Source organism: Natronolimnohabitans innermongolicus JCM 12255, from assembly GCF_000337215.1.
Taxonomy (GTDB): domain Archaea; phylum Halobacteriota; class Halobacteria; order Halobacteriales; family Natrialbaceae; genus Natronolimnohabitans; species Natronolimnohabitans innermongolicus.
Window position 1 is genome coordinate 1 of sequence record NZ_AOHZ01000003.1, and the last position, 57098, is coordinate 57098.

Here is a 57098-nt window from a genome sequence, read left to right on the forward strand (position 1 = left end):
GATGTGTATAAGAGACAGCCTGCGAGTCAAGAACTACGTCGTCGATGTCGGCCAGGGCGTCGGCGTCCTCCACAGCGAAGACGACGGACCGCCCAAGGAGCGACTCGTCGGCTCCTGGATGCACGGCATGCTCCAGGAACTCGACTCTCGCGGCCGAAAGAACCCGCAGGCGTTTAGCTACGACGGCGTTCTCTCCCAGGGCAACGGCGTTCTCACCATCGTCGAGGACGCGGCCCAGCACGCCGACTTGCTCCAGAAGCTGCTGAACGTCCCCGACGAGCAGTCCGTCAAACTCGACAAGGGGATCGGGATGGACGTCGACAGCCAGCTGCTGATCATCTCGAACCCCGATCTGGAGGCCCAACTGAACCAGCACGCCGACCGCAACGGCATGGACCCGCTGAAGGCGCTCAAGCGACGCCTCGATAAACACCAGTTCGGCTATCTGACGAACCTGAGCCTCGAGACCGAACTCATCCGCCGGGAACTGACCGGCGAGACGGAGGTCTGGGAGGCCGACAGCTACGACGAACTCGAAGAACGGATCCGCGAGCCGGTGACCGTGGCGGTCAAAGAGCAAGACGGCGAGACGAGAGACCGGGAGTTTGCACCCCACGCGATCGAAGCGGCCGCCCTGTACGCGGTGGTCTCTCGGCTCGACGAGGAGAACCTCCCGAACGGGCTGGATCTGGTCGACAAGGCGCTGATTTACGACCAGGGCTACCTTCAGGAAGGCGACACCCGCCGCGAGAAAGACGAGTTCGACTTCGACGGCGAGGCCCACGACGGCGAGCACGGCATCCCGGTCACCTACACCCGCGACACGCTCGCGGAACTGCTCCAGACCGACCGCGACCGCCACCACGCCGATCTGCCGGTCGAGGACGTCGTCATGCCACGAGACGTCCTGAACGCGATGGCCGAGGGGCTGGCCGACGCGCCCGTCTTTTCGACGGGCGAGCGCTCGGAGTTCGAAAACCGCATCGTGCCCGTGAAAAACTACCTGTTCGACCGCCAGGAACACGACGTCATCGAGGCGATCATGCACGACAAACGCGTCGACGAGGAGACCGTCGCCGAGTACGTCGAGCACGTCTACGCCTGGGAGACCGACGAACCGCTGTACAACGACCGCGGCGAGCGCGTCGAGCCCGATCCGCTGAAGATGAAACTCTTCGAGATCGAACACCTCGGGCGCTTCTCCGAAAGCGAGTACGAGGGGAACCTTCCCCGCGAGAGCGTCCGGAACTTCCGGCGCGAGAAGGTGATCACGTCGCTGAACCGCCACGCGTGGGAACACCGCGACGAGGACTTCTCGGTGCAGGACGTCGACCTGACGGCGATTCCGGTGATCAAGTCCGTCCTCGAGAGCCACGACTGGGACGACGTCCAGCGAACCTTCGAGGACTTCGACCCGCGCCAGTGGGACGATCCGCCGAGCGAGACGGAGACGGAGTCCGTCAAGGAGGAGACGATCGAGACAATGGTCTCCGAGTTCGACTACTCCGAGGCCTCGGCCGAACTGACCAGCAGACACGTCATGGGACAGGTGAGCTACCGATGGGACTGATCACAGACTGCGAGGGACGATCATGGGACTGAGAGACGACCTCGAGCGATTCCGAGAGGTGGGCGAAGAGCGCCGCGAAGACTTAGCCGATTTCATCCAGTACGGCGACCTGCGCGGCGAGGGGAACGGGGACATCCAGATCCCCGTCAAAATCGTCTCGCTGCCGGAGTTCGCGTACGACCAGCGCGACCAGGGCGGCGTCGGCCAGGGCGAGGACGGCACGCCCCAGCCCGGACAGCCGGTCGGCGAGCCCCAACCCCAGCCCGGTGACGGCGACGGCGACGAAGACGGCGAACCGGGCGAAGAGGGCGGCGAGCACGAGTACTACGAGATGGATCCCGAGGAGTTCGCCGAGGAGTTAGACGAGGAACTCGGCTTGGACCTCGATCCGAAGGGCAAGAAAGTCGTCGAGGAGAAGGAAGGCCCCTTCACCGATATGACGCGGACGGGGCCCGACAGCACGCTCGACTTCGAGCGGATGTTCAAGGAGGGGCTCAAGCGAAAGCTCGCGATGGACTTCGACGAGGAGTTCCTGCGCGAACTCTGTAAAGTCGAGGGCATCGAACCCCGCGAGGTCTTCGAGTGGGCCCGCGGCGAGAACCTCCCCGTCTCGATGGCCTGGGTCGAAGAGGCCCACAGCGAGGTTCCCGACGACGAGCGCGGCACGTGGGACTCCATCGAGGCGGTCGAGGAGAACGTCGAGCGCGAACCGGTCCAGCAGAAGATCCGCCGCGAGGGGATCAAGCAGGTCCCCTTCCGCCGAGAGGACGAGCGCTACCGCCACCCCGAGATCATCGAGGAGAAAGAGAAGAACGTCGTCGTCGTCAACATCCGTGACGTCTCCGGGTCGATGCGCGAAAAGAAACGCGAACTCGTCGAGCGCACCTTCACGCCGCTGGACTGGTACCTCCAGGGCAAGTACGACAACGCCGAGTTCGTCTACATCGCCCACGACGCAGACGCCTGGGAGGTCGAGCGCGACGACTTCTTCGGCATCCGCAGCGGCGGCGGGACGAAGATCTCGAGCGCGTACGAACTCGCGAACGAACTGCTCGAGGAGTACCCCTGGAGCGACTGGAACCGCTACGTCTTCGCCGCGGGCGACTCCGAGAACTCGAGCAACGACACCGAAGAGCGCGTGATCCCGATGATGGAGGAGATCGACGCCAACCTCCACGCCTACGTCGAGACCCAACCCAGCGGCAACGCTATCAACGCGACCCACGCGGAGGAACTCGAGCGCCACTTCGGTACCGACGCCGACGACGTCGCCGTGGCGTACGTCAACGGCAAAGCGGACGTGACCGACGCGATCTACGAGATCCTCTCGACGGAGAGCGAGGACGACGAGTGACAGTACCCGACCATGAGTAAGACCAACTCCAACGCCGACCGATTCCGCAAGCAAGCGATCGCGGGCGAACTCGAGGAACCGGTTACCGAGGCCAGAAACCTCGCCCGGAAACTCGGCCTCGATCCCTACCCCGTCAAGTACTGGATCATCGACTACGACGAGATGAACGAGCTCATCGCCTACGGCGGCTTCCAAAGTCGCTACCCCCACTGGCGGTGGGGCATGCAGTACGACCGCCAGCAAAAACAGGGCCAGTACGGCGGCGGGAAGGCCTTCGAGATCGTCAACAACGACAATCCGGCCCACGCCTTCCTCCAGGAGTCGAACACGATCGCCGACCAGAAGGCGGTGATCACCCACGTTGAGGCCCACTCCGACTTCTTCGCGAACAACGAGTGGTTCGGCCTCTTCACCAGCGGCCGCTCCGACGACGATCAGGTCAACGCCGCGGCGATGTTAGAGCGCCACGCCAGGGCGATCGACGACTACATGTCCGACTCCGAGATCGACCGCGCCGAGGTCGAGAAGTGGATCGACCACTGCCTCTCGCTGGAGGACAACATCGACCAGCACCGCGTCTTCGAGCGCCGCCTCGACGTCGACGGGCCGATCGACGACCTCGACGACGACATCGCCGAGAAGTTAGACGAACTCGGCCTCTCCGACGAGGTGAAAGGCGAAGTGTTCGACGAGGAGTGGCTCGAAAAACTCGAGGAGGCCGACGAGTCGGTCACCTTCCCCGAAGAACCCCAGAAGGACGTGCTGGCGTTCGTACGCGAACACGGCAAACAGTACGACGACGAGGCCGGCCGCGCCGTCGAGATGGAGGAGTGGCAACGCGACGTTCTGGACATGATGCGCGCGGAGGCCTACTACTTCGCCGCCCAGAAGATGACGAAGGTGATGAACGAAGGGTGGGCGGCCTACTGGGAGTCGACGATGATGACCGACGAGGTCTTCGCCGGCGACGACGAGTTCGTGAACTACGCCGACCACATGGCGAAAGTCCTCGCCTCGGGCGGACTCAACCCCTACAGCCTCGGCATGGAGCTCTGGGAGTACGTCGAGAACCGTACCAACCGACGACAGGTCCTTGAGAACCTGCTGCGCGTCGAGGGCATCTCCTGGCGCAACCTGATGGACGTCGTCGACTTCGACGACGTGCTCGACGAACTCGAGGCGCCCGAGGCGCTCGAGACGATCACGGCCGACACGCTCGACGCGCTCGAGGAGGTTCCTGCGGAGTGGGTCGACCGCGACGCGCTCGAGGCGGCACGCGAGGGCGAGATCGACGTCGACGCCTACCCGTGGAAGGTCCTCACCTACGAGGGGCTGGCCCGCAGACACTACTCGCTGGTCAAGCGCCAGCACCGCGGATTTCTCAGCCGGGTGAGCCAGAACGACTTAGAACAGATCGGGCGGTACCTCTTCGACGACGCGCGCTACGAGAGCGTCGCGGCGGCGCTCGCGGACGTCGAGTTCACGGCCGGCTGGGACCGGATGTTCGACATCCGCGAGAGCCACAACGACGTGACCTTCCTGGACGAATTCCTGACCCAGGAGTTCATCACGGAGAACAACTACTTCACCTACGAGCACTCGAAGGCGACGGGTCAGTTCCACGTCGCCAGCGACGCCGCCGAGGACGTCAAGAAGAAGCTGCTGTTGCAGTTTACCAACTTCGGGAAGCCGACCATCGCGGTCTACGACGGCAACTACAACAACGCCAACGAACTCCTGTTGGGCCACCAGTACAACGGCGTGATGTTGGACCTCGGACAGGCCAGAGAGACCCTGAAGCGAATCTTCGAACTCTGGGGGCGGCCGGTGAACCTGCTGACCATCGTCAAAGAGGTCAACGAACACGACATCGAGGTCGCCAAGCGCCGCAACCGCGAGCCCGAGGCCGAAGAACAGGGCAAGCTCCTCCGATACGACGGCGGCGAGGTCACCGTTGAGGACGTCCCGTGGGACGAGGTCGACCACCTCGCCGCGGACGACGTCGATTACGACACGAAACCCGACGAGTGGCTCGCCTGAGCGTGATAACCCGCAGCTTCACCCTTTCGTGTCGCTCTTCTCTGGAGAAAACTCTCGGAAAGCTTTTGGTCTCCATCCTACATCCTCGGGATATCATGGATGGGGAAGGGGGCGAGGCGATCGAACGGGTGCGTCCCGACGGCGACGCGTTCGATCTCCCCTCGGTCCTCGCACAGCTGGACGCGGACGAACCGAGCGAACAGCGAGACGCGGTCGAGACGATCCGTCGCGCTATCGCGGACCGACCGGACGCGTGTCTCCCGACCGTCCCGAAGCTCCGCGGCCTGCTCGCCCGGGACTCCCTCGAGTGTCACGAACTCGTCGCGGGCTGTCTGGCCGACCTCGCGGTCGAATCGACCGCCGACGTCGCCCCCTCGACCGAGGCGATCGTCGCCTTCGTCGCCGACAACCCGTCGACGGACGCGACGGGTGAGTTGCTTCGCTGTCTCGAGACGGTCGCTGCCGACCAGCCGACCGCCCTCGCCGGTCACGCGTCGACGCTCGCCGACGTCCTCGAGCAGCGGCCCGGCTACGACCGCCACGGCCTGCGCGTGTTCGATCACCTCTCTCGAGAGCAGCCGTCGACGATCGAACCGGCCGTTCCGGTGCTCGTCGACGCTCTGTGTGCGACGCCGACGGAAAACGGCGTGGTCGTCCTCTCCGCACTCGGACGGCTGGCCCGAACGGGGGTCTCGTTACCGACCCCCGCGTCCGCGTTCGTCGAACCGGCCCGAACGCTCGTCGACCACGAGGAGACGTCGCTGCGGCGCAACGCGGTCGGCTGTCTGGCCGACGTCGCCCGCCGACACCCCGCGGTCGTCGAACCCGCCACCGACGACCTCGCGACCGCGCTCGAGCACGACGACGCCGAGACGCGGGCCAACGCGACCGTCGCCCTCGCGCGCGTGGCGTCGGGAACCGACGCCGACCTCGAGGACACACAGCGGGCGCTGCTCACCCTCCTCGAGGACGAGGACTACGACCGCGTGCGGGCAAACGCCTGCGTCGCGATCGGTCACGCCGAACTCGAGGCCGCGACGACCCGACTCGAGCGGTTGGCCTACGAGGACCCGAACCCGGACGTTCGCGAGCGCGCGCGGTGGGCGCTCGATCAGTTGACCACGCAGTAGGTGGCGAGCGGTGGATGGCGTCGCTCACGCGGTCACAGTTCGACCGCGCCGATCCAGCGCTCCGTCCCGTGAACCGGACAGAACGACTCGTGGTTTCGTTCGCAGTTGGGATCCATACACCACCCGCACGAACACCATCGTTGCATCGAGCGGTCCGGAATCGTGCGTCGGCACAGTGTGCATCTCGCCCCCATATGGCGTGATACTATCTGACACACTATAGTCGTCTATTCCGAAATCAGCTTACTGTCCGCCACTCCGGTAATTCGCGGGCAAAAACGCGATGGACGCGACGACGGTTTCGCTCGCATCTGTGTCGCTGGTGTCGCTCTGGGACCGCAACGCAGTGGGTTCTGGCGCTCGTCTGGAGACGTATGGCATCGACGCCGATACAGGAGACGTTCACCGTCGAGACCGACGACCGACTGACGACCGTCGACGTCACCGACCGCATCGCCGACCTCGTGCCCGACGACCTCGCCGTCGGAACGGTCACGGCGTTCGTCGGCCACACGACGGCAGGGCTGCTCGTCCAGGAAAACGAGTCGCGCCTGCGCGGCGACCTCGAGACGTTCCTCGGCGACCTCGTCCCCGACGAGGGACACGCACACGACCAACTGGACGGCAACGCCGACTCGCACCTGCGGGCGGCGCTGGTCGGGCCGGACGTAACGATTCCCGTTTCCGACGGCGAGCCGGCGCTCGGGACGTGGCAGTCGATCTTCGTGCTCGAGTGCGACGGGCCGCGGACCCGGACCGTGACGGTGACCGTCCTTGGGGCGTAACGGGCGTAGCGGACGTCGCCGCGCAAGCGTTAGACGCGAAGCGGCCGATCCGCGGAGATGCAGTCGACGCCGCGCCACTCGAGCAGTTTCGCCGTCAGCCGGCGCTCGAGCGACCAGGCGTGAATCTCGAGGTCGACGGTTTTCGCCCGGGGAACCAGATTCGTCGTCAGGCAGCGCCAGTAGTTCGCGCCGATGACGTCGCAGTCGAGTTCGACGGCGGTCGTGACCGGCGTCTCGAGGCGGCGGCTGACGAGCAAGCCCGTCGGCTGATCGCGGTCGAGTTCTCGGATCGCTCGCAGTTCGGGATGAAGAAAGGACGTGGTGACGACGCGGTTGTCGATCCCGGACGCGTCGATCGCCGCGAGCACGTCCGCGGCGATTCCGAGTTCCTTCATCTCGAGGTTGACCTCGACGCCCGACGGCAGCGCCTCGAGCAGTTCCTCGAGCGTCGGCACGCGCTCGCCCGACTCGAGGACCGTGTGGGTTTTGAGCTCCTCGAGGCTGCTGTCGGCGACCGTTCCGACGCCGCCGGTGACCCGGTCGATCGTCTCGTCGTGGATGACGACCAGTTCGCCCGAGCCACAGCGTCGAACGTCGAACTCGACGGCGTCGGCGTGTTCGGCGGCGGCCTGGATCGCGCCGATAGTGTTCTCGGGAGCCGTCGCGGCAAATCCGCGGTGAGCGATCAGTCGCATTCGATACAACAACGGCGTCGATCGGCTTCAGTGGCTCGCTACGGTCGATGTTCGATCCGATGAACGATATCGGTGCGTATGACGACCCTATTGCACGATTTCGACGTATTAGCTACCGACCTCCAAAGACTTTAGCAACTACGACTAAATCGGCTCTCCAACTAGGATAGGTCGATCACAGTCCCGAATGCTGACGCGAGCTTCGCGGTCCCCGCCGATACAAGTAGCTGTGGTGACATTCAATGAACGAGAGACTTTCAGAACCGATCGATATCCTTCTCGTCGAGGACAACCCCGGCGACGTTCGTCTGACCGAGGAAGCGTTCAAGCAACTGCCGACGGAGACGACGATCCACGTCGCAACCGACGGTGACGAGGCGCTCGACCAACTCTCGAGCAAGCGCGACGAACGAGCGTCGTCGCTGCCCGATCTCATCCTCCTCGATCTGAACCTGCCGCGAATGGGCGGTCTCGAGTTCCTCGATGCGATCCAGGACGACACGACGCTCAGGCGGATCCCCGTGCTCGTCCTGACGAGTTCGAACGCCGTCGAGGACGTCCTCGAGAGTTACACGCTCGCGGCCAACGCCTATCTGACCAAGCCGACGGATCCGATCGAGTACACCGAGATGGTCGAATCGGTCGCGGAATTCTGGTTCGAGCGGGCCGCGTTGCCGCCGATGACGCCCTGACGACGCGGCGATAGACTCGAACTGCCGACACGACTCACAGACGGTATCACCACGGTGGGCCCCGGCCGATCCGCCCGTTGGGATCGGCGCGCCCGAGGCATTCATCCGGCGGGACGTTGCAGTGTCTGGTATGGCTTCCCAATCCAACTACGCGGTCGATTTCGACGGCACCGTCGCCGTGATCACGGGCGCGAGCGGCGCGCTCGGCAGTGCCGCCGTCGAACGGTTTCGAGACGCGGGTGCGACCGTCTGTGCCGTCGACGTGCGCGCGCCCGACGACGAAGACAGCCTACTCGAGACGGACGTCGGTTCGAACGCGGACGTCCACTTTTACGAGGCCGATCTCACCGACGAGGACGAGGTCGAACCGCTGTTCGAGACCGTCGTCGACGACCACGGCCGCCTCGATCACCTGCTGAACATCGCCGGCACCTGGCGCGGCGGCGATCCGATCGCGGAGACCGACCTCGAGGAGTTCGAGTCGCTCGTCGATATCAACCTGAAGACGGCGTTTCTGGCGTCGAAACACGCCATTCCGCACCTTCGGGACAGCGAGGGCGCGATCGTCAGTATCAGCGCGCGCTCCTCGCTCGAGGGCGGCGAGGGGGACGGCCCGTACCGAATCACGAAGGCCGGCATTCGGCTGCTGACCGAAACTATCGCCGAGGAAAACAAGGGAACGGTCCGCGCCAACTGCGTCATGCCGAGCGTCATCGACACGCCGATGAACCGGGAGATGATGCCCGACGCGGACCACGACGCGTGGGTCGACCCCGCCGAGATCGCCGACGTGATGGCGTTTCTCTGTAGCGACGGGGCCGCGGTCACGAGCGGTGCGGCGGTGCCGGTCTACGGCGAGGCGTGAAAAAAGGCGCTCAGATCGTTACAGGTTCGCGTCGAGCCAGTCGGCGAAGTCTCCGCTCAGGAACTCGGCGTACTCAACGAGGCCGAGGTACAGCGAGACGATCAGCACGATGATGATCGGGACGCGGATGGCCCAGATCCAGGCCTGACCGAGACCGCCGAGATCGCCGATCCCTTTCTCGAGTTCGTCCACGGCGACCTGTGGAGCGACCCAGCCGACCAAGATTGCGAGCAGCAGCGCGCCCAGAACCAGCAGGATCGAGTCGGCGAAGTAGTCGAGCAGGTCGATGAAGATGATGTCCCACGTAGCCGGGACGCCGAGCAGGTAGATCGCACCGCCCATGCCGACGGCGGCCTTCCACCGATCGATTCCTATCTCGTCGATCGCGTACGATGTGACGACCTCGAGCAGCGAGATCGCACTCGAGAGTGCGGCGATCGCGACGGTACCGAAGAAGACGATGCCGAGGAGTCGACCACCGGTCACGTCCGCGAACGCCTCGGTCATCGAGATGAAGATCACCGACGGTCCGGGGTCAGCGGGATCGACGCCCGCACTGAAGAGAACCGGGAAGACGAGCAGGCCAGTCAGGAACGCGATCCCGGTGTCGAAGCCGATGATCGTCGCGCCGTCTTTCGCCAGGTTCCGGTCCTCGCCGAGATAGGAGGCGTAGGTGATCATGACACCCATCCCGAGCGAGAGGGTGAAAAACGCCTGTCCGGCGGCAGCCGGCAGAATATCCGTCCACTCGTCGGCGATCACGCCGAAGTCAGGCGAGAGGTAGTACTCGTATCCGGCACCGGCGTCGGGGAGGGTGAAAGCCCAGACCGACAGGCCGATGAGCAGGACGATCAGCGCGGGGACCATCACCTTCACGGCCAGTTCGATCCCGCGGCGGACTCCGAGCGCGACGATGCCGACCGTCGCGATCATGAACACCGTGTGGAGAAGGAACGCGTCCAGTCCGGCGGTCAGATCGCCGAACATCGCCCCCGCCTCGCCGTAGGCCTCGAGGTGACCCCCGTAGCTGTCGCGGAATCCCTCGAGGAAGTATCGAACGAACCAGCCGGCGATGACGCTGTAATACGAGAGAATAACGAATCCGGTTATGATGAAGACCCCACCGACGTACTTCCAGGCGTTCCCACCGTACTTGAGCAACGCACCCACCGGATTGCGTTCGGTTTTTCGTCCGATGACGAACTCCATGAGGATTGCCGGGAATCCAACCAGTGCGATGAAAAGAAGGTAGACCAACAGAAATGCGGCCCCGCCCCCTTCACCGGTGACGAACGGGAATCGCCAAATGTTTCCTAACCCGACCGCGCTACCCACGGCGGCCAGGATGAATCCTGTACGTGTTGCCCATGTTTCTCGTTGAGCCATACCCCACTCTTTGAAAGAGTGGACACATATAACTTTTCGTGAAGCCAAAACTCTCCCTCGGATCGGGGATAGCCACCGATGCTCGCCCGTTTCAGATTTCCGTAGATATGTTAGGAATGTGGTTGAAACGATTTTCACACAACCGACATCACTGCCGGGTCGTTTGTTTTCGTCTGGTTATTAATCGTGAAGGTATTACGGAATCCTTTTCCTGTTGGTCATCACAGAAGGTCGTATGAGACAGACAGGGGTGTTCCCAGCATGACGATGGAGGACCGCATCGACGAACTCGAGGAGTTGCGCGAAGAGGCTCGCCTGGGCGGCGGTGAGGACCGCATCGAGAAGCAACACGACAAGGGCAAGATGACCGCCCGCGAGCGGATCGACTACTTCCTCGACGAGGGCACGTTCACGGAGTTCGACCAGCTTCGAACCCACCAGACGAGCCAGTTCGGGATGGAAGAGAAGAAAATCCCCGGCGACGGCGTCGTCACGGGGTACGGCGAGGTCAACGGGCGCACCGTCTTCGTTTTCGCTCACGACTTTACGGTCTTCGGCGGCTCGCTCGGGGAGGTCTTCGCCGAGAAGGTCTGCAAGGTGATGGATATGGCGATGGAGGTCGGCGCCCCGGTTATCGGCCTCAACGACTCCGCCGGCGCCCGCATTCAGGAGGGCGTCAAAAGCCTCGCCGGTTACACGGAAATCTTCCGCCGCAACCAGGAAGCGAGCGGCGTCATCCCCCAGATATCCGCGACGATGGGGCCGTGTGCCGGCGGCGCGGTCTACTCCCCGGCGATCACGGACTTCATCTTCATGGTGAAAGACACGAGCCACATGTACATCACCGGCCCGGGGGTCACAAAGACTGTCACCGGTGAGGAGGTCACCCACGAGGAACTCGGCGGTGCGATGACCCACGCCGGCAAGACCGGCGTCGCCCAGTTCGCCTGCGAAAGCGAGGAACAGGCCCTGGACGACATCAAGCGCCTGCTCTCGTACCTCCCGCAGAACAACGTCGAGGACCCGCCGCGGGTCGAACCCTGGGACGATCCCGACCGCCGCGACGACGCGCTGACGTCGATCGTTCCCGACAGCCCGCAAAAGCCCTACGACATGACCGACGTCATCGACTCCGTGGTCGACGAGGGCTCGTTCTTCGAGGTCGGGGAGAACTTCGCGAAGAACATCGTCGTCGGCTTCGGCCGCCTCGACGGGCGCTCGGTCGGCCTCGTGGCGAACCAGCCGCGGGTCAACGCCGGCACCCTCACCGTCGACGCGTCGATGAAAGCCTCGCGGTTCGTCCGCTTCTGTGACTCCTTTAACATCCCGATCGTCACCTTCGTCGACGTGCCGGGGTACATGCCCGGAACCGACCAGGAACACCGCGGCATCATCCGCCACGGCGCGAAGTTGCTCTACGCCTACTCCGAGGCGAGCGTCCCGCTGCTGACCGTCATCACGCGGAAGGCCTACGGCGGCGCCTACTGCGTGATGGCCTCGAAAAACCTCGGCGCCGACGTCAACTACGCCTGGCCGACCGCCGAAATCGCCGTCATGGGGCCGAAGGGTGCGGTCAACATCCTCTACCGCGAGGAACTCGCCGAATCCGACAACCCCGACGAACTGCGGGAGGAACTCATCGAGGAGTACCGCGAGGAGTTCGCCAACCCGTACACTGCAACGGACAAAGGTTTCCTCGACGACGTCATCGTCCCAACCGAGACTCGCCCGCGTCTGATCGCCGACCTCGAGATGCTCGAGACGAAACGCGAGTCGAACCCGGACAAGAAACACGGCAACATCCCGCTGTAAGCGCATGACCGCCAATCAATCGAACGTCGAACGCAAGGCCGATGGCAACGGCGGGAGTGGAGCCGCCGCCGAATCCGACGCGAGCGACCAAGCGGCCGTCGGCGAGCAGGCGTCCGCGTCGCTTGGACTCCCCGCCGACGTCGACCTCGAGTTGCCGGACGACGCGACCGACGAGGAGTCCGCCGCGATCGCCGCCGCCATCGGCGCGCACCTCCACGATCACGCGCTCGCGGTCGCCGCGGCGGCGGCCGACAGCGAGGAGACGTGGGACGACAAGCGGTGGGCCTTCGCGGGTCGGATCCGCGCCCAGCAACAGCGGACCGTTCGCGTTCCACGCGACGCGCCCACGAACCCGTGGGCCGCCGCCGGCCGAACCGATCGGTTCTGACCGCCGGCCGATTCGAAAATCGCCCCTCGAGTGTCGAGACGCGATTTCCGATCCACGACCACCGATTTGCGGCAGCATAGTTCTCGGCGTAGACGCGAATCCAACGCTGGCAGCAGCGGCGATGGCAACAGTTCGCCGGTCTCGAGGCCGAACGGTCGGCTCTGATCACCGACGGTGAATGAATGCTATTAAGAGACACCGGGAACAACCCCCCGCTATGGCCACGCAAACCGAGTCATCGACGGACATGGGTGTTGGACTGGCGCTCGCGCTCGGCGCGGTCGCTGCGATCGGTGCGATCTTGATGTTTATCGGCGCACCCGATATGACCGCCGCCTGGGGCTTCGCCGCGGCGATGATCTTCAGCGCACTCGCGGTCGTCGGCATCCACATCTACTGGGACTGAGCCCATTCGTCCGCGCTCGCTCGCTTTCGAACCACCACCCGAACCGGTGAACCGAGACTGCACGCTTAACAGTTAAGAGCGACGACGCCCTAGCCCCTCCACGGACGATGACCGACTACTCCGACGAAGAGCAGCGAATTCTCTCACATCTTCGAGAGAGCGCCGCCCGAGGCGAACAGTACTTCCGGGCGAAAAACATCGCGGACGCCATCGGACTCTCGTCGAAACAGGTCGGCGCCCGACTCCCCCACCTCGCGGAGAAATCGGACGACGTCGACATCGAAAAGTGGGGTCGTGCCCGCTCGACGACGTGGAAAGTCACCCTGAGCTAGGTCGCCGACCGCGACTGCCGCGTCTTCGGCGCCACCCCGCTCGGTGTCGGTGCGGGAAGTCGGCTCCGGCCGAACAGTCCGGTCCGCGGTTTTTTTATCGCAGACTCCCGGAGATAGGCCTATGACTGTACGCGTCGACCGGTCGTTCGAACTGTCGGCACCCCCCGAACGCGTCTGGGAGTTCATCGCCGATCCGGAGAACCGCGCGCAGGCGATCAGCGTCGTCCAGGAGTACACGGCCAACGACCCGGCCGGCCGACAAGTCACCTGGCACGTCGAACTGCCGATCCCGCTCGTTCGGAAGACGGTCACCGTCGAAACCGAAGACGTCACGCGCGACCCGCCGTCGTACGTCGAGTTCGTCGGTCGCTCGAAGGTACTGAACGTCACCGGCGAACACGAAATCGTCGAAACCGACGACGGCAGCCGCCTCGAGAACCGGTTTACCGTCGACGGAAAGCTCCCCGGCGTCGAGAAGTTCTTCAAGCGGAACCTGGACGGCGAACTGCGGAACCTCCAGCGCGCGCTCGAGGCCGACCTCCGGTCGACGGCGTCGGAGCGGTGAACGGATGAGCGACTATACCACACCCACGACGGACACGACGAACGGGAACGAATCGACCGCCGAATCGCGGACGCTTCGACTCGCGCTGGCCCAACTCGAGGTCGAACCGACCGCCGTCGAGGCGAACGTCGACCGAGCGCTCGAGGCGATCGGTCGCGCCGCCGAACGCGGCGCGGATCTCGTCGCCCTGCCCGAACTGTTCAACGTGGGCTACTTCGCGTTCGATAGCTACGAACGGCTGGCCGAACCGCTCGAGGGGGAGACGTTCGAGCGGATCCGGGAGGCGGCGGCGGAACGCGACGTCGCCGTCCTCGCGGGGAGCATCGTCGAGGACCTGGCAGCGACCGAGTCGGCCGCGAGGCCGGCCGACGAGGGGCTCGCGAACACGACGGCGCTGTTCGACGCCGACGGCGAGCGACGGCTCGTCTACCGAAAACACCATCTCTTTGGCTACCAGTCGGCCGAGTCGGAGCTGCTGGTCCCCGGCGAGCGAATCGAGACGGCCACCGTCGCCGGCGTTACGATCGGTGCGACGACCTGCTACGATCTCCGGTTCCCGGCGCTCTACCGGCAGCTGATCGACGACGGGGCGGAGCTCCTTCTGATCCCGAGCGCGTGGCCGTATCCGCGAATCGAACACTGGGAGACGCTCTCGCGAGCGCGCGCGATCGAAAACCAGGCGTTCGTCGCGACGATCAACGGCTCGGGACGGTTCGACGACGCCGACGCGACCCTCCTCGGCCGCTCGACGGTCTACGACCCCTGGGGGACGACGCTCGCCTCGAGCAGCGACGAGCCGACGCTCGTCGTCGCCGACCTCGACCTCGAGGCAGTCGCACGCGTTCGCGAGGAGTTTCCCGCGCTTCGGGACCGCCGACTGTAATCTCGCGACGCGGCGGGCGGGAGCCGACCGCTGACTTTTTATTGCGCGGCGCCGTCTGTCCGGATGCCGGTTGACGGCGCTTTTCACGTCCCGACCGGCACTGCGCGTCGCTCCGGCCCGTCGCACGCTCGTCTCCCGGGAACGAGCGGCTTCGACTCCGCGTCCCGCGCCCGCGTCTCCTCTCCCCTCGTCCACGTCCCTTTCGGCGCCTGAAACCGTTTCTCGAGCGCTATCAGTAGCTCGACTGGACTCTCGTCGTCGGGCGACCCGTTGCGAAAAAGTAAGGTAGTGGGTTATCGTGTGATTCAATCAGGAATGTTCAGGAAGGTTCTGGTCGCGAACCGCGGGGAGATCGCCGTTCGAGTGATGCGGGCGTGTGAGGAGTTGAACATCGGCACAGTCGCCATCTACTCCGAGGCCGACAAGGACTCGGGCCACGTTCGGTACGCCGACGAGGCGTACAACGTCGGTCCGGCGCGCGCGGCCGATTCGTACCTCGACCACGAGGCGGTTATCGAGGCCGCACGAAAGGCCGACGCCGATGCCATCCACCCCGGCTACGGCTTCCTCGCGGAGAACGCCGAGTTCGCAGGGAAGGTCGAAGACGCCGAGGGAATCACCTGGGTCGGTCCGTCGGCCGAGGCGATGGAGAGCCTCGGCGAGAAGACCAAAGCCCGGACGATCATGAACGAAGCCGACGTGCCGATCGTCCCCGGGACCACGGACCCCGTTACCGACCCCGAGGAGGTCAAAGCCTTCGGCGAGGAACACGGCTATCCGATCGCCATCAAGGCCGAAGGCGGCGGTGGCGGCCGCGGGATGAAGGTCGTCTGGGACGAAAGCGAGGCCGAAGACCAACTCGAGAGCGCCCAGCGCGAGGGTGAGGCGTACTTCGACAACGATTCGGTCTACCTCGAGCGCTACCTCGAGAACCCGCGACACATCGAGGTCCAGATCGTCGCCGACGAACACGGCAACGTCCGCCATCTGGGCGAACGCGACTGTTCGCTTCAGCGCCGCCACCAGAAAGTCATCGAGGAAGGTCCCTCCGCGGCCCTGACCGACGAACTCCGCGAGGAGATCGGCGAGGCCGCCCGTCGCGGCGTCGCCGCCGCGGACTACACCAACGCCGGGACCGTCGAGTTCCTCGTCGAGGAAGCGCCCGGCCGCGGCCCCGACGAGCCCCTCGGCCCCGACGCGAACTTCTACTTCCTCGAGGTCAACACCCGGATCCAGGTCGAGCACACCGTCACCGAGGAGATCACGGGCTACGACATCGTCAAGCGCCAGATCCGGATCGCGGCGGGCGAGGAACTCGACTTCGAACAGGACGACGTCGAGATCGACGGCCACGCGATGGAGTTCCGCATCAACGCCGAGAACGCGGCCAACGACTTCGCGCCCGCGACCGGCGGCACGTTAGAGACGTACGACCCGCCGGGTGGAATCGGCGTCCGAATGGACGACGCGCTCCGCCAGGGCGACGAACTCGTCACCGACTACGACTCGATGATCGCGAAGCTGGTCGTCTGGGGCGAGGACCGCGACGAGTGTATCGAGCGCTCGCTGCGAGCCCTGCGGGAGTACGAGATCGACGGCATCCCGACGATCATCCCGTTCCACCGGCTGATGCTCACCGACGAGGAGTTCGTCAACAGCACGCACACGACGAAGTATCTCGACGAGGAAATCGACGAGAGCCGCATCGAGGAGGCCCAGGAGCAGTGGGGCGGCGACACCGGCGACGGCTCCGGCGACGACGAGGAGAGCGTCGAACGCGAGTTCACCGTCGAGGTCAACGGCAAGCGCTTCGAGGTCGAACTCGAGGAACACGGCGCGCCAGCCATCCCGGCTGGCGACGTCGACGTCGGTGGCGGCCAGGCCGAACCGCCCCAGCCCGCCGGCGGCGACAGCGGCGGCGCGGATCTCGAGGGCAGCGGCGAGACCGTCGACGCCGAGATGCAGGGGACCATCCTGGACATCGAGGTCGAGGAAGGCGACGAGGTCGCCGCCGGCGACGTACTCGTCGTCCTCGAGGCGATGAAGATGGAAAACGACATCGTCGCCTCGAAGGGCGGCACCGTCACCGACATCGCCGTCGAGGAAGACCAGAGCGTCGACATGGGCGATACGCTCGTCGTCCTCGAGTAACGCGGACTCGCGCGGCGACGACGGGCTGACGACTGCTACCCCCGTCGGTCGGTTCGCAGACCGACTCGTTTTGCTGCCGTTGGCGACCCGACTACAGTAGTGTACATGTGCGGCCCAACCGTCATCTCGGGTCGCACGAACCGATAGCTACACGCGGCCTCGAGCGACGTCAGGTCGACGCCCGACGGGCGCCGCGTGATCGGACCGACGACTGGTCAGTCACTCGGTCCGGACGATTCCGAGCCGTCGGGACGCCACCGGGAGGCGGTCGATGCGGGCGCTGCCCGCACGTGGTGGAAGTTCAGTCGATGCGTCTCCCGTGGTCTGCCCGTTTTGCGATCGTTTCCGCGTGACCGGCAGGACCGTTCTGCGTTTCCGCCGAGACAGCGGGAACCGCGGGTTCGCTTTGCGCCTCGCGACTCGAGGGGGTCATAGAGCACGCTCGTCCGTTTCGTCGCTGCATTCTCCGCGAACCACCCTTCGGACGGCTCTCAGGCGGCTACGATCGACCGAGTCGAGGCTACGCGTGTATCTAATCGATAACAATTAGATCTGTAGATATATTCGGAAGTATTAAATTACAACTCTAGATTAATACTGTTGTGATCACACCAACTCTCCGAACGGACGGACAGTGCCGTATCGACCGAGTTACGCGGACGACGCTGCGACCGCGGCGACGACTGACGGAGGTCACGCGATGAACAACGCGGCGCTCGACCGGCGTCGACTGTTGCAACTGACCGCGACGGGCGTCGTCGGCGCGGCGGCCCTCTCGAGTAGCGGGTTGGGTAGCGCGCGTTCGCTCGACGTCGATCCCGGGGAGAAGCGATGGTCGTTCGAGACCGACTTCGGGATCACGCGGTCGTCGCCGACAGTTGTCGGCGGGACCCTCTACGTTGGCGGCCGAGACGGACGCGTCTACGCGCTCGACGCGGACGACGGCGGCGAGGAGTGGACGTACGAGACCGACGGACTGATTCTTCCCTCGCCGGCAGTCGTCGCCGGGACCCTCTACGTCGGGAGCAACGACGGCCACGTCTACGCGCTGGACGCGGACGACGGGAGCGAGGAATGGATCTTCGAGACGGACCTCGAGGCGGAGTTCGAACACGTCTGGTCGTCGCCGGCGGTTGCCGATGGTACCGTTTACGTTGGTGGCAAAGACGGGACCGTCTACGCGATCGACGCGGACGACGGCAGCGAAGAGTGGCGGTTTACCGATCCCGAGGATTGGATCGTTTCCTCGCCGACGGTAGCGAACGGGACCGTCTACATCGGCAGCGGCTCGTTCTTCAACGAGGCGCAAGCGACCGTTTACGCACTCGACGCGGCCGACGGCACCGAGCAGTGGTCGTTCGAAGCCGGCGACTACGTCGCCTCCTCACCGACCGTCTACGACGGGACCGTCTACGTCGGTGACGCCGATTCTCGAACCGTCGGTGGATCCACGCCAGAAACAGGAGCGGGTGCCTCGAGTCCGTCGTCGATAGCGACGGAGACGCCCGCGGCACGCCCAGCGAGGGTGGATGCGACCGACGGGACTGATCTGCGGTCGGGGACCACCCACGCCTCCGTCCGAACGGTCGGCGCCGGATCGGTCGGCACCACGACCGAACAGGAGACGGAACCGTTCGGAAACGTCTACGCGCTCGACGCCGACGATGGCACCGAGAAGTGGTCGATCGAGACGGACGACGTCGTCCGGTCGTCGCCGACGGCGTTCGACGGCACCGTCTACATCGGGAGCCGAGACAGTAACCTGTACGCCCTCGACGCGGCCGACGGCACCGAACAGTGGACGTTCCGGGCGGGGGAAACCATCGAATCCTCCCCGACGGTCGCCGACGGACTGGTCTTCGTCGGCAGTTACGACGGCAACATCTACGCCGTCGATACGGACGACGGCAGCGAGGAGTGGGTCTTCGAAACGGACGGCAACATCAGGTCTTCACCGACGGTCGTCGACGGCACGCTTTACATCGGCGCCGACGGGGGTCACGGTGGCGAGGACGTCAATATCTACGCGATCGGTGCCGGCGTCGACGGCTCGAGCGAGGGCTCGCGCCTCGCAAGCGGTACGCTCGGCAATCACGCCGAGTGGGTCGACCGCGCCGTACCGGGCCCCGACGCTGCGTTCTCGGTCGAACCGTCGGAGCCCGGCGTCGACGACTCGGTCACCTTCGACGCCGCCCCTTCGACGGGCGATATCGACAGCTACGAGTGGGCATCGACGGACGTCGACGCGTTCCCCGAGCGCGGCGAATCGGTTACACACACTTTCGAGGAACCGGGTACATACGACGTGACGCTAACCGTAACGATCGGGTCGCTCCGCGACTCGGTCACGGAGACGGTCACGGTAGCGGAATCGGACGAAGGAGGCGACGATGCCGACGGCGACGACGACACCGACGACGATGCCGGCGACGGCGTTCCCGGATTCGGCATCGTGGGAACGCTCTCGGGGATCGGTGGTGCGGGCTATCTTCTGCGACGACGACTCTCTGGCGACGATTCGCGAGACCACTGAGGAATAGCAATCGAAAGTGCCCGCTCGTCGGCTCAGTTGCCCGCTGTTCCGTCGATCGGGTAGTCCCGGTCGATCCACTCCTGAACGCCTTCTTTTAGGGCGTACACCTCCGTATAGCCGTCTTCGATCAGTGATGCCGCCCGCTGGCCGGCCAGCACGTACGGACACGGACAGTAGGTGACGATCCGAGTGTCGGTCGCGACGTCCGCGAGCGGATCGTCGGTCGACCGACCGTCCGGTGCTGGACTCGAGACGGCGCCGTCGATGTGGAGTTGGTCGTAGGCCGTCCGTGACCGCGCGTCCACGATTATCAGATCGTTATCGTTTTCGTACCAATCGGCGACGTCGGTCGTCGGGGCGAGTGGAACGTCGATCTCGCCGACGGTGTAGGTCTCGTACTCGCCCTCGCCTTCGGACGAACCCGACTCGTCGCGGTCTTCGTCATCCCACTCGTCGGTCTCGAGACCCGGATCGTCCGTGAGCACGAGTTCGATCCGCCCGTCTTCGGGTGCGACCTCGACGTATCGATCGAGATACTCGCAGGTGTCGTCGTCGACGGGTTCGCGCTCGAGTTCGGTTCCGACGACGGCGTAGGCCGATCCGTCGGCCGTGTAGAAGACGATCGAACCGGGATAGCCGCTGGCGTCGAAAACGACCTGTCCGTACTCGTCGTCGTACTCGACGGCCCAGATTACGTGCGTTCGGCCGACCGTCGGCGCCGCGTCGCTCGTTTCGGCGGCCTCGAGCGGTTCGCGGTCGTCGAACTTCGCGTGACTGCAGGCGTGGATGTGATCCACGGACGCCTCCGCGAGTAACTCGACTCCGTTCGCCGCCGTCGGATCCGACTCGGACTCCGTTCCGTCGTCGTCGGTCTCTTCCCTCTCAGTCTCGCCTTCGTCGCCGGTTGGTGTCGAATCGTCGTCGGTCTCGGCGGCTTCGTCGGTGCCGTCGCCCTCGGTATCCGAACCCGAGCCGGTACAGCCGGCCAGCGCAGCGATCGATACCGTCCCGATACCGGCCTCGAGTATGGCTCGTCGTGAACGCTCCATAGTCGACACTCAAACTACTTGTTTAAATTTGTTATCTTATTCTCTCCTGTTAATATTGCGTCCTCGAACAGTCTGCGCCACCGCCGGTTGCAGTCAGTTACCTGACGCGGCCGCTTCGTTCCGATCCCACGGCAGCAGCCCGTCGTATCCGTCAGGAACGAACGGACAGAGTGGATCGCTCTCGAGGGGATCGCCGGTCGTCGCGAACGCGCGAGAACGGCTGCCGCCACAGACCCGCCGGTAGGGACAGGCGCCGCACTTGCTCCGAAGTCGGCCGCGGTCGCGTAGCGATTCGAACAGCGCCGACTCCCGGTAGCTCTCGTATACGGGTCTGCCACGGACGTTGCCGGCCGACTTCGGCAGGAATCCGGGGGGAACACGTCGCCGGTGTGGCTGACGAACGCGAAGCCATCGCCGGCGACGATTCCCGAGCGACGGCGGACGCCGTCGGCCGGCCTCGAGTCGCCGGGGTCGCCGCGGCCGTTGCGTTCGTCCCGTCGCTGTATCGAAACGCACCGGTACTGGGGTGCTTCGGTCGTTTTGACGCCGAACGGCGCGGCGTCGCTGCTGTCGTCGAGCCAGGCCATCACCGCGTCGGCTTCGGCGGGATCGAGCAGCCGCGTCCCCTCGGCCGTCGAGAGTTCGTCGGGGTGGCGATCCGGCTTCGCGTCGGCGCGGCAGTGATCGCAGGCGAGCCCGCAGGCCCGTGTGAGCTCCCAGATCAGGACGAACGGTCGCGAGGACGTATCGAGAGTTCCGGGGCGCATTGGCTGCCCCCGCTCGAGACCGGACGAAAAGCCGCCTCTCGTTCCGGATTCGCTGGAACGGCACGAACGGATTCGGCCGCGCTGGCGGGTGTTCCCACGCGCTGGGAGTTTCAGTCACGGCTTTCGACGCCGATTCGAACGTTTCGGTATGGACGAGACGGGAACGGAAGCACGCGAGCGTATCGACGCCGTCGGCCGCGGCAATCCAACCTCGCAGTGGGAAGTGTTCTACCGCGACGAACCCGGCGAGACGCTGTCTCACGTCGGCAGCGTCGCGGCCGAAAGCGCGACCGAAGCTCACGAACACGCCTCGAGCCTGTTCGGCCGCGACGGCGTCGACGTCTGGCTCTGTCCCGCCGCCGACGTCGCCCGATTCTCGACGCGGGGTCTCGAGCCGTCCCGCTCCGAACACCGATCGGACGGAACGCCGCGGGTGAGCGACGCGTGATTTCGATCAGCAAACTCCTCTGTGATCTCGACGCCGAGGGCGACGGGCTCCGATACGATGCGGCCGACGGCTCCACGAAGCCACAGATCACCGCGACGAAACAGCGCCGGCCGGTCGTCGTCTGGAACGCGACCCGGCGCTGTAACCTCCACTGTTCGCACTGCTACGCCGGCGCCGACCTCGAGGCCGCGCCCGGCGAGTTTTCGACGGCCGAAGCGAAGACCTTCCTCGAGCAGTTAGCGGCGTACGACGTTCCGGTCGTGCTCTTCTCGGGCGGCGAACCGCTCGTGCGCGACGATCTGGTCGAACTCGTCGATTACGCGGCCGATCTGGGGCTGCGACCGGTGTTGTCCTCGAACGGAACCCTCGTGACCCGGGAGAACGCCAACGCGCTGCGGGATGCGGGACTGCAGTACGCCGGCATCTCGGTCGACGGCCTCCCCGAGCGGAACGATCGGTTCCGCGGAACGGACGGCGCGTTCGAGGCCGCCGTCCGCGGCATCGAGAACTGTCTCGAGGTCGGGCTCAAGACCGGCCTGCGGTACACGATCACCGAAGCCAACGCGCCCGACCTCGAGGGCGTCGTCAACCTGCTCGCCGAGAAGGGGCTCGACCGATTCTGCTTCTACCACCTCGACTACGGCGGCCGCGGCGCCGAAATCGCCGACGCCGACCTCTCGCCGAGCGAGAAGCGCGACGCCGTCAGGCGAGTCGCGGATCTCACGCTCGAGTACCACGACCGCGGCGAGGAGATCGAGACGCTACTGGTTGGCAACTACGCCGACGCGGCCTTCCTCGTCGAGTACGCCCGCGAGGAGTTCGGCGAAGCGAAGGCGCGGGCGGTCTACGACTACCTCGAGCGAAACGGCGGCGATCCCACGGGTGAGCGGATCGCGGACGTCGACTACGCCGGCAACGTCCACCTCACGCAGTTCTGGCAGGGGTACAGCCTCGGCAACGTCCGAGACCGGCCGTTCGGCGAAATCTGGGACGACGAGTCGAATCCGTTGCTCGCCGCGCTCCGAAACCGCGAGGAGCACCTCTCCGGACGGTGTGGGGACTGTCGCTACCGGTCGATCTGTCGCGGCGGCTCGCGCCTGCGCGCGCTCGCGGCGACCGGCGACCCGTTCGCGCCCGACCCGCAGTGTTACCTGCGCGAGGACGAGGTGGGTCGCGACGGCGCGAGTCCCGTCGCCGGCGGAACCGCAGAGTAGGTCCGAGCGGTTGCGATTCGGCTATTCGCGGTCGACGCGGACGCGCGTCACGTGACCGCCGCACCCGCACCGATCGACGTACTCGAGGTTCGCCGACCACGAGACCTCGTGGCTGCGGCGGGTAACCGGTTCGATCGGCGGGTCCGAACTATCGCTCATACGTGCTCGTCGGTCTCGAACAGCTGTAAGCGCTGAGACGAATCCGTTCGGCCAGCGGCGCCGACGCTGGTCGGAATCGCGTCCGATCTTCCCTCCCCCACTCAACAGCAGAACAAGAAAGGATAGACGAGCGCGATTCGATCGCCCTCCTCAAGTTCCGTCTCGAACCCCTCGTAGTGCTCGTTGAACCGGCCGTTGATCAGGACGCGAGCGTAGGGTCGAGTCTGTTCGCCCTCCGGATTCTTTCGCCAGGTGCCCGGCAACTCGTCGGGCGCCGGCGCCCAGCCGCGGTGGGTCGCCTCGGCTTCCGTTTCGGCGATCACCAGCTCTTCGACGTCGTAATCGGCGAAGAAGGCCTCGAGGAACTCGCGCAACCGCGTCCCCGCGAACGGATACTCGAGTTCGTGGACGCCGATGGCGTCTCGAACGTGGCCCGTACAGCGAACGGTAACGGTCGTTCGGTCGGACCGATCCTGCGTGGCTTCTCGGTGTGTCGCTTCGAGCGGCATACCGGCACGTACGCGTTCGAGAGTCGCCCGTTCGTCGCCGAATATATTCGGCTCAGTTGCGGGCTGTCGATGCGTGCTCCGCTTCCCACGTAACACTAGTACCCGGCAATATTGACCGAAGACGGCCGGACGAGAGCCAATTACCGCTCACAATGGGTGCCTGTAAACTCGAGAGGGGTCACTGAAATGATCAACTCGTGGTGAATATAGTTGTATTTTATCTATTATAGACACAAATATATGCAGTAACGAACAGAGTTGTTGTCTGACGCCCAACTCTGTCCTACAAGACGTCATTGGGGACAGCAGATTTATGAGTGACGCCTGTAAGGGTGCGAGCAATGCTACTCTCAGTCGACCGTTCGAGTGCCACTACGACCGACTCGCTTAGTTTCGAAGTCATCGCCGCCGTCGCGGAGAAAGAGGGCGTGGACCCGGTCGAAATCGAACCGCCGGAGTACGACGCGCTGTACGACGTCATCAATCCCGAAGCGCTCGACGCCCTCTTCGCCGACCGCGACGACGGAACGAGTCGCGCCACCGGTCGCGTCGAGTTCGCGTTCTCCGGCTATCGAATCGTCGTCACCAGCGACGGCGAGGTCGAGGCCCACGAGCGAGACGGGAGCCGGTAGTTCGATCGTCGGTACCGGCCGGAAGCCGTCGACGGTCAGCGATCGGCGATCAACACTCAGCGATCAGCGACGAGCCGAACCGATACGCCGACGCCAGTCGTCCGGAATCGGCCGCGACTGCTCGGTCTCCCGGTCCAGAAGGACCTGTACGGTTTGGGCCGTCGCCGCCCGCTCCCCGTCCGCACGGACCTCGTATCGCATGGGGATGCTCGAGGTCCCGAGTTCCGGAACGCCGATCGCGACGGTGACCGACTCGTCGGCCTCGATCGCTCGCGCGTACTCGATCTCGAGGCTCGCGAGGACGGTGCCGATGTCGGGCAGCGAGACGCCGACGACCTCCTCGAAGTACGCTTCGCGGGCCTCCTCGAGGTACGTCGCGTAGACGGCGTTGTTGACGTGGCCCATAAAGTCGATATCGCGGAGTCGGACGTCGATCGAGACCTCGTAGTCGTACGCCGCGTCGTCACCGCTCTCGTCGTCGCGTTCGGTTCCGGTGGTCATCGTCCCCGTCAACGAAGCCGATGGCCGTATAACCGCGTGATCGATGCGATCCGTTTCGCCGCGGCGAGCGGAAAACACATCGGCGACCTCGTCCTCGCCGGACTCACTGCTCGGTACGGGCCGCCTCGAAGACGCGCTCGTGGAGTCGCTCGGCGACGATCTCCATCAGCGGCTCCATGTTGCGCGTGTCCGCGCGGTTGTACTCGACGAGCGTCTCGAGGGCGCTCTCGTCGCCGGACTCGTACTGGTGCCAGAGGCGAACGGCGTCGCGGCCGCTGATGTCGGGCATGTCACGGTCGATGCCGAGGTCGCGTTCGATCGCCTTCAGGCCGCCGTCGAGGTCAAGTTGCTTGCAGGGGTACATGAGATCGACGTGTGGCGTCGTCACGTCGATATCGTAGCAGGTTTCGAGGAAGGGGACGTCGAAGCGCTGTCCGTTGAACGTGACCAGCAGCGACGAGTCGTCGAGTTCGCGCTCGAGTCGTCGCGCGGTCAGATCGCGGTCTTTGACGAACGTCTTCGTCTCGCCATCGCGGTGAACGCTGACGGTCGTCACGTCGTTGCAGGTCGCGTCGAGGCCGGTCGTCTCGATATCTAGAAAGCAGGTCTCGTCGCTGACGTTCTCGTAGCACCGCCAGCGACTCGAAGCGGGCAACGCGTCGGCGAAGACGGAGACGTCGCCGCGCTCGAGGTGTGACCATCCCTCGTCGATGAACGATTCGATGCGAGCCGCCACCGTGGCGCCGACGGCGTCGGCGCTGCGGTCGAAGTCGTCCCAGTGGGTGATCCCCTCCTGCCAGAGCCGGCGTTCGGTCGTCTCACCGACGCCGCGGACGGGAATGAAACTGTTCTCGATTCTCACACTGTCTGAGGGGGGCCGGGGAAACTAAAAGCGATTGGATCGATTCGACGGCCGTCGAAACGTGGCGGCCGTCGATCAGCGATCAGTTGTCTTCGGAGCTGTTGTCCGAGAGGTAAAGCGTTCGGTCGATGATGCTGACGGCCGCTTCGTTCCAGCGCGTGACGGCGTTACCGTCCGAGTCGTGAATCTCGATCACGATCCGGTGCTGACCGATCGAGACGTCCGCGTCGGGCGTCTCCTCCTGATCGGCGAAGCTTCGCATCTGATACTGGAGCAGCCGCTTCGTCGAGCCGCTGATGTCGACGGTGTCCTCGAACTCGAAGGTCAGGACGGTGTCTTCGGTGCCGGTCTCGCCTTCGAGCGCGTCGTCAGTATCGGCGTCCGATCCGTCTTCGCGACCGTACACGTCGGCCGAAACGTCGAACGTGTGACTCGAGAGCTCCGGCGCGGGCGCGTCTTCGTTGATCGTCTCGACGGCTTCCGCGACCGAAATCTCCTCGTCGTCCGACTCCGCGTCGAACTCGAACGGAGTAACGGCGCCACCGAGTGACGGTTCGGCTTCGGGTTCGAAGTCAGGTTCGCGACCCGACTCGTCGTCAGTGTCGACGCTACTCCCGTCGTCAGGGACGATATCCTCCCCGCTCGGTTCGACGTCCTCGTCGCCGGTCTCGGCGTCCGGGACGAGCGCGGTGTCCGGTTCGATGTCTTCGTGTTCCTCGACGTCCTGGTCTTCGATATCTTCGAGCGGTTCGCCGTGGTCTTCCGCGTCGTCTTCCGCTGTCGTTGCCGCCACCTCCGCCGTCTCCGGTGACTCCGTTTTCGTCTCGTCGCCGTCCGGCGACGGGTCGGCATCTGTGTCCGTCGCAACAGCCGTTCCGTCTTCGTCGAACGCGAACGCCTCGGGCCCCGTCTCGGCGTCGGCGCCCGACTGCTCCGACTCGAGGTCCGTCGCGGTAGCGGACGCTGACTGTTCGGCATCCGCCGTCGGTTCGGCATCTGCCGGCGTTTCCACAGAACTAGCGATCGCTCCCGATTCGGTGCTGATGTCGCCGGATCCGGCTGGTCCCGCGGCGATGACGTCCGCGTCGTCGACCGACACAGAGCCGTCCGGGAGTTCGCCGGCGATGGCGGGTTCCGACTCCCGAAGCGCTTCGTGATCGAGATCGACCGCGTACCACGCCGTTCGGTCGGGCGAGGTTACGAACCGACCGCGGTTGCGCTCCGCCGCCGGGTGTGCCGACTCCGCGATCGCGTCCGCGTCTGCGTCTGCGCCGGGTTCGCTAGCCGACGCAGCCGGTTCGGTACCGGCCTCGGCGTCACTCGAGGATCCGTCGTCGCGTTCCGACTCGCTCCCATCGCGGTCGTCGGGTGACTCGCCGTCATCGTTCGTCGCGTCGTGACCGGCGACGTCGGACGCCGCCGCAGCGGCAGCAGCGTCGACGGCCTGTTCGGCGCTCTCGTCCGTCTCCGAACCCTCGACGCCAGCGGTCGCTGGGTCACGTCGAGGGTCGGACTGGGGTTCGGGTTCAGGACCAAATTCGGACTCGCGCGGCCCAACCGCGTTCGCGGCCGGTTGCCGTTCGCCGTCGTCAGCGCCACGCTGTCGTGGCTGCTGCACTGCCTGTTGCTGGTTCGGGGACTGTGTCTGGTGTTGTGGTCCACTCGCGTCGCGTTGAGACGGACCGGCCTGTGGCGGCTGTTGTGTCTGGCCGGCCGTTGGGCCGGAACTGATCGTGCCGCTACTCAGGTGCAACTGTGTTCCGCCACCGCCGCCGCCCGGGGCGTTCGAAATTCCGTCGAGCGTGTGATTAATATCCGTTAGGTCACCGTCGACACTATCCTCTAACTTGTCGATCTTGTCCCCGACGCTGCGCAATGCGAGGGCGACGTCCCACATCACGACGACGCCGAAGAACAGGAGCGCGAGGAAAACCGTAACCGCAGCGCCACCGAGAAGCTGAACATCCACTTCAACCATATATTGTACTCTGTAAACCGATAGGTCGTTCGATATATAGACCTTATGCCGTAACACCAATAATACTGGAGCGCAATCGTCCGAGGACGGCGATATTCCGCCTTTTCAGAAATCGAAAAACCGGTCGAACGTCCAATACTATCTACTTGCTTACTATCTGTTCTGCGACGAGAGCCACGTCGACCGATTCACGCGGACAGTCGGCTCCGCGGTGATCACACCGGTAGCCACTCGGTGGTCGTCTCCCGTTCCTGAAGGTGCCAGCGCTGGTCGTACGCCCCATCTCGAGTCCGTACCTCGACGATCCCGTCGAACAGCGGCTCGAGGAGGGAAACGGCGTCGTGGTCTCGAGTCACTGGCACGTGATAGTGGCCCATTCCCCGAACGTGACTGACCCGTGCAGTCACCATATGAAGCAGTCGAAACACCGGCTCGGCCGCGTGCCTCTCGAGAAGGGAGACGAGCGAGTCGAAACAGACCCGAAGTTGGGCTGGCTCGAGGCCGTCAGCGTCGGCATCGAACGCGGTGATAGCCTCGGCGATATCGGTGCCGAGCGCCTCGAGTGGCGCGTGGTCACCCGACCGCTCGCCCGTCGCCCCAGCGCCGGCGGTCGCGTAATCGATGGTCCGTGTCGTCGGTGTTTCGTGGGTCGAACAGGACACCGACGATTCGTGGCAGGATTGTACCGTTCGCGTTCTGCTGTCGGTCACCAGCAGTCGGTATCGAGACGCCACATTCTCACCGAGTAATCGGTGGCAGAGCGCACCGTGTCCCTCGGCCGTTTCCGGCCCGACGAGCAAGACGTTGCTTCCGCGTCGCTTGAGCGCCGCGAGCGTCCGCGCGAAGTCAGCCTGCGCGACGGTCCCACCCTCAGATTTATCTGCCATTCTTTCTATCGAACCTCAGGATAGATAATAAATATTGCGGCCGCGTTCTTCCTATCGAGATTACCCGTGGATAATCCACGGTCCTCGATGCGTTTCAGACGGTTCCGGAACGCGACCCCGGTGAAGTCGCAACTCGGTCGCCGTCTCCGGCCAATCTGTCCGATAGCCGTATCAATCACCCAACTTTTCATCCTTGCGGCCGTACGCTCGCTATGGCCGACCACGACGACGACCTCGAGGAGGCAGTCCGCGAACTCACGCGGACGATCGACGAACTCCGGTCGGAGCTCGTCTCCACCGACCGTCGAACCGGGATCCGACCGCCGACGCCGCGACCGCGACCACCGACGCCACGAGAGCTCCTGCGGGTCGCCGACGAAATCGCGATCCCGACTGCGATCGCCGCGTTGAACGCGAGCGTCCGCGCCCTCGAAGGATTCCAGCGGGCGTTGCGTCTGGCACGAACCGAACGAGAGGTCCGCGAGCGGACGTCCGATGCTACGAGTACGACGAGCGAGCGTGCGAACGATCTTCGACGGACGACGCTCTCTCGACTCGATACCGTACTGGCGGAACTCCAGCAGGCAGCCTCGGACGGATCCCTGCCCGCCGACGACCGCGCGCGGGAACTGCTTTCTGACGCCCGCGAACTCCGCGACGAGGTCGACGACCGGCTGCGAACGGCCACGGACGTCGACGGCGACCGTGGATCGGGCGAACCCCCCTCTGAGACTACGACTGCGGGCTCGACCTCGAGCGACGCAATCACAATCGATATCGAAGACGGCCCCATCGAGACGGCGGACGACGACGCGACCGATGACGGTGCGACCGACGACGAGTCTCCGTCCCACGTCGACGTCGACGCCGAACTCGAGACGCTGAAAGATCAGTACGGGGAGGACGAGTCGGCGACGGGCGTCGAGGAATCCGACGCGACCGATACCGCCGGAGACGACGGCGGGGACTCGAATGACTCGAGCGAACGGAACGGATCGAACGATGCCGGTCGAAACGACGCTCGGTCCGCTACTGACGATACTGACGATACTGACGGTACCGACGGTGACAACGAACCCGGCGCGTCGCCGTAGCCGCGGTCGCTCACGGGAGTTCGCGCCAGAACGCTGGTTCAGACCGGCTCGAACCGATACCCATCCCAGTCTTGACTCTCCGGTTCTCGAATGCCTGCACCGGGTTCGCGCAGTTCGTCGACGTAGACGGGTTCGACCTCGTCGCCGGTTTCGATCTCGTCGGTCGTCGCTTGGCCGATCGCACGGACCGACTCTCCCTCGACGTCGAACTCGACGATGGCGAGCGTGTTGGGTTCGCGGACGCCGGGCGGCGTCGCGGTCGAGGTCGTCCACGTGATTACTTCCGCGGTGTACTCGCTGAGATCGATCGTTTCGACCGGCTCCCCGCCGCCGGGGCCGCGCGGGTGTCCGGGGTAGCTGATCGAGCCGTCCTCGTACCGATAGGCTTCCATGGTCATTGTGCTGCCTCCATGATCGTGGTGATAACGCAGTTTCCGAAGCCGCCGACGTTACAGGCCAGACCGACGTTCGCGTCGACCTGTCGCGGGCCGGCCTCGCCCATCAACTGTTCGTAGATCTCGACGGCCTGTGCGACGCCGCTCGCGCCAAGCGGGTGGCCCTTCGACTTGAGTCCGCCGGAGGTGTTGACCGGCAACTCGCCGGTGTCGCGCTCCGTGTAGCCCTCCTCGACTAACTTCCAGGCCTCGCCCTGCTCGGCGAAGCCGAGTCCCTCCATCTGGAGGAACTCGAGGATGGTGAACATGTCGTGGAGTTCGGCGACGTCGATGTCTTCGGGCTCGAGGCCGCTCATCTCGTATGCACCCTTGCCGCTCTCGACGACGCCGCCCATGACGGTCGGATCCTCGCGCTCGTGGACGACGTGGGTGTCGGTCGCGCCGTCGATACCCGAAATGACGACGTAGTCGTCGGTGTACTCCTGGGCGACGTCTTCGGAACAGAGCAGCAGGGCCGCCGAGCCATCCGTGATCGGACAGAAGTCGTACAGCCGCAGCGGATCGGCGATGATCGGCGACTCGAGGGCGGTCTCCTCGTCGATCTCCTTCTGGAACTGCGCCTTCGGGTTGTCGAGACCGTTCTTGTGGTTCTTGACGGCCACCTTCGCCAGACTCTCTCGGGGCGCATCGAACCGTTCCAGGTAGTGGCGCGCCGTCAGCCCCGCAAAGGAGGGCAGCGTCACGCCCGTCTTGTATTCGACGGGGTGGGTCAGCGACGCGATGACGTCGGTCGCCTCGCCGGTCGATCGGTGGGTCATCTTCTCGCCGCCGACGAGCAGCGTCACGTCGCTCGCCCCGCTGGCGACCGACTGCCAGGCGGCGAAGATCCCCGCGCCACCGCTCGAACTGGTCTGGTCGACCCGCTGAGTGTACGCCGGCATCGCCTGCAGGTCGTGTGCCAGGGCGTTCGGGACCCCGGTCTGTCCTTCGAACTCGCCGCTTGCCATGTTCGAGACGTACAGATGCTCGACATCCGCAGCTTCGACACCGGCGTCCTCGAGACACTCCTCGCCGGCTTCCGCGAGGAGGTCCATGACCCACTCGCCCTCCCGCTGGCCGAACTGGGTCATCGAGGCGCCGATGATCGCAACACGTTCCATATCCTACTGGACTTCGGTGATGAATTTATAATGTGGGGGTTGCGTCCGTCTCGCACAGCGTCACCGTGGACTGCGAGATCGATCGCCGCGCTCGACCTCGCGAGTCGCGGGCAGTTCGTCCGGCCTCACGCCGGCATCCCCCTCATCGCGGCGTACTCCCACACGGCTGCAATCAGTGCGAACACCGGCAGCGCGTAGAGCGTCGCGATCACGACGAAGTCCGCTATCGGCGGGAGGAACCCATCCATCGATGCGACGATCGCCGCCAGAAAGTACGCGATCATCCCGAGAAACAACTCCTGTGCGTCCATGCACCGTACGGAGTGTTGGCGAGGGCAACTGTACCGGTTTCTATCACGATTGGACAGTAACTCGTGACTCAGGCCGACTCCGCCGCCGCCGTCCGCAACTCGCTTGCCCGCGAGCGCGCCTGAGAGATCACCGCGGGACGGGCCTCGAAGGAGACGACGACGTCCTCGTCGCCGTAATCGACGTCCTCGACGTGGGCGTTGTCGTGAAGCCACGATACGACGCTCATCGTGTCGTCGGTCATCGGCAAAAGGAGCCGTTCTTCCTCCCAGTCGGGGAGTTCGCGGTCGATGCGCTCGAGTAACTCCTCGACGTTCGTCCCCTCGCGTCCGCTGACAGCGACGGGATTCGGGGCGAGCGCCGACAGCGCCTCGCGTTTCTCCGCGAGCTCCTCGTCGTCGACCGTGTCGATCTTGTTCAACACCGTGACGATCGGCGCCTCGTTGCGCTCGTAGAGCGTGTCGTGGCTGGTGACGAGCTTCTCGTGGATCTCGTCGATCGGCTCGCTGACGTCAACGACGAGCAAGACGAGGTCGGCCCGGTAGACGGAGTCGAGCGTCGACTTGAACGACTCGACGAGCCAGTGGGGGAGGTCGCTGATGAACCCGACGGTGTCGGTCACGAGCACGTCGCGGGGCTCGATGGCGGCTCGTCGGGTCGTCGTCCCCAAGGTCGTAAACAGTTTGTCTTGCGACTCGGCCGTCGCGTCGAGGTCGGGGTGCAGGTCCTCGTTCTCCTCGACGGTGAGGTCGTCGGCTAACTGACGCAGCAGCGTCGACTTGCCGGCGTTCGTATAGCCCGCGAGCGCGACCAGATCGAAGCCGGAGTCGCGCCGGCGCTCCCGGCGGTGTTCCTCGGTCTGCTCGATCTGCTCGAGTTCGTCTCTGATCCGGCTGATCTGGTTTTTGATGTCCTGTTCGCGGCTCTCGTCGTACTCGCCGAGCCCCATGAAGCCGGGGTGTTCGTCGCGTTTGGCGAGGCTGGTCTTGGCCTCCGCTCGTGGCAGTTCGTAACGGAGTTCCGCCAGTTCGACCTGCAGCTGTGCCTTCCGCGTCTGGGCGCGCTGCCCGAAGATTTCGAGGATGAGCGTAAAGCGATCGATGACTTCGACGCCCTCGGGAAGCAGCTGGCCGAGGTTGTACGTCTGATAGGGACCGAGTCGGTTGTCGAAAATGACGGTCGTAGCGCCGGTCGCGGCGACCTCGTCGGCGAGTTCCTCGGCTTTCCCCTCGCCGAGCTGGAGGGCGGCGTCGGCCGTTCTGGACTGTGTAACTTCGCCGACGACGGTGTACCCCGCCGCTGCGGCGAGGTCGCGGATCTCACTCGTGTCGGGCGTTCCTGAATCGACGCGCTTTGCGATGATCGCTTTCATGCGGATGTGACGTGGTGTTCGTGCTCTGGGTCGTGATCGTGACCGCGAGTTCGGATCGGGCTTGCTCGTTCGTGACGACTCGAGTCGAGGGGCTCTCGCCGGCGAGTCGACGGTCGAACGCGTCGCTTGCGACGACGCTGCGTTCGATGCGGCGGTTGCCCGACCGAATCAGGAGTAGCGATGCCGGTCGGTCACCTCCGTCGTCGCCTGACGAACGCCACTCATACGCGGACGTACGGGCCGGACCGCCTTGAATCCCGTGCACGTCGTCGTCTGGCGATTGGTGACTCGAAACGCCGTTTCAGCCGGTTTTCGAGGGGCTGATCGCCGGCGTTTTCTCTGACAGTCAAACACATATATCGATATTAGCGAATCTCACGTTACCATAACAGTCATTTCGACGCACCCGAAAGCGAAGTCGTGATGTTCGACGTCGATCCGACGACCCTCGGCTTCGAGTTCGGCGCCAGCGCGATCCTCGGTGGCATTCTCGGATTTGCGACGAAACAGGTCGCGAAACTCCTCGCGCTCGTTATCGGCGCGCAGTTGATGGCCTTTCGCTACCTCGAGTCCCAGGAGATTATCATCGTCGACTGGAATCGCCTCTCTGCGGGATTACTCGATACGCAGGAACGGGCCGCGGAGGGCGTCCACTGGCTCGAGTCGGCGCTCTCGGTCGCGACGGTCGGCGCCGGGTTCACCAGCGGTTTTCTGATCGGGTATCACAGGGGCTAACGATAGGAGAAACGTAGACGACCGACTCGTGGCCAGGTGAAACCGCCACCGATCACCGTCACCGCGTGCTCAGGTCGTCCTTATCTTTGATGATCTCCGTCTCGGCTTCGCCGCTCGAGTGTTCGTTGACCACGTCGTAGAAGTCGTTTTGCATCCCTGCGGGGAACGTCAGGACGCCGATCCAGGAGCCGTCGGCCTGCCACTCCTCGCGTTCTAAGTCGCCGAACTGGCGGACCTGTGCCTGTGCGCTGCCGGCGTACTCGGCGGGAATCTGGACCGCGATGGTAACCTCCTCGAAGCGGATCGGAATCACCGGCCGCAGGTCGTCGAGGGCATCGTCGACCTGCTGTTCGACGGGCTCCATCGGATCGACCGTGAAGCCGGCCTGCTCCAGGGCGTTGTCGATGCGGTCGGGCGGATGGGGGGCGTTGTCCATCTGCGGATTGACCGCGTTGCGCGCGATGGTGTCGATCAGTTGCTTTCGCTTCTGTTCTTGCATCTCCCGGCGCTGCTCGGCCGTGATCTGGATCTCCCCTTTCTTGATGACCTCGGGAATGATCTCGAGCGGATCGGTCGTCTCGAAGACCGTCTCGAGGTCGTCCTCGGCGGGACGGTCGCCCCGCGAGGCGTTCTCGAAGACGTCCTCGGCGGCGATGACCTCCTCCAGGTCACCGTCGAACTCGCCGCGTTTGATCGCCAGCGCCGCGTCAGGATCCACGAGTACCTCGAAGCGCGCTCCGTGGGACTCGAGTTGCGCCGTCACCGCCTCGTCGAGTGATATCATACGGTGACCTTCCCCCGGCCGAGTAAAAGAGCTTTTCCTGACGGCAGTCGATAACGTCCGGTCGTCGCCGCGGTAACCGGGTGGTCACGACCGCCGTCGACGTCTCGATTACTGTCGTTATTCGTCGGACTCGTCGTCCTCGCCGGTGTCGAGGAGGTCGTTCTCCTCGAGGTGGGACTCGATCTTGTCGTGGTCGAACTGCTCGAAGTCCTCGGTCTCGACGTCGACCGTCGCGAGGCCGACTTCGCTGGGCAGCAGCGAGCCGTCGTTGACCGACGCGAGCGCGTCGAGTGCGAGCGCGATGCCGCCGTCGAGGTCGGCCTCTTCGTCGTAGTTCTCTTCTAAGTAGTCCTGGAGGTCGCCGCGGTCGGCGCCGACGGCCAGGGCCTTCCACTCGTAGGGCGTCCCCGAGGGATCGGTCTCGAAGAGGCGCGGTTCGCCGTTTTCGATGCCGCCGACGATCAGCGCGACGCCGAACGGTCGGGCGCCGCCGACCTGCGTGTACTGCTGGATGTGGTCGGTGACTTCCTTGGTCAGCGTCTCGACGCCGATCGGCTCGCCGTAGCGGAGCTGGTTGACCTGCGTCTGTCGGCGCGCGAAGTCGATCAGCTGGCGGGCGTCGGCGACGTGGCCGGCGCTTGCGATGCCGATGTGGTTGTCTGCTTTGTGGATCTTCTCGACGCTCGAGTCCTCGAGTAGCGGGGAGGGGACTCGTTTGTCGACGGCGAGAACGACGCCGTCTGCGGTTCGGACGCCGATGCTCGCCGTGCCGCGCTTGACGGCCTCGCGAGCGTACTCGACCTGGTAGAGTCGGCCGTCCGGTGAGAAGATCGTGATGCCGCGGTCGTACGCCTGCTGTTGGGCTTGTCCCTGCATAGTATCACGCTAAATCGTAATCGTAATCGAGGTCTGTCGCGTCCGCAAACGCCTCATCGAGTCGCGCATCTGCACTGCAACCTCGCAAGACGGCGACTCGCTCTTCGTTCCCGAACACGACGTTTCTCTCTCCCGAATCTTGCCCGCGGCGTCCTAAATAGTTTTCTTACCGCGATGGTCGTCTCCGGTACACGAAGACTCAAGGAACGCAAGCCGGTGTTCGCAAAAACCGCCGTTTCTGCGGCCACTATCGCGCCAGTGTCGGTCGCACGCGGGACGATTCGATCCGCGGTTTCGGAGATGAATCAGCGGTTCGCAGCGCCGAATTATCGTCGAAGGTGGTTCTCCTCTGCCGCCCGGATCGTGCCGCTGATACCGCGGACGAAAAGCCCCAGCGAATGTCCGTCGATCTCGTCGAGACAGGCCAGCGCCGCACGCGCCGGTTCGGACTCGCCGCGGCGTGCCCGGACGATCGCGTGTCCCCGACCGCTGTCGGCGTCGAAGCCGAACCTGACGACGGTCAGATCGGCCCGGGCGCTACCCGGGTCGCCGAGCAGGTTCTGCGCGGCGTACCAGCACTCGCGCTGGAACGCCCGGCGGTCGATCGCGGCTCCGGGGCGACTCTCGAGTTCGACGGCGAGGTACCGCCAGCGCGGCTGGAGGTGCTTCGGGAGGTGTTTCATGCCCCGGACGCGGCGTCGCCGTCGACGGACTCGCTCCCGTCGCTATCGTCTTCGTTGCCGCCGTCTCCGCTGCTATCGTTCTCGAGGGGAACGCCGTCCGTCTCGGCGGTGGTCGGCGTCCGCTCGGCGACCAGTACGCCGACCTGGTCGTGGACGCGTTCGACCGCGGTCAGCGAGAAACCCGCGTCGGTGAACGCGTCGGCGAGGACGCCGACGGTCGCCGGATCGTCGACCTCGGGCGAGTAGAACGGTTCGTCGGGATCCGGCTCGCCGAAGAACATCACGTCCCCGAGGACGAACCGGCGGGGCTCGAGCCCGGCGATCACGTCGATCGCCTCCCGTTTCTCCGCGTCCGAGAGGTGGTGCAAGGCGAAGTTCGAGGTGACGACGTCGACCTCGTCGTCGTAGTCGGGCTCGCGAAAGCTCCCCGCGCCGAACTCGAGGTTCTCGAGGCCCTCCTCGTCGGCTTTCGCTCGAGCCTCGTTCATCATGCCCTCGCTGATGTCGCGGCCGACGACCCGCTCGGCGTCGGGGGCGAGCGCGAGCGCGATGGCGCCCGTTCCGGTGCCGAGGTCGAGGACGACGTCGTCGCTCTCGGGAGCGGCGTGTTCGACCACGAGGTTCGCACAGGCGCGGTACTCGTCGGATTTCGACTCGTCGTACTCGCCGGCTTTCTCGTCGAAGCGGGCGGCGTGGTCCTCACGGCTCTTCTTCATACCTGCCACGTTCGACCCCGGGCTCAATGAACGACTCGGACTGAATCCGACGGTTGCGCTCCGCCAGGCGGCCCCACTCGACCAGGCCGTCTTCGACGAACTCCCGCGAGAGACCGAGTTGCTCGCCCACGGCTTTCAGTTCCCGGGGCGCGCGCACCTCGAGGTGAGAGGTCGGCTCCGCGCTCACGACGTAGGGCGCGTCGTAGTGGTCGACGATCTCCCAGAGCTTGCGCAGCGACTGGATCGCTCGAACCCGACGACCGCCGCTCAGTCGGAGCACGCCGGAGAGGTCGAACTCGAGGCGAACGCCGTTGTCGGCGGCGGCCTTGACGATGACGTGGTTGACGTCGCCGCCGTCGGCCATCGGATGGGCCAGCACGTCGACCTTGTCCGTCTCGACGGCGAAGCGGTTCAACGCCGGCGTTCCGCCATGGATCGCCAGAATCGTCTCGGTGGTTCGGTAGTTCCCCACGGAGCCACTCGCCGTCTGCTGATCCTCGGCGTGGACCTCGAGGCCGGCCACGACGTCGATGCCGTACTCCGCGCTCAGGGCGTCGGCGTCGTAGTCGGCCCTCGAGTCGTGGTGGTTGCGAACGACCACGCCATCGAAGCCGTAGTCGGCCGCCCGCTCGACGAACTCGGCGACCGAACTCTTCCCGTCTGGCTGGGCGCGGACGGCCTCGTACATATCCGACTCCTCTCACGGCGACGACTTGGGGTTTGCGTCATGTCCCGGTGCTACCCCGCGGTCGAAGCAGAAACCGAACGGTCGAGTGAACGAAATCGAACGGCCGGGAGCGCGCCTCGAGCAACTGCGAGAGGCGCGCGACCCAACGGAAGACGCTACGCGTCTTCCGAGCATCGCGAACCCTTCGGGTTCGCTCAACGGGGAACGGCAGGCGGTCACACCGTATCCGACCGCGAGCGAACGGTGTGAGCGAGCGGGCCGACGACTGATGTGAGCGAGGATTGAAAGGACGAGCGAATGGAAGGAGGAGTGCTTTTCATCGAAGTTTTCCCGAGGGTGCGCCTACGGCGCACCCGCAGCGGAAAAGTTCGGTTCTAGTTGAGTATGCTCTGTGCGACCGTCGCCAGCTGGCCGTTGTCGGCCTCGCGGAGTCGGTCGTCGCCGATCTTGAGACGCAGGCGCGGGCGGCCGACGTCGATCGGGACTTTCTCGGTGTCGATCAGGCCCATATCCTCGAGTTTGGTCTTCGTCCGGCTGAACGTCGCTTTCGAGGCGATGCCGACGTCCTCGCCCCACTTGCTGATGTCGTAGAGCAACGCCTCGTTTTTGGCCGCGACGAGCAGCGAAATCGTCACTTCGTCGAGCCCGTCGCCGTCGCCGCGGGCGGTCTCGAGCGAGTTGAGGATCGATGTGAAGTCCTCCTCGGCGTCGGGGCTGATCTCCTCGGAGAGGGTGTCGCGGACAGCCGTGATCGGCGGTGTCCGGAGGTTGAACTGCGAGGCGTCCTCCCAGCGGGCCGCGTAGGTGTCGTAGGTGTCCTCGACGAAGCTCTCCTCGTCGGTGACGAGCCCGCCGACGCGGTCGCCGGCGTGGACGACGGCGATGACGCGGTCGTCGGTGATCAACAGCGAGTTCTCGGGTGCTTCCTCGAGCGTTCGCAGTGCGAGTACGTCCTCACTGATCAGATCGGCGGCGTTGGAGGCGACGATGAAGTCGTCCATGACGTCTTTGAGCGTCCGTTCGTCCGCGAGCATGTGTACCGACGGCCGGTCGCCGTCGAACGCGGTTGCTACGGAGACGAACTCCTCGATGGCGTCCGCCGATGGGTTGACCATGTAGACGTCCCCGGTTGCATCCTCGAGTACGGAGTCGAGGATATCGTCAATCTGATGGTTGAGTAAATTCGAGGCCATGTCTATACAGAAGTAAACGAACGGATACTACTTAATTTTGGTGGCCGTTTTCACACCAGAACATCGTCTCTGGCGGTGCTGCGGGTAATTTTTTGTTCGTGATCTAATCAGTTCCCGGCAGGTTCGTCGTTGGCAGAAGTAGGTGTCAGAGAAATATCTTACAGCCGGCGACTGAACTACCGCGTAAGTTACGCCGGTAATTTATCCGTGATATGACAATAGATATTTACCATGGATCTGTTATTGTAGTATCGTATGGGTGATAGACACACGCGACGATGGTGGACGCTGTCCGCGGTCCTCGATAGCGTCCGACCGACCGACCCGGCGGATCGACCAGCGATACGAGCGAAGCGTGTCAGTACGTACGGCGGTCCGTAGCATTCGTCTGGACCACTGGCGGTCGTTGCCGGGACAACCGCAGCGCAGTTGCGGTTCGCCGGAAACTCGTCACAGCGACCCGCCTCACCCGTCGAACTGGGACGCGAGCGTGGTCGACCAGTAGACGTCCCCGTCGTAGATCACTGACGCCTCCGTTTCTTCGAGCACCGTGACCAGTTCCGACTCCGTGACCGTGAAGTTCGACTGTGAGCCACAGAGGTAGGCGACGTCGTTGGCCTCGACGTGCGGGAAGTAGTACGAGCCGGTGACTCGCGTCGAGTAACAGTCGAAGGTAGCCAGATACTCGGCACCGGTGGGTTCGTCCTCGAGTTCCTCTAGCGTGATGGTGATCGGTACGCGGTGTTCGCCCTGTGTGAGCGAGTGCGTGCCGTCGCCGACGACGGCGTAGTCTTTCCCCATCATGATCCGCCGTCGCGCGAGGTCGAGCGCGCGCTCGATGCTGAAGCCGTGGACGAGGAGTTTGGCGAACGTCGAGCCGACCTTGACCGCGTGATCGTTGAGCACCTTCGAAAACGTCACCGCGCCCGCGACGCTGCCGTTCTCGATCAGACCCATGCCTTCGTAGTAGGAGCCACAGGCGTTCAGAAAGAACGTCTGTGCGTTACAGCGCTCGAGCGTCGAGGTCGAGAGATTGCCGTCGGGACAGCGCAATCCGTCGGTTTCGCAGTGGCCGATGTAGTGGACGAAATCGTACTCGCGCTCGAAGACCCGGGCGAGTTCGGCCGTTGTGAGCGATTCCTCGACGGTGACGTCCATCGACAGCTCCTCGGAGCGCTGTCGATAGATCGTCGCGACGTCGTCGTGTTCGCCGGCCATGTCGGGATCGTTCAACACGACGCAGATTGACGTGGCGTCACGCGAGCGCTCGAGGAAGTCGAGCCGATTGCGGTAGGCTTCGCGGGTCGTCTTGAAGACGTCGATCGGAACGCCGTCTGCGAGCCAGCCGTGGACGCGTCCGTTTCGAAGCTCGGGTTTGACGATGTCGACCGAGGCGACTCGCCCCGCGTTCGAGCGACTGCCGCCGCGATAGAAGTCTTCGAGAGAGCGTTCGACGAGTTCCTTTCCCTCGAGTTCCGACGTGCGGGGCATGTAGAGCAGGCTCATGCGATCGAGCAGGAACGGAAGGGCGTCGACGCTGCCGTAGTCGGGGCTGACGTACGTCGCGAGGTGCCAGTCGGGAAGCCGGTGTTCGATCGCGGCGTCCGAAATCTCGAGGTAGGTCGCGAGCCGTCGCTGGGGACTCGCCTCGTAGAGGTCCTCGGCGTCGAGGTCGAGCACCTCGAGCAGGCGTCGTTCGGCCAGTTCCGTGCTGTAGGGGCCGGCGTTGCGGACGAGACAGTCGAAGAAAAAGACCTTCCGAAGCAGCCGCTCGACGTCGCGTTCGAGGTCCGGCATCGCCGATAGCCGTCGTTCGATCCCGTGTTCGGGGAGGCGAAGCGTCACGTAGTCCGGGCCGGAGGCGGTCGACTTACGCGTCGTCACCGTCGCCTGCAGGTAGTAGGCCAGCGGCGCGGTCACGAACAGCGACTCGTAGTCGGCCGGAACGATCAGTTCGATGCCGGCGGGCGCGTGTTCCGTTCGGATCTCGTCGGGGATCGAGAGTTCGTCGCCGGACTCGAGTAGCGCGGGGTGGCCCCGAAGCGTCGGATAGGTTCGGTCGGGACCGTCGGTCTTGTGGGACGCCGAGAGGTGGGTGATCGCGGTCGCGATCGACTCGGGGTCGTCGGGGACGGTGATCGTCCCCGTGGGTAACTCGTGGTGGCTGCGAAAGCCGAGGATAACGCGCACGCGGTTTGGAAACGTGACGACGGTCTCCTCGTAGCCGTCGGTCTTCTCGATCGTCGCCCGACCGGAAAACCGGAGATAGGTCTTGATCTCCGCGTCGACGTCGACGACGTACTCGCCGGGGGACAGCGACAGCGGCGAGCCGTCGGGGTCGAGTTCGTGTTGCTCGCCGGCGCCCAGCGAGAACGCGTAGGCGACCGCGTGTGGGAATCGAAGTTCGTCGGTCGTCACGGCAACCGTCTCGTCGACCGGCCGGGGGATGTCTGGTCCTGCTCCGTCGACGGCGAGGGTTCCGCCACGAACCGACAGTTCGGTGCTGTCGGCGTCGGTGACGCGGAGCGTGCCGTCCTCGACCGCCCACTCTATCATTCGGTACGCTGAATGTTCCTCGAGAAAGTTAGTTGTATCGGGTGTCAAAAATATTACATTGGGTCGCTCCGGCCTCGGCGAACCGGCGAACCGGCGAACGTACAACCGCCGCCGCCGTCGACACAGACTCGATCGCCGCGGGCGAGACGCGTTCGAATCGGGTACACTTATACAGTCCCCAGCCGGCACCTTGCACATGGACCACGAGCACGTTCGGGAGGTCGATCCCGCCGTTGCCGACGCACTCGAGGGAGAGGTAGACCGCCAGCGAGAGACGCTGCAGATGATCGCCAGCGAGAACCACGTCAGCGAGGCGGTCATCGACGCCCAGGGGAGCGCGCTAACGAACAAGTACGCCGAAGGGTACCCGGGCTCGCGGTACTACGGCGGCTGTGAGTACGCCGACGAGGTCGAACAGCTCGCGATCGACCGGGCACAGGAGCTGTTCGGCGCCGAGCACATCAACGTCCAGCCCCACTCGGGAACCCAGGCCAACCAGGCCGTCTACTTCGCGATGTTAGAGCCCGGCGACAAGATCCTCTCGCTGGATCTGACCCACGGCGGTCACCTGAGCCACGGCCACCCGGCGAACTTCGTCGGCCAGCTGTACGACGTCGAGCAGTACGAGGTCGACGCCGAGACGGGGTACGTCGACTACGAGGGACTCGCCGAGCACGCCGCGGAGTTCGAACCCGATATTATCGTCTCGGGTTACTCCGCGTACCCGCGCGAAATCGAGTGGGATCGCATCCAGGCGGCCGCCGACGACGTCGGCGCGCTCCACCTCGCCGACATCGCCCACATCACGGGTCTCGTCGCCGCGGGCGTTCACGACTCGCCGGTCGGCATCGCCGACTTCGTCACCGGCTCGACGCACAAGACCATCCGCGCCGGCCGCGGCGGCATCGTCATGTGCGACGAGGAGTACGCCGACGACATCGACGCCGCCGTCTTCCCCGGCGGCCAGGGCGGTCCGCTCATGCACAACGTCGCCGGCAAGGCCGTCGGCTTCAAGGAAGCCCTCGAGCCCGAATTCGAGGACTACGCCGAGCAGACGGTCGCCAACGCGAAGGCCCTCGGCGAGGAACTCGTCGAGAACGGCTTCTCGCTCGTTTCCGAGGGCACGGACAACCACCTCGTGCTCGTCGACCTCCGGGAAAGCCACCCCGACACCTCCGGCGGCGACGCCGAGGAGGCGCTCGAGGAAGCCGGTATCGTCTTAAACGGTAACACGGTGCCCGGCGAGACCCGCTCGGCGTTCGATCCGTCGGGTATTCGCGCCGGGACGCCCGCGCTGACGACTCGCGGCTTCGACGAGGACGACTGCCGACAGGTCGCGAAGCTGATCGCCCGCGTCGTCGATAGCCCGGCGGACGACGACGTACTCGAGGAGGTCCGCGAGGAAGTCGCCGACCTCTGTGCGGCGAACCCGCTGTACGAGTAACTGAACCGGTCAGCGGTACCGTTCGCCGATCGCACCGTCCCGTTCTCGACCGATTCTTCGCCGCCGTTCCTGCCGGCTGGCTATCGTCTGGAGATGCATCCGAAACGGTCATGCGTGACACGAGATATCACTCAACATAGACTGCGCGCCGAGACCGATCTGACACGCTCACAGTCCGAGCGACTGAACCGTTCCGAAACCGCGGCGAGCGGTCATACCACCGATATCCGACGAAGCCAGGTTCGACGCCGAGGCGAACCGAGAACGACTCGAGACGCGGAACATCTCCGACGACGACCCGGACCCCGATGCCGGGTCGATCGAAGTACAAGAGGAAGAAGAGGAGGAGACGACAGAGGAAGAGGGTGAGGAAGACACTGACGAAGCGCCGTAGCGGGTTCGCTGAGTCCGAGGAACAACCGAAGGCCGACGGCGACGACGGATCCGGTCCGAGCGCCGCCCGGTCGCGGTCCGCGGCGGCACGGACCCGTCGACTGGACCGGAATACGCGTGCAGTGGTTTTCCCCTCGAGACCGTGGTCCGTTCCGTATGGGAGCGGACGAACCGACCACCGGCCGGCGGGCGGTGCTCTCCGCGTTCGGTTCGGGAGGGCTGCTCGCACTGGTCGGCCGACCGACCGCGGCACAAACGACTCGCGGGGGCGACGGCGCACTCGAGCGACTCGAGGACGGACTCGAGGAGACGGACGAGCCGGAAACGATCGTGAGTGGACTCGAGAGGGTCGAACGCCTCTTTCAGTACCAACTCGACCAGGGGCTCCACCACGGCGCGCAACTGGCCGTCTACCGGGGCGAGGAACTGGTCGTCGACCTCGCGGGCGGAATCACGGCTACCGAGGACGGGGACGACGACCTCCCGACCGACGAGGCGAACCCCGACGGCAGCACTGAGCAAAGCTCAGTTGGCGGTCGAAACTCGATGGGTTTCGACAACGTCGAGACCGAACCCGACTCGCGATTCGTACTGTTCTCGAACACGAAGCCGCTCGCGGCGGCCTGCGTTCACGTATTGGCCGACGAAGGGGCACTCGAGTTCGACGATCCGATCGTCGACCACTGGCCCGAGTTCGCCGACGAGGACTCGGAGAAAGCTTTGGTAACGGTCCGCCACGTCCTGACCCACCAGTCGGGCCTCCCGGAGACGCCAGTCGATTGGGAGTACGAGGTGTGGACCGACCCGGACGCGCTGGCGGCGGGCGTCGAGGAAGCGGACCTGGAGTTCTCACCCGGCGAGGAGACCAGCTACCAGTTCTACAGTTTCGGCTGGATCGTCGGCGAGTTGGTCCGGCAGGTCACGGGCGAACGGATCGACGAGTTCGCCCGCGAGCACGTCTTCGAGCCGCTGGGGATGGATCGGACTCACATCGGTCGGCCCGACGACGAGGACGTCGACGTCGCGACGCTGGTCGGCTTCGAGCCCTACGACCGGGTCGGCGAGCCGGGGCTGATGGCCGGCTACACGACCGCGGAGGCCGCGGAGACCTACAATCGGGAGGACGTACAGGAGGGGATCAACCCCGCCTGGACCGGGATCGGCCCGGCGCGCGAACTGGCGCGATTCTACGCCTGCTATCTGAACGGGGGCAAGTTCGACGGCACGCGCCTGCTGAGCGAAGACACCGTCGCGGAAGCGATCGCGCTGCACGTCGAGGAGCCGCCGACGGGCGGCGTCGGCACCGCTTCGCGATACGGACTGGGTTTCCAGCGCGGCGGCGCGCTCCCCGACCGCCGCGGCGTCCCCTCGCCGGCGGGAACGTTCGGCCACGGGGGCCTCGGCAGCAGCATGACCTGGGCCGAACCCGAGACGGACCTCGCCTTCGCGTTCGTCTGCAACGGCATCCGGGACGGCTACGAACACGACGCTCGGATCGCGTCGCTCTCGGAGACCGTTCGGTCGGGACTGGCGTGATCGGTTCGGAACCCTCCGCCGTGAGGCGCTCTCGAGTCGTCTTGCGACCCCCTCGAGATCACTGTCACTCGCCGGCACGCGCCTTTTCAGCCGGCTGGCCGTAGCGCCGCCGATGTCGATTAACCCGACCGGAACCATTTTAGACGACGACCGAAGTCTCGAGCTCCGAGAGACTCGCGAGTCCGCAGCCGCACAGCTGGCACTCGAGTTGACGCCGGTCGCCGAGTTCATGGGCGCCGAACCGGGCGATCACGTCGACTGGGACGTCGACGAGCACGAGGGCGAGCCGATGCTCGTCCTGAGCGAGCTTCCGGACGAACAGACCGGCGACGCGCCGTACCCGCGGCGACTCCGCGAGGAAAACGGCGAGACCGTCGCTCCCGTCCCTGATCCGCTCGTACGAGCCGAACCGCCGGCGGGACTGGGGCTCGATCTCGACGCCTACGACGCGGAGCGGCCGCTGTTGTTCGACGCGTTGACGGCCGCCGAGACGATCGGCGTGGTTCCCGTCCGATTCGGCGACGGGGAGCCCTACCGCTCGGAGCCGCTTCCGAACGTGGCCGACGCCAGCGATCCGATCGCCGAGGGGACCATCGAGCACGAGCGCGACGGCGATTCGACGCCGCGACCGGAGACGATGGACGCGCCGATCGATCCCGTCGTCTTCGACGACGTCATGGCCGACGCGCCGACCGACGTTCCCGAAGCCGACGTCGTCGGGCTCCTTGAGGCGAGCGAAACCCACGACGTCGTCGGCGTCGACGACCACGCCGCCGGGACCCCGCCGCTGTCGGTCGACGACCGCGCTGTCGTCCGACTCGAGGACGGCGCCTGGCAGAGCCGAATCGCGCCGGACCTCGAGAACGCCGGCGTCGACGTCGACGGGAACGCCCTCGGCGTCGTCCGAACGATTCACGAGCGACAGGCCGAGCGCTTGCTCGAGGAAACTGAAGGAGTCGAGGCCGAACACGACGGTTTCGAGTCCGTTTCCGCTCTTTTCGTCACGGCGGAGCGAGACACCGCAGAGTAAACGGGTTCGAGGGCTGAGACGGTCGGTGAAGACGATGCGTAGCCAGTTCCCGTCCGTGCCACTCGAACCGAACGGCGGACGTTCTTGTTTCTGTTGAGACCAACGAGACCCACGACGGCGTCGAACACGACTTCCGAACGGCAACAATTTTCGATACCGTCCGCCAGGAGCTATAGTAGCCACTGAAAGTCAATGCACGCCTGATCGCAGTACGGCGTTACGATCAGAGTGTAAATCGTTTCAGTGGCTACTATAGCCGAGCAGGGTCGTCGCCACCGGGATGCGGATGCGGTCGAGGCCACTAGCAATGATCGATCGGTGAGACGACGCGGTCAATCGTCGCCCTGACTGCTGCTATCGCCACCGATCGCTTCGTGTTTGTGCAGCAGTGCCATCTTTTCGCGCAGATCCTCCTCCCCGTCGTAGGTTCGGATCCGGTAGACGTACAGCAGCGAGACCAGCCCGATCCAGCCGAACTGGAGGAGCAGCGCCGTCGGTGCTCCGAGGGCGACGAAGACCATGAACACGGCCGAGACGACGACGTTGCCGACGGCGACGACCTTCAACACGGGCAGCGGAAGCTTGTAGAACGAGTACTTGTACCGGTCCGGAAAGACCGTCGGGAGCTTCCACAGCGCGACGCCGCTGATCATGAAGCTGATGAAGATTCCCGTCACGGTCACCGTGACGAGCCAGTCGAGGACGTCGACGGCGAGGATACCGTCGAACGGGCCCATAAGCGGCGCGGCGAGCAACGGCGGAACCGCGAGCAACAGGAGCGCGCGGTTCGGTGTGCCGAACCGGTCGTGAATGTCCGAGAAGAACCCCGGAATCACGTCGTCACGGGCGGCGCGCATGATCGTCCGCGAATAGGACGTGTAGAGCGTGTTGATCGTCGTCGCCGCCGCGACGAGCGCGCCGATCGCGACGAACGCGATCGCCCAGCCCGGCAGGATACCCTCGGCGACGGCCGCGAGACCCCCTTCGACAGCCTGGCCGTCGTCACCGATAATGGACTCCCACGGCACCGCTCCAACCAGCGCCACGATGACCGCGATCGTCAACACGGCGACGATCGCCATCCCGGCGGCCAGCACGCGAGGGATGTTCTTCGCCGGATTCTCGAGTTCTTCGCCGATCTCGATGATCATCGCGAACCCCTGGAACGGGATGTACAGCGTCACGGCCGCCAGGAAGAACGGCGCGTAGCCGTCGGCGAACGGGTCGCCCTCGCCCGCGGGGAACATCGGCGTGAGGTTCGACGTGTCGAACGACGTGAACCCGCCGACGGAGAACGTGACCATCGCTGCCAGGAGGATGGAGACGAGCACCATCTGGACGTTTGCGGCCAGTTTGACGCCGACGTAGTTGAACGCCAGAAACGCACCCAACAGGAAGTACACCGAAACCAGCGTCGGAACGTCGGCGAAAACCGGGACGTACTCGGCGAACCCGAGCGCCGCGAACAGGATGTACGCCCAGACGGACATAATTGGGACTGCCACCCCGAGAAACCCCCAGTAGGGTCCGACGAGCCGGGAAGCGTAGACGTACGCGCCGCCAGCGACCGGTATCGAACCGCCGAGTTGCAACAACAGCAAGATTCCAAGCACCATCGGAATCACTGCCAGTAAAATCGCGACGACGATACTCGGCCCCGCCACCGCTGCCATCTGCGTCGGCACGATGAAGATGCTCATCCCCACCGCCGTCCCGATTAACAATGCGATCGCCGCGATCGGACCGATCTGCTCGTTGATCAGCTTGAAATCGTCTCCTGTCATCGATAGCCTGTGAAGCGATATCACGAACCACAATATTAAATCCATTGTTAATGGTGATACAGATGATGCAAATATGCGTTCCAACGGAAACCGAACGACACGAAACCGCTAGCAACGTTTTCGTCCGCGGCGAACGACAGCGCTGACACGCCCGACAGCAGTCACAAAGATATCCACATTCGTGGATACTACCGACGCAATAGAGGGGGCATCTGCGCACGAACCCGAGGGTTGATTAGTCTCGCGGTCGCCCACTCGAGTAATGACCGAAATCATCGACGGCAACGCCGTCGCCAGCGAGATTCGCGAGGAGTTGACCGACGCAATCGAGACGCTCGCTGACGCCGGTTCACGGCCGGGTCTGGCAACCGTGTTGATGGGCGACGACCCGGCCAGTGAGACGTACGTAAACATGAAACAGCGCGACTGCGAGGAGGTCGGCATCGAGAGCGTCCACGTCGACGTCGACGGCGACGCACCGCCCGCGAAACTGTACGACGAGATCGCCGCGCTGAACGACGACCCCGAGGTCCACGGCTACATCGTCCAGGCGCCCGTTCCGGACCACGTCGACTACCGCGAGGTCATCCGCCGGGTCGATCCCGTAAAGGACGTCGACGGCTTCCACCCCGAGAACGTCGGCCGCCTCGTCGCCGGCGACGCCCGATTCCGACCCTGTACGCCCCACGGCGTCCAGAAGTTACTCGAGTCGGCGGGCGTCGAGACGGAGGGCAAAGACGTCACGATCGTCGGCCGATCGGACATCGTCGGCAAGCCGCTTGCTAACTTGCTGATTCAGAAGGCCGAAGACGGCAACGCGACGGTGACGGTCTGTCACTCTCGAACCGACGACCTCGCCGAAAAGACCCGCAGCGCCGATATCGTCGTCGCCGCCGCGGGCGTTCCGGAGCTCGTCGACGGCTCGATGATCGGCGAGGGCGCGGTCGTGATCGACGTCGGCGTCAACCGCGTCGACGCCGACAACGAGAAGGGATACGAACTCGTCGGCGACATCGAGTTCGAGAGCGCGACCGAACAGGCCAGCGCGATCACGCCGGTCCCGGGGGGCGTCGGTCCCATGACGCGCGCGATGTTACTGTACAATACGGTCAAGGCTGCGAGCCTGCAAGAAGACGTCGACGTCACCCTCCCCTGAAACGAGACCTGTCTCGAGCCCGGTTACGTCACACTGTTTTCGGTGACTCCCCCCTCACAAATCGGCGGCCGACTCAGGGCGGTTCCGCCGTCCCGTCTCGCCCCCCTCACGGAGTTCGTGTGGCTGCTCCGATCCGAGCGGTGACGCACTTCCTCCAATGGGTCGGTTCGAACGCGGAGACCCAGTTACGGCGCGAACTCGAGGTCCTCGAGTCTGTCCCGGGCCTGCGTGAGCGCCAGTTCGTCACCGCGGAGTCCGTTCGCCAGGTCGCGAGTGGCATCGACCAGTCGGTCGGCCGTCCGCGGATCGACGTCGCCGTCGAGCATCCGGATCCGGGTGACGTGTTCGCCGAGCATCTCGACGGCGCTTCGCTCGGCGGCCGTCAGGTCGTCGTCCGTCGTCCAGGTACGCAGATCGCGGCGATAGTCACGGATCGCGTTCGCGTATGCGAGTCCACGCGCACTACGAAGCGTCGCGGGAATCTCCGCAGCCGGGGTTCGCTCGCCGTCGTCGGCGTCACGCAACAGCGAGAAGAAGTAGTACTCTTCGTCGTCCTCGAGGTCGATATCTCGGCGGACGATATCGGCGACGTGGAGGAGTTCCCGTGCGGCCAGATAGCTGTCGTCGAGGTCGCGGAGATCGCCGGCGCTGACGAACCCGCGGCGGCGAACGTACTCGCGACAGTTCTCGCGCGCGCGGTCTGCGAGTTCGTCGGTCGTCAGCTCGTCGATGGCGTTTCGCACCTCGGTGAGGTCGAACTCGACCTGAAGGTCGGTGTGTTCGGTCCGCTCGTCGACGCCGACGCTCTGGAGGCTGCCACAGGCGGGACAGCCGACGCTTCCCGTCTCGTAGTACGACCAGCGTGTCCCACACTCCGTACACTCGCGTTCGCCCCGGATCTTCATGCACCGACGTACGTGTGGCACCCCAAAAACCACACCGGAGTCGCGCTATGCGTTTTGGAAGAGGAGACTCACCGCGGAGAGACCGCCGACGCTGATCGTGAGCCAGTACGTAGAGAGTCGATAAATGAGCGCGACCGTCAGTGCGGCGGCCGGCTCGAGCTGACCGAGCGTCGTCAGCCCGGCGGTGACGATCGCTTCGACGCCGCCGGTACCGCCCGGGGCGGGAACGATCGTCCCGAGCTTCCCGAGTGCGACGACGATAGCGGCGACCGGCAGGGCGAGCCGATAGCCGAGGGCGACCGCACCGAGATAGACGGGCAACATGAGAAACGCCATCCCGAGATGTGCGTAGACGGTTGCGATCAGCAGGGTCCGTTTGTCGGCCGTGATCGTCTCGACCGAACCGTAGAAGCCGTCCAGTCGCGTTCGGACGGCAGCGGGTGAGAGCTGCTCGTCGAATCGATCGGAAAACCGTCCGAGAACGCGCCGGACGGCGGTCGCGATTCCGAGGACGAGCCGATAGATGACCGCCGGCTGGCGGACCACGACGTAGACTGCCGTGGCGACGACGACGAACAGCCCTGCAAATGCTGCGAACTGCAACACCATTCCGTCGCCGAGCGCACCGCCGACGGCGATCATCCCGAGTGCCAGAAAGCCGAACGTGTAGTAGGGGATGTAGTTGAGGAGGTCGGCGGAGACGATACTCGCCAATCCGTCCTCGTAGGCCATTTCGCCGTCGCTCGAGACGAGGTACGCGACGAACGGCTCCGCTGCGAGCTGTCCGTACGGCGTCACGTACTTGAGAAACATCGCGGTCAGAAAGATTTGGCCGATCCGCTTGCGGGCCATCGTCGTATCGATCAGCGAGACGAACCGATCCCAGACGAGGCCACGAAACGTCAGCGCGAGCAGCCCCGAGAGCACCCCGAGACCGAGCACGCGGTAATCCGCCCGTCCGAGTTCGGCGGCGACGTCCCGACTGCCGACCGCACTGACGAGGAGAGCAAGGAGAACCACGGCGAGTACAAATCCGAGGGCGATCCGTCGTTTCACGAGCGCAACATTGAACCGACCCTACAACTATTTTATGAAACAACTGACGATCGGAATCGCACTCGAGAGGCTCCGTGCTCGTCGTGAACACGGAGAACTGTTTCGAGTATAATCATCTGTGACCGCCGTCCCGGTCACGATTCCGTCGCTCACGATCCGCTTTACTCGGGAAACGATACGTAATCGATGACGGTCACCGGCGGTTAGACGACGTTAAACACGTCATTAACGGACGGCAGTTGCAGGCCGCACTGAAACCACCGCGAACGTCCTATCAGGATATATGTCCGATTCAGAACTGAACCGTCGCAAGTTCGTTGCCGCCGCAGGTACCGCAAGTGCACTCGTACTCGCCGGCTGTGCGGACGAAGGCCCTGGCGACGAAGAGGAAGAAGAGGAAGAAGGTCCCGGCATGGATGACGACGAAGAAGAGCCGGAAATGGACGAGGAAGAAGACGAAGAGGAAGAAGAAGAGGACGACGATGAGACGTACACGCTGACGGTCACCGTCGAGGACGAAGAAGGCGAACCCGCAGAGGGCGCAACCGTCGAACTCGACGAAGCGGACGACGACCTCCTCGACGACGATGAGGACGAGGACGACGAGAACGGTCTCGAGGATGACGACGAGGACGACGAGAACGGCCTCGACGACGATGACGAGGACGACGAGGCGGAAACCGAGTCCGCAATCCAGGAAGACGACGACGAGAACGGCCTCGAGGACGACGATGAGGACGACGAGAACGGTCTCGAGGACGACGACGAAGATGACGAGAACGGTCTCGAGGACGACGATGAGGACGACGACGAGGAACACGACTTCCCGCTCGAAGAGGAGACCGACGAGGACGGCGAAGTCGAGTTCGAAGACCTCGAGGACGGCGAGTACACCGTCACGGCCGAATACGAGGGTGAAGAGGCCGAGGACGAGGTCGAGATCGACGGCGACGACGAGGAGCTCACGCTGACGCTCGGCGAGGACGACGAGGACGAGGACGAGGATGATGACGACGAAGACGACGATGACCTCCTCGACGACGACGAGGACGGCGACGAAGACGAGAACGGCCTCGACGACGACGAGGACGACGACGAAGACGACGGACTCTAATCGGCGAGTCCCTCGAAGGCACAGCTAGCACACCGCGGTAACTGTCCGCCCCGGCCGTCGGTCACGGCGGTCGTGTCCCATCGGTAGTACGGTCCGTTGGAACGTTTTTCGGCGGACCGTTGTTCGACGAACCAGCCACCGGAGAGCCGTTGCAGCCATCGGAGAGCCGTTGGCTCAACCTCGACGCGTGGCTTCTCGACCCGTCGATCAGCCTGTCGACATCGAACCGTTCGTTCTCGACGCAGGCGTCGCACCTCCGTTCATCGCACAACGACCGCCAGTTCGGTTCGCGTCTACAGTCGCTGGACAATCGTCGCTCGTTCGTCGTGAACGATTGCAAACAGTTGTTGCCACGAAACCGCCCTCTTCCCGACGGAAGCGGCTGCAACGGACGTCGGCAACCGACACAATCTCTGTTTATCTCAGCGAACGGGTCGGTCTCCCGGTGCCCTTCTGGTGCCATCGAAAGACGCCGCTCCCGCCCGAAACCGACATGGGGTGACCTGGCGCCGAACCACGTCCGGCGTCGCGTCCGCGCGGGTACCTTTTTTCCGTTCGCCGTCCGTACCGCTTGCCATGCGAGACGAAGAAGAAATCCGTGAGCAGTACGAGTTCCTCAAGGAGAACCTCGAGAGCGACGAGATGCGCCACGACGGCGTCGAGGAGATGTTCACCTACTACAAGCGCGCCCTCGGGTGGGTTCTCGAAGAGGAGTATATCTGAGCCGCGCTCGAAACGTATCACCGCTCGATCCGGTGTCGTTACATTTAAGTACACTCGGGAAAACCTTTCAGGTGACGCTTCGCTTGGAGGGCCGAAGCGTCAGCGGGGACCAATTCAGGGCGGCAAGCGATCGCGTGGCATTTTTCCGCCACGCGATTTGCTTTCCTGTTTCGATACCGAACCACCGAGCGGCCGCTTTGCCGTTCGTGTACTGAACTCGACGATAGATCGGCCGTCAATCGGGTACAACCAATATAAAAATACCGAACAAATTCAGATGGACTGTAAACATGAACGGTACATTACGTGAGTTTCGCAGAAAACCAATCACGGACGTTATCTGTTGTGATCCATCGAAGACGACGGATTATGCCGGTAATATCCCTGTTTCGTTCGAAACAACCCGATAGCCTTATTAAATTTCGACAGTAAGCTCAATTGGTACTTTCCCAATGTACGACCTGACAGGATTTCAGCGGGACCTGCTGTACGTCATCGCTGGCGAGGAGGAGCCCCACGGATTGGCTATCAAGGAGGAACTCGAAGAGTACTACGAGAAGGAGATCCACCACGGTCGGCTCTACCCGAACCTCGACACGCTCGTCGACAAGGGGCTCGTCGAGAAGGGGCAACGCGACCGGCGGACGAACTTCTATACGCTGACGCGTCGCGGTCGGCGCGAACTCGAGGCACGCCGGGAGTGGGAAGCACAGTACGTCGACCTCTAACGTGTGGTTCGGTCGCGAACAGCCACCGCACTCGTCGGTCTCCTGCTCGGCGTAGTCGTCAGTGTCTTCGCCTGGCTGTACTTCGAGACGCTCCTGCTGTTTCTGTTTCTCCCGTTCGTGCCGTTTCTGTTCGCTCGAGGTGCCGAGAGACCGTCGGAGGCGGAATCTGAGGACCAAGGGGTTCGACGGCACAAACGCTGTCCAGCGTGTTCGTTCCAAACGACCGACCCGTCGTACGAGTACTGTCCGCGAGACGGGCGGCGTCTTCGAACGATGCGAGAGTAGTACCTCTCTCTGACCGGTGGCCGCGCGCTCGATGGAAAACACGCGGGTGGTGTCGACGCGTCCGACCGATACCGACTCCCGCGACACGTTCTCAGACCGTTGTGCTTCCAGCGCGTCGTTTATATCCGTTCACAGTGAACTCCACGAAGTGAACGAGGTTACGGTGCCGCTGCAACTCGCCGATGCGCCCCTCGACGAGACGGTCATCCGCCTCGCGCTCGCCGGCGCGCTGGGGATGTTCCTCGGCCTCGAGCGCGAGTGGTCGCAGAAGTCCGCCGGCATTCGGACGTTCTCGCTGATCAGCCTCCTCGGAGCGGTCTTTACGTTGCTCGTCCTCGAGACCGACCTCGGCGAACCGCTGCTCATTCTGGGCGGATTGCTCGTCGTCGTCCAGGGTGTCATGCTCGGCATTCAGGGGTTGCTGAGCGACGAGGGGACGGGGCTCTCGCTGACGACGTCGGTCTCGATGCTCGTCGCCTACGGCATCGGCGCGCTCGTGGTCGCCGGCTTCATCACCGAGGGCGTCACCGTCGCCGTCCTTTCGTCGCTGTTGCTCGTGCTCAAGCGCGAACTCCACGAGTTCGCGTGGGGGCTTTCCCGCGAGGAGATGCGCTCGACGACCGAGTTCGCCATCCTCGCGTTCGTCATCTACCCGCTGTTACCGGCCGAGATCGATCTCGAGTTCGGCGGGCTGGTGATCCCCCTCGAGCCCCAGGTGATCTGGTTGATGGTCGTCGCCGTCGCGGGAATCGGGATCGTCAACTACGCGATCGTCTCGACCTACGGCGGACGAGGGATCGCCGTCACCGGCTTCTTCGGCGGGCTGGCGTCGTCGACGGCCGTCGTCGGGACGATGCTCGACCACGTCCGCCAGCGGCCCGAAGCGGCGTCCTACGCCGTCGCCGCGATCTTACTGGCCAACGCCGCGATGGCCGCCCGGAACCTCGCCATCGCGGTCGGCTTCACCGTCGGCAGCGGGTCGCGGATCCTCCTCGAGGCGATCGTTCCGCTCGGCGCGGTCATCCTGGTCGCGTTCGCCGTCGCGGCGTGGTCCGCAGACTGGGGCGAGTCAGGGCCGATCGAACTTGAGAGTCCGTTCTCGATGAAAAACGCCCTCGCGTTCGGCGCCGTCTTCCTCGTCGTGCTCGTCTTCGGGTCGCTCGCCGAGACCTGGTTCGGCACCCTCGGCTTCTACGCGACGGCCGTCGCCAGCGGCTTCGTCTCGAGCGCCGGTGCGACCACCTCGGCGGTCGTCCTCTATCGCGGCGGCCAGCTCGGGCCCGCGGAGGCGACCATCGCCATTTTACTCGCGACGGTCTCGAGTATCGTCGTCAAAGCCCTGCTCGCCGCGACGTCGTCCAACCGCGGCTTCCGGCTCCAGGTTGCGGCCTACAGCGGGCTGCTCTTGCTCGGCGGCGCGGTCGCGACCGTCGTGGTCGTGATCTGATCCGGAGATCCGCCTTCGTCGTCGTGAGCTGACCCGGCCAATCGTCATCGTGGCTGCTCTACGACCACACGGCGGCGTTCGCTCGGTGCAACCGAGCGGCGGCTATATCACCCACGCGTGCTAACACGTCGTATGGACCGCGACACGGTCGAGCCGAGCGTCGATCGAATTCCCGGCGAGCGCGCCCGTCAGTGGGTCGACGCCCACCACCGCGTCGCCGCGCCGAGTACGTACGTCTACGAGTTCGTCTGGGACACGAGCGCCGAGGCGATCGGGCCGTTTTGCACCGACGTCGACGGCAACGTCCTGCTCGATTTTACGAGCCACGTGGCCGCCGCACCGCTCGGGTACAACAATCCCGCGATCGAGCGGCGACTCGAGTCGTTCGACCTCGTCGATCCACTGAAGATCGCCGGCCAGGACTTCTACGTCAGCAACGGCGGGCCGCCCGACGACCCCGAGTTTCCGGGGCCGACGCAGCTGATGGAGCGGCTGATCGACGCAACCGACCACTACGAGATGGACCGGGTCTTCCTCTCGAACTCCGGCGCCGAAGCCGTCGAGAACGCGATCAAGATCTGCTACGCCGCTGGCGGCCACCGCGCGTTCACGTTCGAGGGTGCGTTCCACGGCCGGACGCTCGGCGCGCTCTCGTTGAACCGCTCGAAAACCGTCCACCGTCGGGGCTTTCCAGAGGTTCCAGGCGTGATGACCGTTCCCTACCCCTCGAGCGAGGACGCGTACGAACGCCGCTGGCTGACGGACGGGCCGGGAGGCAACGTCGTCGCCGATAGGCTCCACCCCGAGCGCGGGACCGTCGACGCCGACGAGGTGGCCTTCCTGATCCTCGAGCCGATCCAGGGCGAGGGGGGCTACCGGCCGGCCCACCCCGGGTTCGCCCGCGACCTCGAGGCGCTTCGCGAGCGCTACGGGCTGTCGATCGTCGTCGACGAGATCCAGTCCGGACTCGGGCGGACGGGCGAGCTGTGGGCCGTCGATCACCTCGAACTCACGCCGGACGTCATCGCGGCCGGAAAGGGGCTGCGCGTCGGCGCGACGATTTCGCGGCGCGACGTCTTCCCGACGGAGACGGGCCGGCTCTCCTCGACGTGGGGTGCCGGGGACGTTATCGCCGCGCTCCAGGGAGCGCTGACGCTCGACGTCATTCGCGAGGAAAACCTCCTCGAAAACGTCCGCGAACGCGGCCGACAGCTTCGGACGCGCCTCGAGGACGCCGTCGCCGACGGCGAAGCGTCCGGCGTCGTCGACGTCCGCGGCGAGGGGCTGATGCTCGGCGTCGAGTTCGACACGACAGAACGACGCGAGGCCGTTCTCGCGTCGGCGTTCGAGCGCGGTCTCCTGACGCTTGGCTGTGGCCACAAAACGCTTCGTCTACTTCCGCCGCTGGACGCGACCGAACGCGAGATCGAACTGGGCGCGACGCTGTTGCTCGAGGCGATCGGTGCGGTCGCTGCCGATTTCGACTGACGGCGCTTCACTATAGTAGCCACTGAAACGAGTTACACACTGATCGCACCGCCCTCTGGCGATCAGGTGTACAATGACTGTCAGTGGCTACTATAACTCCGACCCGTACTCTCGGACCTCGTCACACGAAAGCCGGCCGTTCTTTCGGCTCCCCGCCGAAGAGAGCGTACGATGATCGGCGCACTCACGGTGGGCAAGAAGGCGCTCTCGTTCGGCTACAAACGATACGGCGTTCCCGGGGCGGTCGCGTCCGGCGGCGTCGTTCTGGTCGGCTACGTTGCGGTTCGACGCGCCCTGCAGGCGGCAACGGAGGCCGACGAAGCGTCGATCGGGGCGGCGATCGACGCCGAGTCGCTCGAGTCCGCCATCGACGAGGACGGCATCGAAGCGGTCGCTGACGTCCGAACGCTCGACGAGGTGATCGACCGAGAACAGCTCCGATCGAACGTCGACGTCGACGCGCTTCGGTCGTCGGCCGACGAGGAACTCGACGAGTTCGCCGAAGGGGGAGACCCCGCGTCGTTCGACGACGACGGCGACGCCTGAACCGTCGAGAGTAGTCGGCCGATCGCCCGTTCGCTCGAACATCCACCGGTCCCATCAACGCGATTTGTTTTTTCGGTAACTGAATAGCAAACGTACGCTTTTTCATATCGGTGACGTATTCGCGGTATGTTAATCGTCGAGTATCGGGTGGATTCGGCAGTTCTCATGGAGACGCTGGGGAGCCTCTCGTCCGTCACGATTCACATCGAGGAACAGTATCTCACCGCCGACGGACGGATTCGCGTGTATTTCTGGGCTGAAAGGGCGGAAACGGATGCAGTCGGTGAAACCGACACCACCGATACTGAC

53 protein-coding genes and 3 pseudogenes (1 of these 56 running past the window's edge) are annotated in these 57098 nt (G+C 64.6%); 31 read left to right on the plus strand and 25 right to left on the minus strand.

Annotated elements, in window-relative coordinates; translation table 11 throughout:
- The 5 genes from C493_RS00640 to C493_RS00660 all read left to right on the plus strand — a co-directional run.
- On the plus strand, positions 1-1570 hold a 1570-nt coding region (locus C493_RS00640; RefSeq protein ID WP_007257447.1), incomplete at its 5' end, for a serine protein kinase PrkA.
- A gap of 22 nt (positions 1571-1592) precedes the next feature.
- A complete protein-coding gene (locus tag C493_RS00645; RefSeq protein WP_007257448.1) occupies positions 1593-2924 on the plus strand; it encodes a YeaH/YhbH family protein in 1332 nt (443 codons plus the stop codon).
- Positions 2925-2936: 12 nt separating this feature from the next.
- Positions 2937-4964, plus strand: a complete 2028-nt coding sequence (locus tag C493_RS00650) for a SpoVR family protein (protein ID WP_007257449.1) — start codon at positions 2937-2939, stop codon at positions 4962-4964.
- A gap of 95 nt (positions 4965-5059) precedes the next feature.
- Positions 5060-6094, plus strand: a complete 1035-nt coding sequence (locus tag C493_RS00655; protein ID WP_007257450.1) for a HEAT repeat domain-containing protein — start codon at positions 5060-5062, stop codon at positions 6092-6094.
- 374 nt (positions 6095-6468) lie between these two features.
- Complete coding sequence (locus C493_RS00660) at positions 6469-6879, plus strand: secondary thiamine-phosphate synthase enzyme YjbQ (RefSeq protein WP_007257451.1); 411 nt, start codon at positions 6469-6471, stop codon at positions 6877-6879.
- Positions 6880-6908: 29 nt separating this feature from the next.
- Here the strand turns inward: C493_RS00660 and C493_RS00665 are convergent, their stop codons facing one another.
- Complete coding sequence (locus C493_RS00665; protein WP_007257452.1) at positions 6909-7574, minus strand: glycerophosphodiester phosphodiesterase; 666 nt, start codon at positions 7572-7574, stop codon at positions 6909-6911.
- Positions 7575-7816: 242 nt separating this feature from the next.
- Between C493_RS00665 and C493_RS00670 the strand changes: the two genes are divergently transcribed.
- Together C493_RS00670 and C493_RS00675 are read left to right on the plus strand one after the other, a co-directional pair.
- Entirely contained in the window at positions 7817-8266 is a 450-nt protein-coding gene (locus C493_RS00670) for a response regulator (protein ID WP_007257453.1), read from the plus strand.
- A 130-nt stretch (positions 8267-8396) separates the two neighbouring features.
- Complete coding sequence (locus C493_RS00675; protein WP_007257454.1) at positions 8397-9131, plus strand: SDR family oxidoreductase; 735 nt, start codon at positions 8397-8399, stop codon at positions 9129-9131.
- Between the two features lie 18 nt (positions 9132-9149).
- On the opposite strand, the gene C493_RS00680 is transcribed toward C493_RS00675, so the two are convergent.
- Complete coding sequence (locus tag C493_RS00680; RefSeq protein ID WP_049889056.1) at positions 9150-10517, minus strand: sodium-dependent transporter; 1368 nt, start codon at positions 10515-10517, stop codon at positions 9150-9152.
- Positions 10518-10784: 267 nt separating this feature from the next.
- On the opposite strand from C493_RS00680, the gene C493_RS00685 reads away from it, so the two are divergent.
- From C493_RS00685 to C493_RS00720, 8 genes are all read left to right on the plus strand, one after another.
- Complete coding sequence (locus C493_RS00685; RefSeq protein ID WP_007257456.1) at positions 10785-12329, plus strand: acyl-CoA carboxylase subunit beta; 1545 nt, start codon at positions 10785-10787, stop codon at positions 12327-12329.
- 4 nt (positions 12330-12333) lie between these two features.
- Entirely contained in the window at positions 12334-12717 is a 384-nt protein-coding gene (locus tag C493_RS24000; protein WP_007257457.1) for a hypothetical protein, read from the plus strand.
- A gap of 217 nt (positions 12718-12934) precedes the next feature.
- Positions 12935-13123 carry a DUF7525 family protein gene (locus C493_RS00695; protein WP_049889057.1) on the plus strand — a complete coding sequence of 63 codons (189 nt, stop codon included), beginning with the start codon at positions 12935-12937 and terminating at the stop codon, positions 13121-13123.
- A gap of 107 nt (positions 13124-13230) precedes the next feature.
- Positions 13231-13455: a DUF7123 family protein gene (locus tag C493_RS00700; protein WP_007257459.1), complete on the plus strand. Its 225-nt coding sequence runs from the start codon at positions 13231-13233 to the stop codon at positions 13453-13455.
- 121 nt (positions 13456-13576) lie between these two features.
- Positions 13577-14020, plus strand: coding sequence for an SRPBCC family protein (locus tag C493_RS00705; RefSeq protein WP_007257460.1), 444 nt, complete (start codon positions 13577-13579; stop codon positions 14018-14020).
- A 4-nt stretch (positions 14021-14024) separates the two neighbouring features.
- A complete protein-coding gene (locus C493_RS00710) occupies positions 14025-14903 on the plus strand; it encodes a carbon-nitrogen family hydrolase (protein ID WP_007257461.1) in 879 nt (292 codons plus the stop codon).
- A 315-nt stretch (positions 14904-15218) separates the two neighbouring features.
- Positions 15219-17054 carry an acetyl-CoA carboxylase biotin carboxylase subunit gene (locus C493_RS00715; RefSeq protein ID WP_007257462.1) on the plus strand — a complete coding sequence of 612 codons (1836 nt, stop codon included), beginning with the start codon at positions 15219-15221 and terminating at the stop codon, positions 17052-17054.
- A gap of 700 nt (positions 17055-17754) precedes the next feature.
- Positions 17755-19587, plus strand: a complete 1833-nt coding sequence (locus tag C493_RS00720) for an outer membrane protein assembly factor BamB family protein (protein ID WP_152421069.1) — start codon at positions 17755-17757, stop codon at positions 19585-19587.
- A 32-nt stretch (positions 19588-19619) separates the two neighbouring features.
- On the opposite strand, the gene C493_RS00725 is transcribed toward C493_RS00720, so the two are convergent.
- Together C493_RS00725 and C493_RS00730 are read right to left on the minus strand one after the other, a co-directional pair.
- On the minus strand, positions 19620-20636 hold the full coding sequence (locus C493_RS00725) for a rhodanese-like domain-containing protein (protein WP_007257464.1): 1017 nt from the start codon (positions 20634-20636) through the stop codon (positions 19620-19622).
- Positions 20637-20729: 93 nt separating this feature from the next.
- A pseudogene (locus C493_RS00730) lies at positions 20730-21403 on the minus strand (hypothetical protein).
- Between the two features lie 148 nt (positions 21404-21551).
- On the opposite strand from C493_RS00730, the gene C493_RS00735 reads away from it, so the two are divergent.
- Positions 21552-21851 carry an Htur_1727 family rSAM-partnered candidate RiPP gene (locus tag C493_RS00735; RefSeq protein ID WP_007257466.1) on the plus strand — a complete coding sequence of 100 codons (300 nt, stop codon included), beginning with the start codon at positions 21552-21554 and terminating at the stop codon, positions 21849-21851.
- Positions 21848-23065, plus strand: coding sequence for a TIGR04347 family pseudo-SAM/SPASM protein (locus C493_RS00740; protein WP_007257467.1), 1218 nt, complete (start codon positions 21848-21850; stop codon positions 23063-23065). Before C493_RS00735 ends, C493_RS00740 begins: the two co-directional genes overlap by 4 nt.
- Before the next feature lie 21 nt (positions 23066-23086).
- Here the strand turns inward: C493_RS00740 and C493_RS23305 are convergent, their stop codons facing one another.
- On the minus strand, positions 23087-23224 hold the full coding sequence (locus tag C493_RS23305; RefSeq protein WP_007257468.1) for a hypothetical protein: 138 nt from the start codon (positions 23222-23224) through the stop codon (positions 23087-23089).
- 101 nt (positions 23225-23325) lie between these two features.
- Positions 23326-23733 (minus strand): MoaD/ThiS family protein, encoded by a 408-nt coding sequence (locus C493_RS00745; RefSeq protein WP_007257469.1) that lies wholly within the window; start codon positions 23731-23733, stop codon positions 23326-23328.
- Between the two features lie 341 nt (positions 23734-24074).
- On the opposite strand from C493_RS00745, the gene C493_RS00750 reads away from it, so the two are divergent.
- Positions 24075-24365, plus strand: a complete 291-nt coding sequence (locus C493_RS00750) for a HalOD1 output domain-containing protein (protein ID WP_007257470.1) — start codon at positions 24075-24077, stop codon at positions 24363-24365.
- A 63-nt stretch (positions 24366-24428) separates the two neighbouring features.
- Here the strand turns inward: C493_RS00750 and C493_RS00755 are convergent, their stop codons facing one another.
- From C493_RS00755 to C493_RS00770, 4 genes are all read right to left on the minus strand, one after another.
- Positions 24429-24866, minus strand: a complete 438-nt coding sequence (locus C493_RS00755) for an acyl-CoA thioesterase (RefSeq protein ID WP_007257471.1) — start codon at positions 24864-24866, stop codon at positions 24429-24431.
- Between the two features lie 103 nt (positions 24867-24969).
- Positions 24970-25728: a ribonuclease H-like domain-containing protein gene (locus tag C493_RS00760; protein ID WP_007257472.1), complete on the minus strand. Its 759-nt coding sequence runs from the start codon at positions 25726-25728 to the stop codon at positions 24970-24972.
- Between the two features lie 82 nt (positions 25729-25810).
- Positions 25811-27706, minus strand: a complete 1896-nt coding sequence (locus C493_RS00765) for a hypothetical protein (RefSeq protein WP_007257473.1) — start codon at positions 27704-27706, stop codon at positions 25811-25813.
- Between the two features lie 215 nt (positions 27707-27921).
- On the minus strand, positions 27922-28593 hold the full coding sequence (locus C493_RS00770) for a DUF7504 family protein (protein WP_007257474.1): 672 nt from the start codon (positions 28591-28593) through the stop codon (positions 27922-27924).
- A gap of 212 nt (positions 28594-28805) precedes the next feature.
- On the opposite strand from C493_RS00770, the gene C493_RS00775 reads away from it, so the two are divergent.
- Positions 28806-29687 carry a DUF7547 family protein gene (locus tag C493_RS00775; RefSeq protein ID WP_007257475.1) on the plus strand — a complete coding sequence of 294 codons (882 nt, stop codon included), beginning with the start codon at positions 28806-28808 and terminating at the stop codon, positions 29685-29687.
- 38 nt (positions 29688-29725) lie between these two features.
- Here C493_RS00775 and C493_RS00780 read toward each other — a convergent pair whose 3' ends face one another.
- From C493_RS00780 to hflX, 4 genes are all read right to left on the minus strand, one after another.
- Entirely contained in the window at positions 29726-30085 is a 360-nt protein-coding gene (locus C493_RS00780) for a PhlB family protein (RefSeq protein ID WP_007257476.1), read from the minus strand.
- Positions 30082-31242, minus strand: coding sequence for a thiolase family protein (locus C493_RS00785; RefSeq protein WP_007257477.1), 1161 nt, complete (start codon positions 31240-31242; stop codon positions 30082-30084). The genes C493_RS00780 and C493_RS00785 overlap by 4 nt, the downstream gene beginning before the upstream one ends.
- Positions 31243-31367: 125 nt before the next feature.
- Entirely contained in the window at positions 31368-31553 is a 186-nt protein-coding gene (locus tag C493_RS00790; protein ID WP_007257478.1) for a hypothetical protein, read from the minus strand.
- Between the two features lie 68 nt (positions 31554-31621).
- Positions 31622-32923, minus strand: coding sequence for a GTPase HflX (hflX, locus tag C493_RS00795; protein ID WP_007257479.1), 1302 nt, complete (start codon positions 32921-32923; stop codon positions 31622-31624).
- Between the two features lie 423 nt (positions 32924-33346).
- On the opposite strand from hflX, the gene C493_RS00800 reads away from it, so the two are divergent.
- Positions 33347-33658 (plus strand): FUN14 domain-containing protein, encoded by a 312-nt coding sequence (locus C493_RS00800; protein ID WP_007257480.1) that lies wholly within the window; start codon positions 33347-33349, stop codon positions 33656-33658.
- A gap of 58 nt (positions 33659-33716) precedes the next feature.
- Here C493_RS00800 and C493_RS00805 read toward each other — a convergent pair whose 3' ends face one another.
- The 8 genes and pseudogenes from C493_RS00805 to C493_RS00840 form a co-directional block, all read right to left on the minus strand.
- Positions 33717-34442 (minus strand): ribosome assembly factor SBDS, encoded by a 726-nt coding sequence (locus C493_RS00805; protein WP_007257481.1) that lies wholly within the window; start codon positions 34440-34442, stop codon positions 33717-33719.
- Positions 34443-34559: 117 nt separating this feature from the next.
- A complete protein-coding gene (gene psmA / locus C493_RS00810) occupies positions 34560-35318 on the minus strand; it encodes an archaeal proteasome endopeptidase complex subunit alpha (protein WP_007257482.1) in 759 nt (252 codons plus the stop codon).
- Positions 35319-35322: 4 nt separating this feature from the next.
- Positions 35323-35478 (minus strand): annotated as a pseudogene (locus C493_RS23700) (Rpp14/Pop5 family protein); the annotation flags it as partial.
- A 169-nt stretch (positions 35479-35647) separates the two neighbouring features.
- Positions 35648-36001: pseudogene (locus C493_RS00815) on the minus strand (Rpp14/Pop5 family protein); the annotation flags it as partial.
- The gene (locus C493_RS00820; RefSeq protein WP_007257484.1) at positions 35998-36717 is read right to left on the minus strand and encodes a class I SAM-dependent methyltransferase; all 720 of its coding nucleotides are present in this window, start codon (positions 36715-36717) and stop codon (positions 35998-36000) included. The pseudogene C493_RS00815 and the gene C493_RS00820, both read right to left, overlap by 4 nt.
- Positions 36701-37405, minus strand: a complete 705-nt coding sequence (locus C493_RS00825; RefSeq protein ID WP_007257485.1) for an RNase P subunit p30 family protein — start codon at positions 37403-37405, stop codon at positions 36701-36703. The genes C493_RS00820 and C493_RS00825 overlap by 17 nt, the downstream gene beginning before the upstream one ends.
- Positions 37406-37779: 374 nt before the next feature.
- Positions 37780-38598: a transcriptional regulator TbsP gene (tbsP, locus tag C493_RS00835; protein WP_007257487.1), complete on the minus strand. Its 819-nt coding sequence runs from the start codon at positions 38596-38598 to the stop codon at positions 37780-37782.
- Between the two features lie 465 nt (positions 38599-39063).
- The gene (locus tag C493_RS00840) at positions 39064-41154 is read right to left on the minus strand and encodes a hypothetical protein (protein WP_007257488.1); all 2091 of its coding nucleotides are present in this window, start codon (positions 41152-41154) and stop codon (positions 39064-39066) included.
- A gap of 196 nt (positions 41155-41350) precedes the next feature.
- On the opposite strand from C493_RS00840, the gene glyA reads away from it, so the two are divergent.
- From glyA to C493_RS00855, 3 genes are all read left to right on the plus strand, one after another.
- Positions 41351-42598 (plus strand): serine hydroxymethyltransferase, encoded by a 1248-nt coding sequence (glyA, locus tag C493_RS00845; protein WP_007257489.1) that lies wholly within the window; start codon positions 41351-41353, stop codon positions 42596-42598.
- A gap of 549 nt (positions 42599-43147) precedes the next feature.
- Entirely contained in the window at positions 43148-44527 is a 1380-nt protein-coding gene (locus tag C493_RS00850) for an EstA family serine hydrolase (RefSeq protein ID WP_007257490.1), read from the plus strand.
- A gap of 112 nt (positions 44528-44639) precedes the next feature.
- Positions 44640-45557, plus strand: coding sequence for a hypothetical protein (locus C493_RS00855; protein WP_007257491.1), 918 nt, complete (start codon positions 44640-44642; stop codon positions 45555-45557).
- Between the two features lie 332 nt (positions 45558-45889).
- Here C493_RS00855 and C493_RS00860 read toward each other — a convergent pair whose 3' ends face one another.
- Positions 45890-47341 carry an APC family permease gene (locus C493_RS00860; RefSeq protein WP_007257492.1) on the minus strand — a complete coding sequence of 484 codons (1452 nt, stop codon included), beginning with the start codon at positions 47339-47341 and terminating at the stop codon, positions 45890-45892.
- Positions 47342-47603: 262 nt separating this feature from the next.
- On the opposite strand from C493_RS00860, the gene C493_RS00865 reads away from it, so the two are divergent.
- The gene (locus tag C493_RS00865) at positions 47604-48497 is read left to right on the plus strand and encodes a bifunctional methylenetetrahydrofolate dehydrogenase/methenyltetrahydrofolate cyclohydrolase (RefSeq protein WP_007257493.1); all 894 of its coding nucleotides are present in this window, start codon (positions 47604-47606) and stop codon (positions 48495-48497) included.
- A gap of 185 nt (positions 48498-48682) precedes the next feature.
- Here C493_RS00865 and C493_RS00870 read toward each other — a convergent pair whose 3' ends face one another.
- Positions 48683-49402 carry a DUF7117 family protein gene (locus tag C493_RS00870; protein WP_007257494.1) on the minus strand — a complete coding sequence of 240 codons (720 nt, stop codon included), beginning with the start codon at positions 49400-49402 and terminating at the stop codon, positions 48683-48685.
- Positions 49403-49447: 45 nt separating this feature from the next.
- Positions 49448-50458, minus strand: coding sequence for a lysylphosphatidylglycerol synthase transmembrane domain-containing protein (locus tag C493_RS00875; RefSeq protein ID WP_007257495.1), 1011 nt, complete (start codon positions 50456-50458; stop codon positions 49448-49450).
- A 283-nt stretch (positions 50459-50741) separates the two neighbouring features.
- On the opposite strand from C493_RS00875, the gene C493_RS00880 reads away from it, so the two are divergent.
- From C493_RS00880 to C493_RS00915, 7 genes are all read left to right on the plus strand, one after another.
- Positions 50742-51572, plus strand: a complete 831-nt coding sequence (locus C493_RS00880) for a hypothetical protein (RefSeq protein WP_007257496.1) — start codon at positions 50742-50744, stop codon at positions 51570-51572.
- A gap of 576 nt (positions 51573-52148) precedes the next feature.
- On the plus strand, positions 52149-52295 hold the full coding sequence (locus tag C493_RS23310; RefSeq protein ID WP_007257498.1) for a hypothetical protein: 147 nt from the start codon (positions 52149-52151) through the stop codon (positions 52293-52295).
- A gap of 452 nt (positions 52296-52747) precedes the next feature.
- Positions 52748-53023: a PadR family transcriptional regulator gene (locus C493_RS00890; RefSeq protein ID WP_007257499.1), complete on the plus strand. Its 276-nt coding sequence runs from the start codon at positions 52748-52750 to the stop codon at positions 53021-53023.
- A gap of 433 nt (positions 53024-53456) precedes the next feature.
- Complete coding sequence (locus tag C493_RS00900) at positions 53457-54755, plus strand: MgtC/SapB family protein (protein WP_049889058.1); 1299 nt, start codon at positions 53457-53459, stop codon at positions 54753-54755.
- Positions 54756-54887: 132 nt separating this feature from the next.
- Positions 54888-56243, plus strand: coding sequence for an aminotransferase class III-fold pyridoxal phosphate-dependent enzyme (locus tag C493_RS00905; protein ID WP_007257502.1), 1356 nt, complete (start codon positions 54888-54890; stop codon positions 56241-56243).
- A 171-nt stretch (positions 56244-56414) separates the two neighbouring features.
- A complete protein-coding gene (locus C493_RS00910; protein WP_007257503.1) occupies positions 56415-56789 on the plus strand; it encodes a hypothetical protein in 375 nt (124 codons plus the stop codon).
- Between the two features lie 126 nt (positions 56790-56915).
- Positions 56916-57098: the 5' end (the start) of a helix-turn-helix domain-containing protein gene (locus tag C493_RS00915; RefSeq protein ID WP_007257504.1), read on the plus strand. 516 nt of this gene lie beyond the right edge of the window; only the first 183 of its 699 coding nucleotides appear in the window; the start codon lies at positions 56916-56918; its stop codon lies beyond the right edge, outside the window.

What these genes read in the sequence shown, in the direction of transcription:
- C493_RS00865 (WP_007257493.1), top strand. Translation starts at nt 47,604, where the DNA reads ATGACCGAAATCATCGACGGCAACGCCGTCGCCAGCGAGATTCGCGAG.
- glyA (WP_007257489.1), top strand. Translation starts at nt 41,351, where the DNA reads ATGGACCACGAGCACGTTCGGGAGGTCGATCCCGCCGTTGCCGACGCA.
- C493_RS00800 (WP_007257480.1), top strand. Translation starts at nt 33,347, where the DNA reads ATGTTCGACGTCGATCCGACGACCCTCGGCTTCGAGTTCGGCGCCAGC.
- C493_RS00715 (WP_007257462.1), top strand. Translation starts at nt 15,219, where the DNA reads ATGTTCAGGAAGGTTCTGGTCGCGAACCGCGGGGAGATCGCCGTTCGA.
- C493_RS00725 (WP_007257464.1), bottom strand. Translation starts at nt 20,636, where the DNA reads ATGGAGCGTTCACGACGAGCCATACTCGAGGCCGGTATCGGGACGGTA.
- C493_RS00870 (WP_007257494.1), bottom strand. Translation starts at nt 49,402, where the DNA reads ATGAAGATCCGGGGCGAACGCGAGTGTACGGAGTGTGGGACACGCTGG.
- C493_RS00720 (WP_152421069.1), top strand. Translation starts at nt 17,755, where the DNA reads ATGAACAACGCGGCGCTCGACCGGCGTCGACTGTTGCAACTGACCGCG.
- C493_RS23305 (WP_007257468.1), bottom strand. Translation starts at nt 23,224, where the DNA reads ATGAGCGATAGTTCGGACCCGCCGATCGAACCGGTTACCCGCCGCAGC.
- hflX (WP_007257479.1), bottom strand. Translation starts at nt 32,923, where the DNA reads ATGAAAGCGATCATCGCAAAGCGCGTCGATTCAGGAACGCCCGACACG.
- C493_RS00790 (WP_007257478.1), bottom strand. Translation starts at nt 31,553, where the DNA reads ATGGACGCACAGGAGTTGTTTCTCGGGATGATCGCGTACTTTCTGGCG.
- C493_RS00695 (WP_049889057.1), top strand. Translation starts at nt 12,935, where the DNA reads ATGGCCACGCAAACCGAGTCATCGACGGACATGGGTGTTGGACTGGCG.
- C493_RS00780 (WP_007257476.1), bottom strand. Translation starts at nt 30,085, where the DNA reads ATGACCATGGAAGCCTATCGGTACGAGGACGGCTCGATCAGCTACCCC.
- C493_RS00735 (WP_007257466.1), top strand. Translation starts at nt 21,552, where the DNA reads ATGGACGAGACGGGAACGGAAGCACGCGAGCGTATCGACGCCGTCGGC.
- C493_RS00685 (WP_007257456.1), top strand. Translation starts at nt 10,785, where the DNA reads ATGGAGGACCGCATCGACGAACTCGAGGAGTTGCGCGAAGAGGCTCGC.
- C493_RS00680 (WP_049889056.1), bottom strand. Translation starts at nt 10,517, where the DNA reads ATGGCTCAACGAGAAACATGGGCAACACGTACAGGATTCATCCTGGCC.
- C493_RS00755 (WP_007257471.1), bottom strand. Translation starts at nt 24,866, where the DNA reads ATGACCACCGGAACCGAACGCGACGACGAGAGCGGTGACGACGCGGCG.
- C493_RS00775 (WP_007257475.1), top strand. Translation starts at nt 28,806, where the DNA reads ATGGCCGACCACGACGACGACCTCGAGGAGGCAGTCCGCGAACTCACG.
- C493_RS00665 (WP_007257452.1), bottom strand. Translation starts at nt 7,574, where the DNA reads ATGCGACTGATCGCTCACCGCGGATTTGCCGCGACGGCTCCCGAGAAC.
- C493_RS00705 (WP_007257460.1), top strand. Translation starts at nt 13,577, where the DNA reads ATGACTGTACGCGTCGACCGGTCGTTCGAACTGTCGGCACCCCCCGAA.
- C493_RS00645 (WP_007257448.1), top strand. Translation starts at nt 1,593, where the DNA reads ATGGGACTGAGAGACGACCTCGAGCGATTCCGAGAGGTGGGCGAAGAG.
- C493_RS00890 (WP_007257499.1), top strand. Translation starts at nt 52,748, where the DNA reads ATGTACGACCTGACAGGATTTCAGCGGGACCTGCTGTACGTCATCGCT.
- C493_RS00785 (WP_007257477.1), bottom strand. Translation starts at nt 31,242, where the DNA reads ATGGAACGTGTTGCGATCATCGGCGCCTCGATGACCCAGTTCGGCCAG.
- C493_RS00905 (WP_007257502.1), top strand. Translation starts at nt 54,888, where the DNA reads ATGGACCGCGACACGGTCGAGCCGAGCGTCGATCGAATTCCCGGCGAG.
- C493_RS00855 (WP_007257491.1), top strand. Translation starts at nt 44,640, where the DNA reads ATGTCGATTAACCCGACCGGAACCATTTTAGACGACGACCGAAGTCTC.
- tbsP (WP_007257487.1), bottom strand. Translation starts at nt 38,598, where the DNA reads ATGGCCTCGAATTTACTCAACCATCAGATTGACGATATCCTCGACTCC.
- C493_RS24000 (WP_007257457.1), top strand. Translation starts at nt 12,334, where the DNA reads ATGACCGCCAATCAATCGAACGTCGAACGCAAGGCCGATGGCAACGGC.
- C493_RS23310 (WP_007257498.1), top strand. Translation starts at nt 52,149, where the DNA reads ATGCGAGACGAAGAAGAAATCCGTGAGCAGTACGAGTTCCTCAAGGAG.
- C493_RS00700 (WP_007257459.1), top strand. Translation starts at nt 13,231, where the DNA reads ATGACCGACTACTCCGACGAAGAGCAGCGAATTCTCTCACATCTTCGA.
- C493_RS00660 (WP_007257451.1), top strand. Translation starts at nt 6,469, where the DNA reads ATGGCATCGACGCCGATACAGGAGACGTTCACCGTCGAGACCGACGAC.
- C493_RS00670 (WP_007257453.1), top strand. Translation starts at nt 7,817, where the DNA reads ATGAACGAGAGACTTTCAGAACCGATCGATATCCTTCTCGTCGAGGAC.
- C493_RS00675 (WP_007257454.1), top strand. Translation starts at nt 8,397, where the DNA reads ATGGCTTCCCAATCCAACTACGCGGTCGATTTCGACGGCACCGTCGCC.
- C493_RS00650 (WP_007257449.1), top strand. Translation starts at nt 2,937, where the DNA reads ATGAGTAAGACCAACTCCAACGCCGACCGATTCCGCAAGCAAGCGATC.
- C493_RS00710 (WP_007257461.1), top strand. Translation starts at nt 14,025, where the DNA reads ATGAGCGACTATACCACACCCACGACGGACACGACGAACGGGAACGAA.
- C493_RS00750 (WP_007257470.1), top strand. Translation starts at nt 24,075, where the DNA reads ATGCTACTCTCAGTCGACCGTTCGAGTGCCACTACGACCGACTCGCTT.
- C493_RS00770 (WP_007257474.1), bottom strand. Translation starts at nt 28,593, where the DNA reads ATGGCAGATAAATCTGAGGGTGGGACCGTCGCGCAGGCTGACTTCGCG.
- C493_RS00850 (WP_007257490.1), top strand. Translation starts at nt 43,148, where the DNA reads ATGGGAGCGGACGAACCGACCACCGGCCGGCGGGCGGTGCTCTCCGCG.
- C493_RS00765 (WP_007257473.1), bottom strand. Translation starts at nt 27,706, where the DNA reads ATGGTTGAAGTGGATGTTCAGCTTCTCGGTGGCGCTGCGGTTACGGTT.
- C493_RS00820 (WP_007257484.1), bottom strand. Translation starts at nt 36,717, where the DNA reads ATGAAGAAGAGCCGTGAGGACCACGCCGCCCGCTTCGACGAGAAAGCC.
- psmA (WP_007257482.1), bottom strand. Translation starts at nt 35,318, where the DNA reads ATGCAGGGACAAGCCCAACAGCAGGCGTACGACCGCGGCATCACGATC.
- C493_RS00840 (WP_007257488.1), bottom strand. Translation starts at nt 41,154, where the DNA reads ATGATAGAGTGGGCGGTCGAGGACGGCACGCTCCGCGTCACCGACGCC.
- C493_RS00860 (WP_007257492.1), bottom strand. Translation starts at nt 47,341, where the DNA reads ATGACAGGAGACGATTTCAAGCTGATCAACGAGCAGATCGGTCCGATC.
- C493_RS00655 (WP_007257450.1), top strand. Translation starts at nt 5,060, where the DNA reads ATGGATGGGGAAGGGGGCGAGGCGATCGAACGGGTGCGTCCCGACGGC.
- C493_RS00910 (WP_007257503.1), top strand. Translation starts at nt 56,415, where the DNA reads ATGATCGGCGCACTCACGGTGGGCAAGAAGGCGCTCTCGTTCGGCTAC.
- C493_RS00880 (WP_007257496.1), top strand. Translation starts at nt 50,742, where the DNA reads ATGTCCGATTCAGAACTGAACCGTCGCAAGTTCGTTGCCGCCGCAGGT.
- C493_RS00805 (WP_007257481.1), bottom strand. Translation starts at nt 34,442, where the DNA reads ATGATATCACTCGACGAGGCGGTGACGGCGCAACTCGAGTCCCACGGA.
- C493_RS00745 (WP_007257469.1), bottom strand. Translation starts at nt 23,733, where the DNA reads ATGCCGCTCGAAGCGACACACCGAGAAGCCACGCAGGATCGGTCCGAC.
- C493_RS00825 (WP_007257485.1), bottom strand. Translation starts at nt 37,405, where the DNA reads ATGTACGAGGCCGTCCGCGCCCAGCCAGACGGGAAGAGTTCGGTCGCC.